Below are 57,671 nucleotides of genomic sequence, written 5' to 3' on the forward strand. Positions count from 1 at the left end.
TTTTAATGCCTCGTTCAATACAAGCGCGCATGGTAAGCCAAATATTGTTTAGCTCATCAGTAATTTGTGCCGGAGTGCGTAACACTTTTTCATTTTCCAGCATCAGGCCGGCAATCGACAAACCATGCTCTTTACACAAGGCTAAAAGCTCTGCGCCCGACTCAAACGGAAATGGCGGCGGGTTAGCCGCAGCAAATTGGCTTGCCGCTTGTTTTTCTTTGGCAAAATCTTCAGCTTTAACAATAAAGCCGCCGCCAATAGAAAAGTACACATCGCTTAGTACGATGTTTTTATCTTTATCAAAGGCAATCAGCTCCATACCGTTGGAATGCTCTTTAAGCGTTTTACGACGGTGAAACACAATGGCACCTTCACGAGGAAAGCTAACCGGTTGCTGTTTACCCAGCCTGATTTGCTGCTCGTCGTTAACCTGCTTTAACAGGCCCGGCACGGTGTCTGGGTCAACAGTTTCGGGCAAATAGCCCGCCAAGCCTAAAATTACCGCTTTGCCTGTGCCATGGCCAATACCGGTTTGGCCCAATGAGCCATAAAGCTCAACCTTAACACTGGCTACCTTGTCGAGTAGGTTTTGTTCGGTTAAATCGTCGGTAAATTTTTTTGCTGCCCGCATTGGGCCTACGGTGTGCGAGCTGGAAGGGCCTATGCCGATACTAAACATGTCAAAAGCGCTGATAATCATAATAATGTCTGCTGTCTGCTAATCAGAATGAAGGCATTGTAGCCCAAGGCGGCGGGTTTCGTAAGCCGGTTGGTAACTGGTCGGTGCTTATTACAGATGAGAAAAACTAATGGGTTAGGGAAGCCATAAGTAAAATTTGTTAAACGCCTTTTCCTCAGTAAGTTATTTTGAAAAAATTGTTATCGCTAATAAAGCTGGCTTTAATTGACAGGACTCAGTCTAGAGAAGAGAATTATCCGGGTTTTCTTTTCAGTCATTCAACGTCTTGCCAGCACTTACTATATTGGCTTAGATATAGACTATAGTTAACCGTGTTGGTTATTTTGCTATCACAGCAGTATTGGCTATCAAATTAACTATTTAGTCAAAAAGCTATGTGGCTTTAACGCTGTAATCAAATGACGTTGAGTCATTAAAGGGATCACAATAATTACGCATGAGCCGTTGCCAAATGCTCTTAAGAGCAACCATTTTATTTATATTGTGTTCGTGGTCTTTTGTTGCGATGGCAGATGCACCATCACCGGACTCTCAAATAACACTGGTTAATAACCGCTTATTTTTACTCGATGACGTAAAATCCAGCTTAAATCCTCAGCAAGCGTTTACCGCGTTCAAACACAATGAGTTTACTCAAAATAGTCATAATAAAGTGAGTTTCGGTTTTACCCAAAACACAATCTGGGCGGTATTACCCGTTGAGAATGCCGCTGACGTGCCTCTGCCAAGCGTTATAAAAATTGACAATGCCTGGCTAGATAATATTGATCTGTATTTTTTTGCTGCCGACGAATTAATTAACCGGGTGTCGATTGGCGATAACGTGCCTCTTACGGAACGTTTGCGAAAAGAACGGATGCCCTCGGTTGCGCATGAATTTCCCACTGGCACGTCTCATGTGCTTTTTCGGTTTAACTCTCAAGACCCTATGACCATTCCTATCTATCTAGGTAGCGAAATGGCAATGGCCTCGACCTTTGCTAAAAATGCTTATTTTTATGGTGCTTTGTATGGTGGGTTACTGATACTGCTTATATACAATCTCGCCTTGTATTTTTATTTAAGAGAACTCAGGTATTTACTCTATCCCATCTATTTATTGGCGTTTACTGCATTCAATTTCACTTATACCGGACATGGTTTTTGGGTGGTTTGGTCAGGCTCGGTAACCATGCAACAGTGGTTAATGCCTGGCCTGATGTTCTGTTATCTGTTTTCGGCAGTAATGTTTACTTTAGGCTTTTTAAATACCCGTACTTTTTTACCCGCTTTGCATGGCTATAGGCACCGAATATATGTCAGTTTAATAGTCATAGCCGGGCTTATATTTTTGTCTGGCAATCGCTCGTTTATCATAATGATTCAGTTGGTCATGTTAACAATCCTATCTGTATGGATGCTAATGATTGGATGCTTGGCGTACAAAAACAAAGATCCCCTAGCCAAATTTTTTATCCCCGCAGTCATTATGGGAGCCGGAGGGGCTACTATTTCCAGTTTTGCGACCTGGGGAATTATTCCTTATTCGCATTGGGCGTTTCGAGGGATAGAAGTGGGTATGCTGTTAGAGATGTCATTGCTGTCTATATCTCTTGGTTTTAATTTCAAATTAACTCAAGAGGCTCGTATAAGCGCAGAAAGTAATGCACTGCACGATCCTTTAACTAACTTGTATAATCGCCGTGCATTTTCCCAGCTGGTTCACCCAAGTTGGGAGTTAGGAAAAAGGAACAATAACCCCATGTCTATCATGTTGATGGACTTAGATTGGTTTAAACGAATTAATGACCAATTTGGCCATGCTGTAGGAGACAAAGTGCTAGAAGGTGTGGCTAAAGAAATTAAAAGCCGCATACGGGATTCTGATATCCCACTGCGATGGGGTGGAGAGGAGTTTTTGATATTTTTACCCAATACCAATAGTGTTCAAGCTAAACAGCTAGCAGAAGATCTGCGCGCGAAAATTGAAAATATTAAAATTGATAACATAGGCAACGTGACGATGAGTATTGGTGTTGTTAGTGCGACGCCTGATCAAATCGACTTGGAGCAATTAGTTAATTTGGCTGACGAAGCACTTTACTCGGCTAAGGAACAAGGCAGAAATACAGTGATTGTGATGACTTATAGCAAACCTACTGCTAATGAGCGCAGATATTCATAATCTGGTGCCACTAAATCCCTTTAAGGCATTTTAAAAACAGGGCGTAGCTAATAAGCATGAAAATTAGTAGCAATAGAACCATTACTGAAAAAGAAGGGTATGAAGCGATGCTTTACATGCTACAAGCATACTTGGAAGCGACCGGTTCTAAAGACTTAACTGATATTCTTAGTGGGGGAGAGTACTGGTTGGGGCTGACACTCCTGCTGATTCTGCATTCTGGGAGTATTGGATAGAAGCAGTAAATAAGGTAAAGATTGACGGACCGCCTCCGTTAAAACAGTTGTTTTAAAATTACTATCCGTTTCAAACCATTAACAAGACATGAACGGATAAAGCAACCGGACGTTGAGAACTTTGGATCACCTAATGGTGCAGATACCACTCATTACCCGTTGGTTTTGGCTGTAAAGTTGTTAGCAACGTTGATAAGCTGACAACTACGCCTTAAGCCAATTGCAAACACAACCTATGTAAAATGGCGGCAGTAGCGCCCCAGATAAACTTATCCTGATACGGCATGGCATGCAAGTGTTGCAGTTTACCGCGTAGTGGCAGGCTAAACTGATGGCGGTTTTCTTGCGTTAAAAAATGCGTTAACGGCACTTCAAAAATACCGGCGACTTCGTCAGCTTGTAATATCCAGCTGCGCTGCGGTTTTAGCAGGCCTACCCAGGGCTGAATGGTAAAACCGGTGCTGGTGGCTTGCATGGGTAGGCGGCCTAGCAATTCAACTTCAGTGGGAAGCAGGCCAATTTCTTCGTGTGCTTCACGCAATGCAGCATCCGCGCTTAACTCGTTAAGCTCAATGCGGCCACCGGGAAAGCTAATTTGGCCAGGATGATGGCGCAAGTGCAGTGCGCGCTGGGTAAATAAAATATGCAGTTTGTCGCCGTAATCAATAACCGGTACTAATACAGCTGCCTGTTGTTCGTCGGTGCTTGGAATAGAGCCAGCTTTGGCCGCAGGTTGTAGTAAAAAGCGATAACGAAACTCTGCAACCTGCATGTTATTGTGCCTGCTGTGCCAAAACCGGCAATATCTTATTCACTTTATCTAGGGTTTCCTGGTACTCGCTGTCGGCATCAGAGTCGGCCACTATGCCGCCACCGGCCTGGCAGTAAATGTGGCCTTCACTACAAATAAGCGTGCGAATGGCAATATTGGTATCCATGTCGCCGTTGCTGTTAATGTAACCAATAGCACCACAGTAAACCGAGCGCCGTTGTGGTTCGAGTTGCTCAATAATTTGCATCGCACGTACTTTGGGGGCGCCGGTGATAGACCCTCCCGGGAAAGCCCCGCGCAGCAAATCACTGGCGTTATATTGAGGTGACAAGGTACCGGTAACGGTACTGACTAAATGATGCACCGCCGGAAAGCTTTCAACGGCAAACAGTTGCGGCACGGCAACGCTGCCTGGTTGGCAAACTTTGCCTAAATCATTGCGCAGCAGGTCAACTATCATCACGTTTTCGGCCCTGTCTTTGGGCGATAACTGCAGTGCGTCGGCTTCTGCTGCATCTGTTTGCGGACAGGTACCACGCGGGCGGGTGCCTTTAATGGGTTTAGTTTCAACCTGGCTACCCTGTAGTTGTAAAAAACGCTCTGGCGAGATACTGAGTACTGCGCCTTGTGGCAGGCGGATAAAAGCAGAAAAAGGTGCGGCGTTTTTATCCCGTAGTTGCAAATAGGCTTGCCACTCATCCCCTTGATAACACGCGCTAAAACGTTGGGTAAGATTAATCTGATAACAATCGCCACTTAGCAGATACTGCTGCACCTGATTAAAACGCTGCACATAACCGGCTTTGTCCATATTAGCCTGCCAGCTACTGGTTAAACTAAATGTATTATTTGGCGCTTCGGTATGCTGCAGTTTTTGCTGTAGCTTGGCCCACGCTTGCTCTGCATTGCCATAATAATCTACATACCACAGCTGCTGTTGCTGTTTATCCAGCACCAGTGCCCAGCTATACAGGCCAACAGCCAAATCTGGAAGGGCGATATCGGCATTAGCGGTGGCGGGTAGTTTTTCTATGTAGCGGCCTAAATCGTAGCCAAAATAGCCTAAAGCGCCGCCTATAAAAGGCAGGGTGCTGGATGTTTTATCCGGAAAGTAGCGCTTTAATGCGCAGTTAAGCACGGTGAAAGGGTCTTCATTGTAACTATGTGCGCCGTGTTCATCGGTTAAAATGCTAATGCCCGCTTTGGCTTCCAGCGTGGCCAGTGGCTGTGCGACTAAGATGTCATAGCGGCTGTTTACGTGCTCTGGCGCTGCCGAATCGAGCAGCATCGCCCAGGGTTGACCGGCAAAATGGCTGAACAATGCCAGTAAGTTATCCGGTGTTTTGCCAAAGATTTCAGATGGAATAAGGTACTGCTGCATGAATGGGACTAGCCGCTGTTTCTGTTGCGCGCTATCATACCAGCACCGACACTAATAGTTAAACACGGCGCTGTGAATGGCGTCAGAGGATAGATAAACATGACGGTTATTCGCCAGCAAGACTTTATCGATAGCATTGAAGATGCATTGCAGTACATTTCCTATTATCACCCGTTGGATTTTATCAAAGCACTGGAAGTGGCATACCACAAAGAGCAAAACCAGGCGGCGAAAGACGCTATTGCGCAAATTTTAATTAACTCGCGTATGTCTGCCGAGGGCCACAGGCCAATTTGTCAGGATACCGGTATTGTGACTTGTTTTGTAAAAGTTGGTATGGACGTCAAATGGGATAAAACCGATATGACGGTGCAGCAGATGGTAGACGAAGGCACCCGTCGTGCTTATTTAAACCCGGATAACCCACTGCGAGCCTCTATTGTTGCTGACCCTGCCGGTGCGCGTAAAAATACTAAAGACAATACGCCTGCTGTAGTGCACATCGATTTGGTGGCTGGCCACCATGTTGAAGTGATGATTGCCGCCAAAGGCGGTGGCTCTGAGAACAAAACCAAGATGGCCATGCTAAACCCGTCAGACTCTATTGTTGATTGGGTGCTGGAAACCCTGCCAAAAATGGGCGCGGGCTGGTGTCCACCGGGTATGTTAGGCATAGGCATTGGCGGCACAGCAGAAAAAGCCGCTGTACTGGCTAAAGAGTCGTTAATGGAGCCGGTAGATATTCAGGAACTTATTGCTAAAGGTGCAGAAACCGCCGATGAAAAACTGCGTTTAGAGCTATATGAAAAAGTAAACAAATTGGGCATTGGTGCCCAGGGGCTTGGCGGTTTAACCACAGTAGTGGATGTTAAAATTAACAGCGTGCCGACGCATGCTGCGTCATTGCCTGTGGTGATGATCCCTAACTGCGCCGCTACGCGCCATCTGCATTTTCACCTTGATGGTAGCGGCCCGGCTGATATTCAGCCACCCAAATTGGAAGACTGGCCTCAGGTGACCTGGGAGCTTGGTAGCAATGTGCGTCGGGTGAACTTAGATACGGTAACACCAGCAGATGTTCTAGAGTGGAAAGCCGGTGAAACGGTATTGCTTAGCGGTAAAATGCTTACCGGCCGTGATGCGGCACATAAACGTATTGCCGATATGCTAAATAAAGGCGAAGCATTACCCGATGGCGTAGATTTTAAAAACCGTTTTATTTACTACGTAGGCCCGGTTGATGCTGTAGGTGACGAAGTGGTTGGCCCGGCAGGCCCAACAACGGCGACAAGGATGGATAAATTTACTGACATGATGCTGTCGCAAACCGGTCTGCTGGGAATGATTGGTAAATCAGAGCGCGGCGATAAAACCGTTGCCAGTATTAAGCAGCACAAAGCGGTGTATTTAATGGCGGTGGGCGGTGCGGCCTATTTGGTTTCAAAAGCCATTAAAAAGTCACGTGTAGTGGCGTTTGCCGATTTAGGTATGGAAGCCATATACGAATTTGACGTACAAGACATGCCAGTTACGGTAGCGGTAGATTCCAATGGTAACAACGTGCACCAGCAGGGGCCGGCTATCTGGAAAGTAAATATTGAAAATATGGATACGGCGCCTAAGGCCTGATCCAGCAAAGGCCACAGCGAAACTGTGGCCTTTATTTTATCTGCCTCAATATGGGTAATAAATACATAATCAAGGGAATAGCATGAAGAAGACCTTAGTAGCGCTGTCGGTGCTATGCAGTTATGCCGCAATGGCAAAAGGCCCACTGACCGTAGAGCATTTAAACCAGTTTAATAAATTACACGATGTTGTCTTGTCTGCCGATGGCCGTTTTGTTGCCTACGGCCAGACCAATGCTGGCTTTAGTCCAACAGACAGCTCCAGTGATCTGTATTTAATGGATTTATCCAACCTGAATAAAGTGACCCGGTTAACGCAAAGCGCTGGCCGTGAAAGCCAGTTACAGTGGGCCGCTGATGGTCAAAGTTTGTACTTTGTTGCCAACCGTAGCGGCACAAATCAAGTGTGGAAGTTACCATTGTATGGTGGCGAAGCGCTGCAAGTAACCGATCTGCCACTTGAAGTTGAAGGTTTTAAGGTGTCTTCAGATGGTAAGAAAATCGCGCTGTCGCTGTCGGTAAAGCCAGGCTGTCAAAATCTGCAATGTACGATAGATGCTAAAGCCGCTGATGCTGCGAAAAAAGACACCGCCATGGTGTATGATCAGTTAATGGTAAGGCATTGGGATCACTGGTTAACGCCGTATCGCAGCCATTTGCATGTTGCGGCGCTTGGCAAAGAGGCAGTGAAAGACGCTACTAACCTGATGAGCGAGTGGAATACCGATATTGCCGGCATGAAAGAAGTTTCTTTTACCCCTGATAATGCCCGTTTAGTGTTCAGTGCCAAGATCCCAGCTACGGATCAAGCATGGCATACTAATTATGATATTTTTATGGTGCCGGTAACCGGTGGCGAAAAGCAAAATTTAACGGCGGCGAATCCGGCTTGGGATGCACAGCCCTCTTTTTCGGCTGACGGCCGTTTTATGGCATATAAAGCCATGACCAAACCGCAAGCCGAGGCTGACAAATTTGGCTTAATGCTGTTGGATATGGTGACCGGGCAGCGTAAAGCGCTGGCACCGGAGTTTGACCGCTCTGTTAGCGATTACAAATTTGGTGCGGATAATCGCACGCTTTATGTTACCACTCAGGATGTTGGTCAATACAGTATCTACGCCATTAACACCAGTTTTGGTGATCATCGCAAAGTCTTTGGCGACGGCACTGCCGGAGCGCTTAACGTTGCCAGTGACAAAATTGTGTTTACTAATCATAAACTGGATATGCCGGCAGAGGTGTTTCAGCTTAATTTAGATGGTAGCGGTTTAACCCAGCTTACCGATATAAACGCCGCCTGGCGTGAACAGGTACAATTTGGTGATTATGAGCAATTTAGTTTTACAGGCGCTAACGACGACACCGTTTACGGCTATTTGGTAAAACCATGGAACTTTGACGCTAAGAAAAAATACCCGATGGCGTTTTTAGTGCATGGCGGGCCGCAAGGCAGTTTTGGCAATATGTTTAATGAGCGTTGGAATGCACAAATGTATGCCGCCCAAGGCTATGCGGTAGTGATGGTAGATTTCCATGGTTCAACCGGCTATGGCCAGGCCTTTACGGATTCTATCAGCCGTGATTGGGGCGGTAAGCCTCTGGAAGATTTAAAGAAAGGTTTTGAGTATATTGTTAAAGCCCAGCCCTGGATTGATGGCGACCGTGCTTGTGCATTGGGTGCATCTTACGGTGGTTATATGATGAACTGGATAGCTGGTAACTGGGCAACCGGTTTTAAATGTTTGGTAAACCATGCGGGTTTGTATGATATGCCAAGCTTTTACGGCAGCACAGAAGAGCTGTGGTTTCCTGAGTTTGATTTAGGCGGCCCGGCTTGGCAGCCTGAGTCTGACTATCAGAAGTTTAACCCAGCCGCCCATGCGGATAAATGGCAAACGCCGATGCTGGTTATTCATGGTTTAAAAGACTACCGCGTGCCATATGCGCAGGGTTTAGGGGCTTTTACTAACTTGCAGCGCAAGGGTATCGACTCACGCCTGGTGATTTTCCCGGATGAAAACCACTGGATCTTAAATAAAGACAACCGCGTGCGCTGGTATAACGAAGTGTTTCAGTGGCTGGATAAATACACAAAGCAGTAGTGAAAAAATAGCAAGACAGGGTAAACCTGACTGCGACAAGAAGGCCGGCTTGTGCTAAACCAACCGTTGAAGGCATGGATGCCTGAATCGAGCCTACAGGGATGTATTCACGGCGTGTTGGTGTGTGCAAACCGGCCTTCTTTTTACATCACTATACCAGGAGCTATTTATGGCTTTCGATTTTCAGCAATGCCGCGATCACTGCCTGATGCAACTGCAAAGCATTGAGGATTTCCCGTTTGGTCCGGATATCTATGTCTATAAAGTCGCCGGTAAAATTTTTGCTATTTTAGGCGAAGAGCAGGGTGTGGCGCGGGTCAATTTAAAGTGTGATCCGGCCGAAGCTTTGATGCTGCGCGATATTTTCCCGGCCATTTCACCTGGTTACCATATGAACAAACAACATTGGAATACCGTTCTGCTGGATGCCAGCGTGCCGGATAACGAAATCAAACGCCAGATTGAAAACTCCTATCAGTTAGTTGTTAAAAGCCTGCCAAAGGCAAAAAGACCGCAATTAGTAAACTAGAGGTAGTAGGCATGAAAATATCAGAGGTGGTTATTTTAGCCGGTGCCCGCACCGCTATTGGTAGCTTTGGCGGTAGTTTAGCCAGTTTTAGTCCGGCACAGCTCGGTACTGCTGTGGCCAAAGAGGCTATCAGCCGCTCGGGGCTTACTGCGTTTGACGTTGACCATGCGGTATTTGGCCATATTATTACTACCAGCGCTGAAGATGCCTATTTAGCCAGGCATATTGCGTTAAATGCGGGGATGCCGCCAACCTCTGCGGCCTTTAATGTTAACCGCTTGTGTGGCTCGGCAGTGCAATCGGTCATTTCGGCGGCGCAACTGATACAGCTGGGGCAAAGCAGTATTGCATTGGCAGGTGGCGCAGAAAGCATGAGTAACGGTGCTTACTTGCTACCCAATGTACGCCGTGGTTTAAAAATGGGGCACGCTGGCATTATCGATCTCACCCTGGGTATTTTAACTGACCCCTTTGGCAGCGGCCATATGGGTATTACCGCCGAAACTATCGCCGCGCAGTATGGCTTTAGCCGTGCGGATTTAGATAGCTTTGCCGTGCAAAGCCAACAGCGAGCGGCTTTTGCGCAGCAACAGGGTTATTTTGACAGTCAGATAGTGCCGATCACGGTAATGCAGGGCCGCATAGAGCGCGTATTTAAACGTGATGAGCATATTCGCGCTGACACCAGCTTGGATAGCCTGAGCAAACTTAAAGCTGCGTTTAAACGAGACGGCATTGTTACTGCGGGCAATGCTTCTGGCTTAAATGATGGTGCTGCAGCGTTGCTGATAACTAGCCAAGCCGAGGCCGATAAACGAGGCCTTAAGCCACAAGCACGAATTTTGGGGTATGCTTTTGCTGGTGTAGAGCCAGGCGTAATGGGGTTGGGGCCAATACCGGCCGTGCAGCAAGTGCTGGCAGAAACGGGTTTAACAGTAGCTGATATTGATGTAATTGAATCAAATGAGGCGTTTGCATCGCAGGCGATGGCGGTAAGCCAATCATTGGATTTAAATCCTGCCAAAGTCAACCCCAATGGTGGTGCTATTGCACTGGGGCATCCGGTAGGCGCTACGGGTTCTATTTTGATCATTAAGTTACTTGCTGAACTTGAGCGCACCGGTGGACGCTATGGTTTAGTTACTATGTGTATAGGTGGCGGCCAGGGCATTGCGCTGCTGGTTGAATCATTGTTGCAATAAAGTGAACTTTACGTCGTGTGATGGGCCTTACAGCTGATATTAATGGCCTTACAAGGAGAGGTTTATGCCGGGGTCAGCTTTGCACCATTACATAAAAATCGCGATTTTACTGCTGTGTATAGTGCCAGGGTACAGCGTTGCCCAAACGTTTAGTGAGCAGTTAGTTGCAGCGGCGCTTCAACGCACTGAGCATCAGGTACGTTATGATGGCCGCTATTTACGTATTGCTTACCCTAACGGTGATGTACCAGCTGATATTGGCGTCTGTACGGATGTGGTGATCCGTAGCTACCGCACTTTAGGTATTGATTTGCAGCAATGGGTTCATGAAGACATGCGCGATAACTTTATGGCGTATCCGTCAAAACGAATTTGGGGCCTAACCAAACCTGACAGCAATATTGATCACCGCAGAGTACCAAACTTGCAAGTTTTTTTTAGCCGTCATGGTGAGTCACTGCCTCTCAGTAACCGGGGTAATGATTACCTGCCCGGAGACGTCGTTAGCTGGATATTACCAGGGAATTTGCCGCACATCGGTATTGTCGTAGACCAACGCTCAATCGACGGCGAGCGGCCGTTAATTGTGCATAATATTGGTGCCGGGCCGGTTCTGGCCGATATGCTATTTGACTATAACATTACCGGCCACTATCGATTTGCTCCCAAGATACTTGCACCCTAACAGCCTAAGCCATTTCGTTGGCAATTTGTCTTAGGCTGGCAGCCAATTGTGCTGGCTCCTGCGCACCTGAAATCAAATACTTGTTATTAATTATAAAAGCCGGTACCGATGAAACACCCGCCTGCTGGTATTTAGCAATGTCGCTTTTCACAGTGTCACTGTATTCATCTGTCTGCAAAATGCGAGCGGCATCGGCGCTATTTAGTCCTGCCTGAACTGCACACTCTGCCAAAATTGTGGCATCAGACACATCTTTAGCTTCACCAAAATAGGCGTTAAACAGCGCCAGCTTCATTGCGGTGGCTTTTTGCTGTGTTGCTGCCCATTTCACCAGTCGGTGCGCATCAAAGGTATTGCAGGTAAAGCGTTGTTGTAGCTTACTAAAATTGATTCCAAGCTCCGTTGCAATGTGCATCATGTTGCTTTGTGCTGAGCGCATTTCGTCTTCACTGCGACCATATTTACGGCTTAATGCCGGTAGGATGTGCTCTTGCGGTGCGTTTTTGTCTGGGTTTAATTCAAAGGCATGCCATTGCAGATCTACATTCAGCTCGGGTAAGGTTGTCAGTGCCTGCTCCAGCCTGGCGTAGCCAATAGCACACCAGGGGCAGGCAATGTCAGAAACCAGATCAATCTTCAGTGTTTGCATTAGCAGTGTCCTGTGCTGGTAATGTAAGCACATGATTAACTAAGGCGATAAATTCCGACTGTGTTTTAACTGACGTAACGATAATTTTGTATTTACCGTTGATAATAAAACTTGGTACTGAGTTAATCGCATAAGTTTGCTGCCAAGTGTTGAACTGCATAACTTGGTTTAATACCGGCACACTGTCGATATGGTTATCAAAGGTCGTAGCGTCTATGCCTTGCTCGACAAACAGTTGTCGCACTGCATCACGGTCACGTGGCGCTTTACGTTGCTGATGAATGACATTAAACAGTGCCGGTGTAATGTTATCTTCTGCTGCCAATGTTAACGCAAGGGCATACGCTTTTTGTAATTCTGGCCCCATGTCGGCACCAATAAAGGGTACCGGAGCACGAATAAAGCTGGCATCTTCAGGCAGTGTTGCTTTTAGCGCCTGAACTACAGGTTCAAAATTGTAGCAATGCGGACAGTAGTAAGAGAAAAATTCCAGAACCTGTTTTGACTCGGTACGTGGAGTCTCTAACGTTTGATAATGCACACCGTCGCTGTAAGTTTCAGCGAAGCTCAAAGGGGTAAATAACATAACAGCGATGAGGCAAAGCAATTTTTTCATAAGTTTATCCGCAAAGTTATCTAAAGTAGCCATCATAAAGCAGCTTGTGGTGTAAGCCAAATTTGGCGTTGGTTATGACGTTTGCTCCGGTAAAATGTTGTTAAACCACTACAAAGCTAAGTGATTAGATAGAAAATCCACTAACACCCTAACTTTGGCTGATAAATGCCGGTTTTGTGGGTAGATGGCCCAGATGCCATCGTCAGGCTGGCGTATATCATCTAACACGGAGAGCAGGCTGTTGTTTTGCAATTGGTCACGCACATAGTAATCCGGCAGTTGTACCAGACCCAATCCTTTTAACGCGGCATCAAGCAGCGCCACACCGCTATTACATAAAATTCTACCCTGTGGTTTAAAAGTGGTTATTTTTCCGCTTTGGTTAAAACGCCACACGGATAATGTGCCGGTTAAGCACTGATGGTGCGATAAGTCTGCAATTGACGTTGGCAAACCAAACTTTTGCAAATAATCAGGGGCTGCAACAACATATTGAGTGCGGCTAGCGAGTTTTTTGGCAATTAAACTGGAGTCTTCTAATTGCCCTAGCCTAATGGCTAAATCAAAACCGGCTTGGACTAAATCAAGACGATTATTGGTTAGATGCAGCTCCAATTCGGTATCGGGGAAACGCTGAAGAAAGTCATGTAGTAAGGGGGCTATGCGGGTTTCACCGTAATAGACCGGCGCGGTAATCTTTATTAACCCACGTGGTGTGGCGTTTAAATTAGCTAAGGTACGATTAGCTTCTTCTAAGCTACTCACTAAATGCCGGCAATGCTGCAAATACAATTGACCTTCTTCGGTTAGGCTAACGCTGCGCGTGCTTCGATACAGCAGTTTTATCGCCAAACTGGCTTCAAGTTCGGCGATATTGCGGCTTACTTGCGCCACTGAGATGTTTAATTGCTTTGCAGCTTTGGTAAAGCTTTGCAGCTCTGCCACGGCGACAAATTCACTAATGCCAATCCACTGTTTCACTAAGCCCCTCTGCTCCGTTAACCGGCTGCTTGCGTTACAACGCCCGCCCTGGCTCGCCACAGCAACTCGCCCTAATGCCTGCGGCAGGGCTCAGACACTCTGTGGCGACCAAAACGGGGTTCTAACCGCAGCCTATTGCTTGTTACGTTTTGCATATATGAAAAACTAATTTGCATTTTAGGGGTATTCATACTGATATGGCAAAAATAAAAATCAGGTTACACTTGCTGTTAACAGATTTTTTGCCCTGTGCGAACAACAAAAAGGACAACCTGATGCAAATGATCAAAACACGCGCTGCTGTGGCCTGGGGCCCCGGCCAGCCATTATCGATTGAAGAAGTGGATTTAATGCCACCGCAAAAAGGCGAAGTGCTGGTTAAAATTATTGCCACCGGCGTGTGCCACACCGATGCTTTTACGCTGTCGGGTGAAGATCCGGAAGGTATTTTCCCCGCAATTTTAGGCCATGAAGGAGGCGGTATTGTGGAAGCTGTAGGCGAGGGCGTAACCTCGGTTGCGGTGGGCGACCATGTTATTCCGCTGTATACACCTGAGTGTGGCAAATGTAAGTTTTGTTTATCAGGTAAAACTAACCTGTGTCAGGCCATTCGTGCTACCCAAGGTAAGGGCTTAATGCCAGACGGCACTACGCGATTTTCAAAAGACGGTAAGCCAATATATCACTACATGGGCACTTCGACCTTTTCTGAATACACGGTACTGCCTGAAATTTCATTAGCAAAAATTAACAAAGAAGCGCCATTGGAAAAAGTGTGTTTACTTGGTTGCGGTGTAACCACTGGTATGGGCGCAGTGATGAATACTGCCAAGGTAAAAGAGGGCGACACCGTTGCCGTGTTTGGTTTGGGTGGCATTGGTTTATCGGCAATTATTGGTGCAGTCATGGCCAAAGCCAGCCGTATTATTGCTATTGATATCAATGAAGATAAGTTTGATATCGCGAAAAAACTCGGTGCAACTGATGTAATTAACCCAAAAAAATTCGACAAGCCTATTCAGGACGTTATTGTTGAAATGACCGATGGCGGCGTGGATTTCTCCTTTGAGTGTATCGGTAACGTTAATGTGATGCGCTCGGCACTGGAATGCTGCCACAAAGGCTGGGGCGAGTCGGTGATTATTGGTGTTGCAGGCGCAGGCCAGGAAATATCTACCCGGCCATTTCAGCTGGTTACTGGTCGGGTGTGGCGCGGCACTGCGTTTGGTGGCGTAAAAGGCCGTAGCGAACTGCCTGATTACGTAAACCGCTATTTAAACGGCGAGTTTGAGCTGGACACCTTTATTACGCACACTATGCCGTTGGAACGTATCAATGAAGCCTTTGATTTGATGCATGAAGGTAAGTCTATTCGCACGGTAATTCACTTTTAATATCAAGCGAATGTAATTGATGGGCGGATTAGAACCCCGTTTTGGTCGCCACAGAGTGTCTGAGCCCTGCCGTAGGCAGTAGGGCGAGTTACTGTGGCGAGCCAAGGCGGGTGTTGTAATCTGTCCTTGTTGAACACTATGGGCAGACTATGACAATTTCAGCATTAACCAAAGTGAGTGAGCAGCTTTGCTTTGGTGGCAGGCAAATTCGTTTCACTCATACATCCACTGTACTGAGCTGCGATATGCAGTTCTCGGTGTTTTTACCGCCACAGGCCGAACATGGCAAAGTACCCGCGCTTTATTGGTTATCGGGTTTAACTTGTACCGACGAAAATTTTTCCAGTAAAGCCGGTGCTCAGCGTATTGCCGCAGAGCTTGGTATAGCGCTGATTATGCCGGATACCAGCCCGCGCGGTGATGGGGTTCCCGATGATCCAGACGGCGCGTATGATTTTGGCTTAGGTGCGGGCTTTTATGTAAATGCCACAGCGGCACCGTACGCCACGCATTATCATATGTATGACTACATAGTAACCGAGTTACCGCAATTGCTAGAGCAGCATTTACCGCTGTCTGATAAACGCGCTATTAGCGGCCACTCAATGGGCGGCCATGGTGCCTTAGTGATTGGCCTGCGCAACAGCGAACGTTATCGTAGCATTTCGGCATTTTCACCTATTTGTAATCCGGTTGCTTGCCCTTGGGGAGTTAAAGCTTTTAGTGGGTATTTAGGCGAAGATGAAAACCAATGGCAACAATATGACGCATCAGTATTGTTAGCTGTAGCGCAAGATCCGCTGCCATTATTGGTTGACCAAGGCACGGCAGACAGCTTTTATCCTGAGCAATTGCGCACCGACAATTTAATTGCTGCGGCGAAGCAAAGCGCTGCGCCGGCTGAGATCCGCCTGCAGGCGGGTTATGACCACAGCTATTATTTTATCGCCAGCTTTATTGAGCAGCATCTGAGGTTTCATGCGAAGTACCTGATTGATAAAATCTGCCGCGATGCTTGATTGAGCCCGGCATAATACTTTTTAGCCGGAACCGTTGAGCGCCCGGACGGCGCCGACAAATTCGTCAGGAACGAATTTGAACAGCTCTGCTGGCCCGCAGGGTGAACGTCAAGGATGAGGTTCATAATCGAGCCCCCAGGGATGGGTTTACGGCGCGTTCCGGTAAAAATGTATGGCGCCGGGTGATAAAGCCCGCGTTTGTGAGCTGTCAGGTGTCGTCAAAAGCTGGTTTTATGCCCTAATATGCTGGCATACTTGGTTGCATAAGCCTGCCTAAAGGAGAACTGCATGAGCTACGATAGCAACAATATTTTTGCCAAAATTCTGCGCGATGAAATTCCCAGTTTCAAAGTGTATGAAGACGACTACACATTGGCTTTTATGGACATTATGCCGCAGGCCGAAGGCCATACGTTGGTGATCCCCAAGTTTGAAGCAGAAACTTTGCTGGATATCCCGGCGGACGAGCTAACCCACACCATGACAACAGTACAAAAAGTGATGTCAGCACTTAAATCGACATTGGGGCTCGATGGCGTCGTATTGATGCAGTTAAACGGCAGTGCTGCCGGACAAACCGTGCCGCATCTGCATTTTCATTTAATCCCCGAGCATCTGTCAAAATTGAACCGGCATGGTGCGCAGATGGGAGATATGGACAAAATTAAAGCACTGGCTGACAAAATTCGTGCTGCGCTTTAATATGCCTGCAGCACTTATCAAAACAGAAGTTGCCATAGTATTTTCACTTGAGCTTAAACGGCTTTGTGTCTAAGGTAGCCGCTTTAAAAATGTCTGCGTGATATAAAGGTTAATAGTTATGCGATTGGGTGTTCCAGCAGTATTTTTTGCTTCCATGATGTTAGGATGCAGTGCAGTTTCTGAGCCTGATTCAGGGTTAACGTTAACCTTAATCCATATTAACGACACACACTCTCAGTTTGATGCCAGCCCCGCCAGTGTAAAAGATGCTAAAGGACAACCGCTATACACCTACATAGGCGGTCACCCCCGTTTGTTCAGTCATGCGCAAACTTTACGCCAACAGGCTAATGCACAAGAGAGCCCATCTTTGTTTTTGCATGGCGGGGACGCCTTTAAAGGCAGCGCCTATTTCGAGCTATTTGAGCAAAAAATAAATATTGATGTCTTAAACCGTATGCAGATTGATGCCATGGCACTGGGCAATCACGAGTTTGATATTGGCCTGAACAAGCTGGCTGACTTTGTTGATAAGATAAACTTTCCTGTGCTGGCCGCCAATATTAATACGGCCGCTGAGCCGTTGTTGGCCAATAGCCAAAACCTGAAGCCTTACAGCTTATTTGTGCTTGATAACAACCAACTGCAGCGCGTAGCCAGTGTTGACACTGCAGCAGGGCGTGAGCTGGTGGCGGTATTTGGTTTGGCGCTTGAGGATATGCGCGCCATAGCACCCGATACCGGTGCGCTGGTGTTTTATAACGAAATACAAAGTGCACAGCAAACAGTAGATGTGTTAACTGCGCTGGGCGTGAAACATATTATTGCACTAACACATTTGGGGCATCAGCGCGACTTAGCGCTTGCCAGCGCCGTAAATGGTATTGACGCCATTGTCGGAGGCCATAGCCACAGTTTACTGGGCGATTTCCGGCATTGGTATTTGGGAAATCAGCGTCCTTACGCTGAAATGGTGGCAAACCCCGATGGCAACAACCAAACGTGCGTAGTACAAGCAGGGCAGTTTGCACAAGCGGTAGGTAAAGCCATGTTAACGTTTAACCGCAATGGCCAACTACAAGCTTGTATTGGCGAGAATACCTTGCTGGCCAGTAAAGACTATTTTAATTCGCCGCGACGCGATGAATCCAGTCGCATTTTACCTGAGGTTCAAGCTGAAACTGAGCGCTATATTGCCGGTTTGCCTCGCACCGCCATTGTTAGTGAAGATAAAGCATTGCGCGATGTGTTGGACTCAACGTATTTACCTGCAGTACAGCAAGCATACGGCAGTGCAGTTAGCGTAACGCCGCGCAGTGTTAATCATGTGCGTTTACCGGGTACGGCTGGTAGCGATCGCCATGGTTCAGCGTTAGCAGGCTATATTGCAGACGCGATGGTGTACTGGCTAAATCAGCCGCAGCTGCAGGCAAAAACACAGCGTACAGTTGATTTTGCGCTCATTGGCGCGGGTAATATCAGAGCACCACTTGCTGCCGGCACGGTGTATGAAGGCAACGTGCGTTTGGAGGTACTGCCATTTAATACCCCTTTAAGCATAATGAGTGTCAGTGGCGCTGAATTAGCGGCGTTATTAACCGATACTATTAGTGCAACACTGGTACCGGGAGCCCATGCGGGGAAATTTCCGTATAGTGGCAAATTACGCTATACCGCCAAACAAATAGCACAAGGGAAGGCGCAGTTGTCTCAATTACAGTTGTGGCGAGACAACCAATGGCAGGATATTCAGCCAGAGCAAGTTTATACACTGGCCACAACGCAATATCTGGCGGACGGTAATGATGGCTGGCAGGTATTACAGCAGGCCCAGCAGCAAACTAGTGACCGGCTGGATGTGATTTTACAGGATAAGCAACCCCACGTTTATGCAGTTAAACGTGTGATAGCCTCACAAGATAGTAGCGGTGCAGTATCATATAAAGCAGAATATCTAGCTGTGCCAGCCTTACCCTGTAAAACATCAGCTAGTGATTGCAAAGCAGCGGCTCAGGCGTTTATTGAGTACCTGCAAGCCAACCCCGAACTATGGCAGACACCGCGCGAGCCGACTGTGACACTAATTAATTAGACTGATCACACCTACAATCGTTGATGATGCTTTACGGAGTTTCCGCAGGTCTCGCGCCAATTTTGCGCAGTCCAAGCTTAAACTCAGCTTCACGGCCATTATCTGGCCATCCTACAATCTGATGTATCACTTCCCCGTTCAGCATAAAATAGGCTGTCGGGGTTCCCCAATATCTTATCTGCGGCCAGAGCGCGCTATTGTATACGATATCGTATGCAATGCCGGTGCTGTTTCTATAGTCGCTTAATAACGCGGCATCTCGTTTGTAAACCGGTTTTGTTAACCATATAATTTCGGGTAAGTTTTTTTGCGTACTAAGCCAACTAGCCATGCTGCGTGAAAATGCACAAAGTGGCGATCCAATAAATACTATAGCGGAACCCTTGGTGATATCTTTGGAGATAAACTCTAAATTACCATCGCGGTGTAAACGAATTAGATTGGTATGCTGTGAATTGCTGGCATTGCTAATATCAGGTTTTTCAATATAGACAGAAAATTCTTTTTCCAGCGCTACGAGTTCAGACAAGTTTGCTTTAAGTAAATGATGTTCGAGCAGCGCCATGATATAGCGCTGTTTATTGCTGTTATTGTTCGGTACCATTTTCAGCAATTCCAGGTAGAACTGCTCTGGTGCTGCTCGCTTGTTATAGAATAATATTTTCTGCATTGTTAGCATCACTAAATGCAATTGTTCATTGCTTAGCGTGGGTATTAGTTCAGGCAAGAAGCGCGGTTTAGCACATCTTTCAAATAACATTTCAAATTTATTCAGCCTACCATCAACCAATATACCTTCTGCGGATATCTGCTCATCTTGGCTTAGTTCAATCGCAGTTGCTTGTTGCCAAACAGACTGAATATCTGCACATTGCCAGTCTGTTGCTGGCCCTTTTGGTTCAGGCAGTGAGCTGATTAGCAAAATGGATAATATCGAAAGGTACATAAAGCTTTCCGCTAGAATAAGGTCAGCTCATAAGTGATTATTTTAATATCACTATATGAGCTGACTAATTGGATTAACAACTAGACATGCATATTGCTCCAGCAGACTCCCTGCAAGTGGCACGCTCAGAGCAGGCATAACCTTTGTGGTCTCCTGGCGGCCCCATCGGAGTGATTTCTTTTCCACGAAGAGGTTGGTAAGGTGGTTGTTGGTTAAGAATTAAAATATCGGTTGATGTTTCAGTTCTTGCATTTGTCATGACACTTGCCAAATGCTGTGCACCAAAATAACCAAGTAATTTGTATATTTGAGATGGCGTTAACTCCGCCTCAAGCCCAATGTATGAGAATCCCGCCAATCCACGTTCATTAAAAACTAGGCTATCAATGAAGCGATTTCTTGTGTCTGATGAAAGTAGACTGAGTGGAGATTCAGCTACATCAAGTTTATAGATATCAGCAGTTGATTTAATTACAGCTAAGTCTAGTGCTATATGTCTTTCTGTGTTTTTAACGCTTGTATTCATTGGCTCAAAAGTATTATTGACAGCTGATGCGTTCGCATAGGCTGACAAACCAATACATACAGCTACTGCTAAGTTAGTTAATGTTTTCAATTTGCATCTCCTTTGTTTATTCCGTGTTAATTTTGCACGGTATACTGGATATTGTCAATTGTATACAATGTGAAGGTGTTGTGATCTCAGATCAGCTTGTGTAGGTGTTTACCTGTAGCTGATTGTTGGAGCTTAGTTTCTAAAATAACTGAAATTAAATGCGCTAATTTAGCGCTTTTGATAAAGCTACTTTTACTGAATAAAGTGCAGCTTGATACATGCCTGCTAAGGGGGGCATTATTTATCTATGGCTTACGCCTAGCATTAGCGCTTAAACTTGGTTTCCAGAATAACCGACGAATTGGTCCGCTCTACGCCGTCCAGGTTACCAATATCATCCAGGATATGGCTTAGTTGCTCGGTGCTTTGTGCCTGTACTATGGCAATAAGGTCATATTCGCCGCTAATGGCATAAAGTGCTGATACTTGTGAAATGTGTTTCAGTTCGGTATTAGTTTTTGCTGTTAGCTTTTGCCGCACTTTGATGCTGACATGAGCCGACACCAGTGAAGCGATATAGTCGTCGCCGTAATCTACTGAATAGCCTTTAATCACCCCGCTTTGTTCCAGGCGTGCAATACGGGTTTGCACCGTCGAGCGTGATAAGTCCAGTATCCGGGCTAAGTCAGAAATACTGGCACGGGCATTATGTTTAAGTACGGCTAATAACTTCTCATCTTCCTTGCTTATCATTTTGCTAATCCGTCACGTTAAATTGCTAAGTTAATCTTAAAAATTGCTGAAAATGATACTGCAATATGGCGAGTATTCGCAATATAATAGTGTCACTTTCGCGGTGCTTGTCACTTTAAATCTATATAAAGACAAGTTAGCACAGCAACGACAATGAGGTAGTTTATGCAGGTAACAAGAAGCTTATTTGATGACGTGATGGTTCCTAACTATGCACCATCAAAAATTATTCCGGTAAAAGGTGAATGCTCACGTGTTTGGGACCAAAATAACAATGAGTTTATCGACTTTGCCGGTGGTATTGCGGTTAATTGTTTAGGCCATTGTCACCCGGCATTAGTTACTGCATTAAAAGATCAAGCTGACAAACTGTGGCATTTATCTAATGTTATGACTAACGAACCGGCATTGTTGTTGGCAAAAGCCTTAGTTGATTCAACCTTTGCTGAAAAGGTGTACTTTGCCAACTCTGGCGCTGAAGCCAACGAAGCGGCATTAAAACTGGCGCGCCGCTTTGCTAAAGACAAATACGGTGAGCAGAAAAACCAAATTATCGCCTTTAAACAAGGCTTCCATGGCCGCACATTCTTCACCGTTACGGTTGGTGGCCAGCCAGCCTATTCTGATGGTTTTGGCCCTAAGCCTGACGCTATCGTGCACGCTGAATTTAATAACCTTGACAGCGTTAAGGCCCTTATAAATAGCAATACCTGTGCGGTAATGGTTGAACCGGTGCAAGGCGAGGGTGGTGTAATGCCAGCCACAGCTGAATTTATTCAAGGCGTGCGTGAGCTGTGTGATGCAAACAATGCACTGCTTATTTTTGATGAAGTACAAACCGGTGTGGGTCGTACAGGCGAGCTTTATGCTTATATGGGCTATGGTGTAACGCCAGATATTCTGACCACAGCCAAAGCGCTGGGCGGTGGTTTCCCTATTGGCGCTATGTTAACTACCACTGAGATTGCCAAGCATTTAGTTGTTGGTACCCATGGTTCTACCTACGGCGGTAACCCGCTGGCTTGTGCTGTGGCGTTGGCAGCAGTAAATACCGTGAATACCCCGGCCGTGTTGGATGGCGTAAAGGCTAAAGCGCAACTGTTTAAAGACGGCTTAACTAAACTAAACGAAAAATACCATGTGTTTAGCGAAATTCGTGGTTCAGGTTTATTAATTGGTGCTGTGTTAAACAGCGACTATGCCGGAAAAGCGCGTGACATTATGTTAGCCGCCGCCGATCAGGGTTTGATGGCCTTAGTAGCGGGTACGAGCGTTGTGCGTTTTGCGCCGTCACTGGTTATTCCTGATGCTGATATCATCGAAGGTTTAGCCCGTTTTGAACAAGCTGTTGCTAACGTGGTGCAGGGCTAAGCCATGTTAGTTATCCGACCTATTACGGCGGCAGATTTTGCGGCGCTAAAAAACATCGCTATTGAGTCTGGCGCAGGTTTTACCTCGTTGCCGGTAAACGATGCGCGCTTGAAGCAAAAAATTGACCATGCAGAGCACAGCTTTGCCGCTCAGGTTGATGGCCCTGGCGATCAGGGCTATTTGTTTGTGCTGGAAGATACTCAAACCGGTGAAATTGTAGGCACTACCGGTATTGAGGCTGCAGTGGGTACCAGCACACCGCTATATCACTTTCAGCAAAATACGGTTATTCACCACAGCGCTGAGCTTAACGTGTTTAATCAGCTACGTACCCTTACACTGTGTAACGATTACACCGGTGCTTCAGAAATTTGTACATTGTTTTTGCGCGAGAGCTATCGGCGTAACCATGCCGGCCGGTTTTTATCCAAGGTACGCTTTTTGTTTATGGCTGAATACCCAGAGCGCTTTAGCGACCGCGTCATTGCCGAGATGCGTGGTGCGGCAGACAGCGATGGCCAGCCGCCATTTTGGCATTGGCTGCAAAAGCTGTTTTTAACCATCGATTTTCCTACCGCTGATCACTTGATTGGTGTGGGGAAAAAGGCCTTTATTGCTGAGCTGATGCCACGACATCCCATTTATGTTGGTCTGCTGCCTCAATGTGCTCAGGACGTAATAGGGCAGGTGCATCAGAACACTAAGCCTGCACTAAAAATGCTGGAAAACGAAGGGTTTAATCATCGTGGTTATATTGATTTATTCGATGCCGGCCCAACGGTTGAAGCGCGTTTAAGCCAGATTAAATCGGTAGCGGCCAGCAAAAAAGTTGCAATTAAAATTGCCGATGTGCAAGGGGAGCAAACCTTAGCTGTAGCCAACACAGCACTTCAAGGTTTTCGTGCTAGCTTCTCAAAAAGCGCAAAGTTTGATGCAGATCAGCAGCTATTGCTGCTAAGTGCGGAATTTGCCGATACACTGCGCCTGCATGATGGCGATATGGCAAGATTTATAGTGTTAGACAAGGCCTAAGGGCCAGATAAGTAATAACCGGTAAATGTTAAGGCGGATAAAATATGCATACTGATGTAAAAGTGTTGTTTGCCAACCTGTGGCAAGACTATGTAGCGGTGACACCTTCTGCCAAACAAGTTCACCAGTTACTGGGCAGCTCGCAGCAGCAAGACGTTGTTAATGATCACATAGCGTTGCGTACGTTTAACCTGGAAAAGGTTGGACTGGAAAAACTGGCAGCGCATTTTAAAGCGTTGGGTTATGAAGAATGTGGTGAATATCATTTTGAGGCGAAAAAATTGTACGCCAAACATTATGAGCACCCTGATCGTAATCAGCCCAAAGTATTTATTTCTGAATTGTTGTTAGATAAATGCTCTGCCTATCTGCGTGACACCATTACCGAACTGGTAGCGCAAATTCCAGAAGAGGCCGTTACTGCTGATAACTTTCTTTACAGCGGCACGCATTGGCAGGTAAGCCAGGCTACGTATGAAAAACTACTGGAAGAAAGTGAATATGCTGCCTGGGTAGCTGCCTGGGGGTATCGCGCGAATCACTTTACTGTAAGTGTAAATGAGCTGCAAAACTTCAGCAGCCTGCAACAGGTAAATAATGCGCTTAAAGACGCTGGCTTTTTGTTAAATACGTCAGGCGGCGAGATTAAAGGCACGCCAGAGGTGTATTTAGAGCAGTCGTCAACGTTGGCAGACTTACACCCAGTACAATTTAGTGATGGCATGGCAACCATTCCAAGTTGTTTTTATGAGTTTGCTACCCGTTATCCTATGACTAATGGGTTGTTATATACCGGTTTTGTGGCGGCTTCAGCTGACAAAATCTTTGAAAGTACCAACGCGCGTTAAACTGTCGCGTTTTTAAAAAAGCCAGCGTCTTGCTGGCTTTTTGCATATTTGCTTCACTTGCCGCATACTTGCTACAGCGCTATAGTCAATTTATGTATTAATAGAAAGGCGGCTTAATGCCCGTGTCAAAATTGGTCCGCGTATTCTTTACTCTGCAGATTTTGATGAATGCTTGGCACGTTAATGCGCAACAAGATGTCGTACAACATGCATCTTGCCAACTTAGTGTGCGGGTTGAGTCAGAACAACAAAGTATTGCAGCGGGCTCACACAATAACAGCCAATTATCACAGCACTCTTATCAGCTACTTAGCGCATTGTTGGCAACACTGCCATGTCAAATGAACACGGTAGCATTACCGGCAGGGCGTGCGATTAAAATGCTAGAAGAGGGTTCTCTTGCGGTTATGATAGCCATGTCTGAAACTCCTGAACGCGCACAATATAGTTATTTTGTCGGACCACATCATATTGAACGGATGGTTGCAGTGGGGCGGCGGGATTTAGAGCATAGAGTAACCGACCTGTTTCAGCTGCTAAGCATGCGCGGGCTAATATCGGTTACTGAGGGCGCTTATTATGGCCCGCAGTGGCAACAACTTCTGCAGCAAGATGCGTTAATTGATCAACGGATATTCTATGCATCGGGTAATCAACAAAAACTGGCTATGTTGGCATCAGACCGGGTCATCGCCTCACTTGAAGATGAGGTTATAGTAGATGAGCTTTTACGCCAGGGCGATATGGCCAGTCGCTATGTGAAGTTGTTTGTACTGCACGAAAATCCGGTTTATTTTGCGTTTAGCCGCAATGCTATTTCTAAAGATATTTATCAGCAGTTGCAGCTAAATTGGCAACACATGCTCGACAGTGGTGAAGTAGACAAGATCAGGCAAAACCTTTAACCTGTTTAGTCATAAAGTGAACCAAAAGTGTTTACTACACGTTAATCAGTGTTAATTTTGCAAAGGATGTGTCTGCTTGTGAAGTCAGTTATCCCCTTGTTTTTACTAATGCTTGCAGCCCCTATTAATGCAGCAGACACTGAACTCAAAAAAATTAGCCTACCACATCCCCCAAACGGTGACATATTGCTGCTGCCTGAGCGAAAGCAGTTACTGGTATCCGGCTACAGTCAATTTTCCCGCTGGCTAAGTCAGGTTAATTTAACCGATTACAGCAGCCGTTTATTACCTGTACCAGAGACGGCGCAATTTTTTTCTAAGGCATTATTAGCAGGAGAAAGCCAATCACAACTGATATTTCTAGGCTTAAAAGGGATTAGCCGCTTGTCAGAAGATGCCAGTCATGCTCAGTTATTGGTTGCTTCTGAATCCATCTACCGCGTGCTGGACAAAAACCGGCTGCGAAGTGCCGACTTTGTTGTTGAACTGGGTTCCGGCTTAAGTGATTTTCTTGTCTCAGACTTTCAGCAGACCCATTTGTATCGGCAACAACAGGATGGCAGTTTTAAACATTATGCCTTGCAGATCCCCGCTTTGGTACAAAGCTGGAGAGATAGCCCAGATTACACACCACGAAAACATTATATTGTTGATGTTAATCAGGACTCCCGAAGTGATCTGGTATTTGTCTCGCAAGGTAAATTTCAGCTTTTCCTGCAACAGCCAGATGGCAGCTTTTCTACAGAACCACTACAAATGAGTTGGCCTGTGTCCTTGTCCACAGAGGAAGAGGCTGACCAGCGAAATGATGCGGGACGCAGCTACAATGGTCAAAATATTGATACTTTGCGCGATATTACCGATATCGACGGCGATGGCATACCGGATTTGGTAATTAACCGCGAGCAACTGGCCGATGCATTGGAACGTAACAATAGTTTTCGTATTCATTTCGGTGTTAAATCTGAAACTGGCCTGATTTTTAACGCAGAGCCAGATACGTTTATTACCACAGAGACATCGCCAATAGATGTCGTCATCGATGATATCAATAATGATGGCCGCAAAGATTTTTATATTCCAAGCACAGATTTTGGCTTAGGTACCATTATCCGTGTGCTGCTGCGGGGCAGTGCTAATTTAGATATTGATTTTTACTTGCTGAATGCACAGCGGCAGTACCCAGAAAAAGCCGATTTTCGTCAGCAAGCTACCATCGATGTCAGTATTAGTAATTTTCGCTATGATATGCCGCTATTTTTAGTCGCAGACACTCAAGGTAGCGGCCAGAAGTCATTACTGGTAGGTGATGGCGGGGATGAGCTGCGCATATACCAGCATGAAGATAAGCGGTTATTTAGCAGGCGCAGTGAACGCATTAAACTAAACCTGCCAAGGGATGCGCGTAAAGCGCGGCTGTTTGATTTAACCGGTAATGGTAAAGACGATCTGGTGTTACCGTTTGACAGCTTGGAAGACGAACAGCAGCGAAACCAATTATTGTTGCTACTTAATCCGTAAATACGTTTTTTTAAACGATATTCCTGGTTGAGATTTAGCTAACAAGACAATGTGAAATGTTGGCTACATAATGACATGTAGTTGTTGTTATTATGTTTACAGTACCGGTTTTAACTGCTAGCTTAATCGCAACAATATTTTATTGAAGGCGATTTCATGTGAGAGTTTTCAAGGGTTTACCAACATTACTGGCGCTGTCTGTTGGCCTGGTTTTACTTCAAAGTGCGCCTGTTAGCGCAGCCGGGACACAAGCACAAAGTTTACCCAAAGCATTACAGAATATCCCCATATCGGCTATTAGCCGGTTTGACCTTGGTGAGCAAAAAGGCGGGCACGGGCAATATAGTGCTGATAATTCGCTACTAGTAACAACGCTGGACAAGAGTGTAATGCAACTTAGCCTGCCGCAGGCGGGTGGCAAGCTCGATGTTAAAATTAAGCATAGTATCAGGCACGACAACGGTGATGTCACCGTATCCGGGGTGGTGCAGCTTAATGGTAAGCCACATAAGGTTATACTGACACAAGGTAAAACCGGCGCTATAGGTGAAATTGTCGGTGTATCAGGCCATAGCATGGTATTGCAGCAAGGAAATCAGGTCTATCTGGTTAACTTGAGCCAGGCTGGCCTGGCAGCGCCATCTTATGAAAATGATGTGGTGATGCCTGAGCTACATTTTGCCGCGACCACATCAAAGCAATCCCATCCTGCAACGACGCAGTATGATGCACAAAGCAGCTTTACCATTGTCGACATTATGATGCTGTATGCCAGTGAAGTGTTAGAGCAATACCCTGACGGGCTGGCCGATACGCTAATGAATCTGTTGGTTGCGAAGGCAAATCAGTCTTTTGTTGACAGTGGTATCGACGTACAGTTGCGCTTGGTACACAGTCAGTTTGTAAACTATAACCAGCCGTCAAATTTTACTGCGCTGGATGATTTACGTTTTGCCCTGGATGGTAATAACGCCACGCAACCGGATAGCAGCTTGAATAATGTCGCCGCTTTGCGTGAGCAATACGGCGCCGACATTGTGTCAATGATTAGGCTACATGAGTTAAATGAGCGAGGCGTGTGCGGTGTGGCTTATTTTCCGCAATCTGTGCCCGATGTTCTTATTAATATTAGTAACGTAGGTATTAGTGGTGGCTCAAATTGTTTAGACACCTTTACGCATGAAATTGGCCATAATTTTGGTGCAGGTCATCAATATAGAAACGGTGAAAGTGTCGGGGCATTACCTGCTGCCGGTGCTTTGATTGTAACGGGTAAATTTAATACAGTTATGAGTTCAATTGGTACTGGCGATATTAACCGTAATTATGGATTACCCCGGTTTTCAAACCCGAGATTAAATTGTGCAGCCATCGCATGCGGTGATATTGAGCAAGCAGACAATGCGTCAGCAGTAAACTTTTTTGCTGCAACCAATGCAGGATTACGTGCTGCAGTATCCAACGCTGTGGTTAATATCCCGCCACCAAGCGATCCGGATACTGATGGCGATGGTGTTACAGACTTATATGATGCATACCCCTTTGATGTAACAGAGACCGATGATTCGGACAACGATGGTGTTGGTGATAATGCCGACGTGTTTCCAAATGATGCCTCAGAATGGGCCGACTTCGACAACGACGGTATTGGCAATAATGCTGATCCGGACGATGACAATGACGGTGTGCCAGATGTGTCAGACGATCTTCCATTTGATGCAACGGCTTCAACAGACTCTGATGGCGATGGTGTTGGAGACAATAGTGATCAGCTACCGTTTAATGTTCAGGATACGGCTGACACAGACGGTGATGGTGTAGGCAATCGTTTCGATTATGATAACGACAATGACGGTGTGGACGATTTTGACCGCCGTGCTGATGGTATGCAGCAACTTATTGTTGTCAATGCGGGTAGTGGTAGTATTCAGTTGTTTAGTTTACCTGAAGGCGGCTTTGAAGATACGTTGTATCAGGCGCCTGCTGGTGGCATTACTTTCCGTTCCGATCTGGTTGATCTAGGTGCGGGGCAGTTAGCTTTTGTCCAGTTTAGTGATGTGCTTAGGCTTAACCGGCATACCAAAGAAGTTGATACTTTAATACCGCGGTTTGAGCTAAGTAGTAATTTTGCTGCTCACTTGGTAAAAACCGGTGAGACACAAACGCAAAGCCGACTGTACGTATCAAATGGTCTGGCACCGTCGTATATCAATGTATTTCAGTTTGGTAACAGCGCTACGTCTTCTGTTCAACTGCTCTCTAACAGCACCAATATTTATCGTGATACCTTGGCATTAACGGACAGTCATAACCTGTTAGTTCAGCGCGATACTAACCAGCTACTACGTTACTCAGTGACTACGACTAACAATCAATCAACGGTTTGGGCGCAGGGTGTTGGTTTAGATAAGCCTGAGCATTTGGCAAAAATGGCGGATGGTAGTATTTTGGTGACAAATGCAGGTAGTCGAAATGTCACGCGTTTTAGTGCATCTGGCCAATATAGCGGGGAATTTATCAGTGCAGGTAGCGGTGGCCTCGGTATGCCGGGTTGTATCGCAGTGGATAACGCCGGTGATGTTTATCTGTGCAGTTCAGACACCAACCAGATATTGAAATACAGCGGTAGCAATGGTGCGCCGATAGGCGTGGTTGCCTCAGCTGAAAGTGCCGGTGTAAATAATCCGGTGTCAATTGCCATTGTGGGTGCGTTGTTAGATTTGGCACCATTTGATGCGTCTAATGATACCGATGGTGACGGTGTGGGAAATAAGCAAGATGCATTCCCTCTGGACGCGACGCGCTCTGCGCCAGAAGTGCAACCCGAACCGACAGAGCCTGAAGGCGGTGGAGGCAGCCTGTTTTATCTGTTACCGGCTTTGATGTTATTAGCCTGGCGTCGGATCAGAGTGGTTAACTAACAGAGACAAAAGCTGCAATGCATTACACCGCGGCTAGCTGATAAAAAGCCCATCATCCGATGGGCCTTTTTATCATAGGTTGTTTATCGTGGCTCAAACTCAAAAGGTGCGCGTTTGCGCTCACGCAGACCGATTTCGTTTAAGGTATTGGCATCAAATAAACGGCCGTTCACCATGGTATGGCTAACGCGGTCACTCAAACGGATATCTTCAAGCGGATTACCATCGATAACGATTAAATCAGCCAGTTTACCAGCCTCCAGGGAACCCAACTGATGATCCATGCCAAACGTTTTGGCTGGATTAATGGTGGCGGTTTTCAACGCTTCCAGCGGGCTCATTCCACCCTGAGCAAACATCCACATCTCCCAATGGGCGCCTAAACCTTCGCGTTGGCCATGTGCACCAATATTGGCGACTACACCAATATCGCTTAGTTCTTTAGCCGTTTTTACTACGGCGAAATGGTTGTAGTGGTTATCAGGTGCTTTGGGGCGGCGCATGCTACGAGGGGCCAGCTCATACATTGGTACATAAGTGCGTAGTTTCGGATGTTTCCATACTTCGGTTTTGTCGTACCAGTAGTTCTCGCCCCAAATACCCCCATAGGCCACCACGAGTGTTGGCGTGTAGGCTGTTTTGCTGGCTTGCCAAAGTTGTTTTACATCGTCGTACACCTTAGCAGCAGGCAGAGCATGCTCAATTGTCGTATGGCCATCAACAATCATAGTAAGGTTATGCTGCATTAACGAGCCGCCTTCCGGCACCACCATCATATTAAGCTCGCGTGCGGCCTGTATTACCTGTTGCCGCTGGTTGCGTCTTGGCTGGTTATAACTTTTAACACTAAAGGCGCCGGCTTTTTGTAAACGCTCTAAATGAAACTTAGCGTCGTCAAGACTATCAATGTGCGATGTGTACCCTGCACCTTCAGCGCCATATAAAATAGTGCCGGTTGAGAAAATACGTGGCCCAACAATACGCCCGGTCTGCTGCATTTCACTGGCAGCAAACACTTCGCGGGTGTCATTTGACGGGTCGTGAATCGCAGTAACACCAAAGGCTAACGAGGCATAATTTTGCCAATTTTGTTGAGGTGTAATTTGATTGGTACCCTGACTGCCGTGGGCATGAGCGTCAAATAAGCCAGGCATTATCGTTTTACCGCTAATATCAAACACCTTAGCGTTAGTTGGCACTTTAACGTTTTCACGCGTACCAACGGCCTTAATTTTATTGTTTTCAACCAGCACTACGCCATCTTGTATCACCTCGTCGCCATTCATGGTAATCACCTGACCACCAACAAAAGCCACGGTGCCACGCGGTATGTCAGCCGGTACCGTAATACCAAGATTGATACCATTTTTGGCAGCGAAATCAGTTTGCTCACTAAAATCGAACAGGCCTTCAATGCTGGCATGGTAAAGTTCAGGGCCAAGGCTCCAATACAGGTTTCTGCTATTGCCGCTCCAGCTAATAAATTCCCCGGCACGCACTGAGAGTTGTTTCACTGGAAATTGTTTATCGTTACCGCTGATATCTATTGCACTGCCGCGCTCAGTAAATGGCGTAACAAATACTTTAAACCGGTCGGCAAAGGCCAGGTATTTACCGTCGGGAGAGAGGATAAACTCGGTGCCAAATTTTGCCGTGTATAGTGTCTGTTGTGTCTGTTTGTTAAGGTCGATACGGATAAGACTGGGCATTTTGTCATAATCCATGGCATACACCGCGTCATTGTCTGCGCCAAACATGGGGTTACGCCCATTGGCGCTAATAAGCTCGGGAGTACCACCTTTGCTGCTGATTTTGTACAAACCAGTTTTGAGTGACCACTGCTTTGGTAACAGGCTGCCTGCGCCTGTTTTACGATAGATCACTGTTTTGCCGTCCGGGCTAAATACAGGCTCAACGTATTTACCAGGTTCATCAGTTAACTTGGTTATACGGCCATTACGCAGGTTTAACGTGTTTACCGCGCCTTGCTTATTGTCATTCCAACTGACATAAACCAGTTGCTTGCCGTCACGGGAAAATTGCGGATAAAACTCAAAATCAGTGCTTTGTTTGGTCAAACGCTTGGGTTTAGGATCGTTGACATCGGTAATATAGAGATGGCCAAGTGCGGTAAATACCGCTTGCTCACCGTCTGGCGATACTTTTAAAAAGCGCAGCATTTTTGTCTCAACCTGCTCTTTGTCAATATCTTGTTTTACGCGCACGGCCGTCTGAATTTGCTTACTGGTTTGTACATTAAACGCGATGGTTTTAACGGCTTTGTCAGCTACGTTTAGCTGTTTAATGTCGCCACCGGCCCAGAACAACAGTGATGCGTTATCTGGCGTCCAACTAAGGGTGGGGTAAACACCATGAATCGCCCAGGTTTCTTGCATATCCCGGTCTAAGCCGTCATACAATTTTATATGTTCGCCGCTGGTTAAATCATATAAAAAAAGCGTACTTTGAAAATCTACCCGGCGAATATATGCCAAATACTTACCGTCAGGTGAGGGCGTTGGACGAATAGCGCCTCCGGCACCTTCTAACACGACATCCCATTCGCCAGTTGCTCGTTCGAAGCGTTTTATTTTATAGATGCCGCTTTCAGAGTCTTTACTGTAGTGAAAGGTTTTACCTGGCGTATCGTCTTGTGAAAAATATATGTATTTACCGTCGGGAGAAAATGCTGGCTCACCTAAATCTTTTTGATCATTTGGCCGGCCTGTTAACATAATGCCGCTGCCACCGGTTTTGTGGTACTGCCAAATTTCACCAGCACCTAGTGATCGGCTGGCAGTAAAGTGCTTACGGGCGACAATAAATTCACCATCTGGGCTCCACGCTGGGCTGTTGAGCAAGCGAAACGTTTCATTGGTAATAGCGCGAGGCGAAGAGCCATCGGCATTCATCAGCCAAATATTGTCACCGCCACCTTCATCACTGGTATAAGCAATATATTTACCATCGGGGCTAAAAACGGGCTGCATCTGCCAACCAATATCTGCCGTCAGTAAAGTTGCATCGCCGCCCGAAATGGGCATAGTGTAAATATCGCCTAGTAAATCAAATGCTATGGTTTTACCATCCGGGCTGACATTAATGTTCATCCAGCTGCCTTGGGATACCTTAATGTTGACTGTTTCAAATTGTCCTTGTGGCGCATTAACATCCCAGGTTGCGGCTGGTTCAGTTTCTGCCTGTAGCACAAAACTGCTAACAGCCAGTGCAAGTAAAGAAGGAGTGAAGCGTTTCATAGGGCGGTTCCTGTATAGTCTTAAGCTATTTATTATCATCGTTAGTATGCTGCTTTTGCAGAGTGACACAAACTGACAATAGAGTTAAGTCATTCAGATGGCGCTTGCGGTAGAATTCTCGCCAGAGCCGATAAATTTAGGAGTGTGGTCTTTGATTGAATCACCATGTGTCGCCTGTTGCCGTTTAAACAGTGAAAAAGTGTGTGTTGGCTGTTATCGCCATATTAGTGAAATAGTGGATTGGAATAGACGGACAGATGAAGAAAATTCCGCTATATTACAAAAGGTTGCTATAAGAATGCATGAGGCCACCAGCCAAAATTTACCTGACACGGAAACCAGCCCTATTACTCAGGCTGAATGGCAGGCGGCTAAAACCGCTGCACGTGTAAAGTAAGGAAGTATAATGCCAGACTGGCAAACCATTATTTCAATTGCCCGGCTGGGCAGGTCAGAGCTGCTCACCGCGCAATTATGGGCTGTTTGGCCGTCGCAAGGATGATACGCTGGCAGAAGGTCGTGCAGATATTGATGACCCACATTAATAAAGTTTAATTATTTTCAGATACCATATAAAGACAATGGTGCAATTAGGGATTACGAATGCTTGAAGCTGTCTGGATAGGGTTTGCGTTTTCATTAGGCCTTTTGGTTCGCGCTATCGGTTTACCGCCGTTGATAGGATACTTATTGGCTGGTTTTGTGATTTCAGCAACTGCCAGCCAAATGAGCCTGCCATCCGAAGGCCCTTCTATTATTCATCATGTCGCTCATTTAGGCGTTCTGCTGCTACTGTTTACCGTTGGCTTAAAACTCAATGTCCGCAGCCTGGCAAAAGCAGAAGTTCTGGGTGGAGGAAGTTTACATTTTGGCCTATCTATTCTGTTAACCCTGCCTGCAGTACTGTTTATTTTCGATGTTAGCTGGTACCAGGCGCTTATGCTGGCAATTGCTCTGGCTTTTTCCAGTACAGTGCTGGCAGCCAAGGTACTGGAAAGTAAACGTGAGCTGCGGGCTTTTCATGGCAGGGTGGCAATAGGTATTCTGATTGTACAGGACTTGCTGGCGCTTTTAGTAATGAGCGTGGCCAGCGGCACTGTACCATCTCCGTGGGCATTACTGGTATTTTGCTTACCGTTACTGCGGCCGTTACTCTATAAGTTGCTTGACGCCAGTGGCCACGAAGACTTACTTATCCTGTTTGGCCTATTGCTGGCCTTGGTTGCTGGCGGGCAGGGGTTTGAACTGGTTGGGCTGAGCTCAGAACTGGGTGCATTGGTATTTGGTGCAATGCTGGCGAAACATCCTCGCGCGGGCGAGTTATCAAAGTCGTTGTGGAGCATTAAAGAGTTTTTCCTGGTTGGTTTCTTTTTACAGATTGGCATAGATGGCTTGCCAGATGCCAATGCCTGGTTATTTGCCGGTGTAATGACTCTGCTCCTGCCGGTTAAAGCGCTGTTGTTTTTCTTACTATTAGTGTTATTTAAACTCAGAGCGCGTAGTGCATTTTTAACCAGCCTGAGCCTAACCAACTACAGTGAGTTTGGTCTTATCGTTGCCAGTGTGGTGTTGCCTGAGTGGCTGGTACCACTGGCGTTAACCGTGGCGATATCTTTTGTGATCTCAGCGCCGTTAAATCGCTTAGCGCATCCGCTTTATGATCGCCTGTGTAACCGGCTGCTGAAATTTGAGCGCAATATTCATCATCCGGATGAGCAACCAGTGTCATTGGGTGATGCTGATGTACTCATTATGGGTATGGGACGCACGGGCAGTGCTGCCTATAGTTATTTGCAAGGCAATCGAAAGATTATTGCGATGGATTCGGACCCCGCTAAAGTTTTTGATCATCAGCAACAGGGTATTAATATTTTTTATGCTGATGCTGAAGATCAGGTTTTCTGGCAAGGGCTGGACTATGGCAAGGTTGAGGCCGTTATTCTCAGCATGAACGACGTAGAAGCAAAAGTGATTGCTGCGAAAAAGTTACGTGCTTCTGGTTTTAAAGGCTTTATTGTCTCGCACAGTATGCACAATGACGAAGCGCGCGATATTATTGGTGCTGGTGCAGATCAAACGTATTTAACGATGTCAGAAGCAGGTGTGGGTATTGCTGAACACGTTAAACAGCATTGTTTTACGGCAAAGGTTTAACACAGCAGAAAAAACAAGGCGCCTTATAGGCGCCTTGTTTATTTAATCATTTGCTAGCTTAACTTGCGCTGCGCTCTTGGATGGCCGCGATGATTGGAGATGAACCAAAGCCATTGCTGTTTGCCCATTCGATATCGCCTGATGCCGCAACCTGGCTACCTGGTAACTGGCTGATAATGAAGTTTGCTGCATCAGCGGCGTTGTGTTTAATGGCGTGGCGAACTAACGGTAAACCGTCACATACGATACCATCGTATACATTACGTAAACGTAAACGGTTGTCAGTCAAGGTTTTACGCAAGTTGTTTTTGCTATCGGCAGCCACGTATGAACAAATTGATATTGCCAATTGATCATTCGCTTTTACAGGCGCGCTAATGAATGCGGTTGCAGCAATAACAGTGGCTAAAATAAGTAATTTGGCTTTCATAGTCGTGCTCCGAAATAAGTTATTTCACAATCATAAGTGTCACAGATTTACTATCTGAGGTGTTCATCACGAAAGGACATACAGCATGTCGAGCAGATAAATAACATCGCACTTGCGATGGCAGCCCAGCTATCGTAGATGCCAATTTATTGGCAACCCTTAGACCTGAAGCTTTGCGTGTACACCCTTTCGGATGACTTGCCTTTCGAGTGGGGCATTTTAATTAACGCTTTTTTTTTATGCAAGCTTAATTTTGAGTAAAGTGAAAACTTTATTAAATTTAGCTATTTAGACCTGTTAGCTGGTTGAACGCAGCATATTGTCACTGTGCGCCAAGCAGACATCTGCAGCCAGCTTTACCGCATTTAGGATCACGTCGATACTAATGCTGGCTGTGCCTGGCTGCAGGCAGGCCTGTTGCGGCAACAATGGAAATTGCAGTAAGCCGCCATGTAGGCTGATATTCTGATGTTTAATATAATGCATTAAACCATAGAACAAATGATTAGCGACAAAGGTCCCTGCATTGTAAGACAGTTGAACAGGCAGATTATTGCTGCGTAGTTTATCGGTAATGGCATTAACCGGCAGATTACTGAAATAAGCCGCCGGGCCATGTTGCGCGGTGAGAGTATCGCGTGGTTGTTGATTAATATTGTCGTTTTGTTTGGCGTCATTGATATTTAATGCAACCTTCTCAACACGAATATCTACCTGGCTACTGCACTGGCTTAACAACATTAAATGGCTGGGTTTGTGCTGATTAATAAGCTGCTCAAGCACGGTAAGACTGTCTTTAAACGCGCAGGGTAGCCGTTCTACCTGCAGCTGACACTCTGCATCAGCCTGATAATCTGTCAGACAGCGTAGCTGATGATAAAGCGCGATAGGGCTATCTGGCCCCACACTATCAACAACAGCAATCAGTACGTTACGCATTTAATTGCACTCCTTTACTTGTCAATGCTATGCATACTATAGCATTTAGCATTTAGCATTTAGCATTTAGCATTTAGCATTTAGCACTTAACGGTTAAAGTTCTAGCGCGATAAGCGCTTTGCAGGCTCTTTGCCAGCGCTGATACAGTGCTTGTGCGCTATCTGCGGGCAAAACCGGCTGAAATTGCTCGCCACTTTGCCAGATTCGGTTTATATCGGTGAGGTTATTAACATATCCCAGTTGAAGTGCCGCCAGAAAAGCCGCGCCCAACGCTGTTGTATCAGTAGTATGGCAGCGGGTTATCGGCGTTTGGCTCAAATCTGCCAGCGCTTGCAAGTACCAGCGGTTTGCGGTCATACCGCCATCTACACGCAGGCTGTCAACCCGAACACCGTCCTTTAACATGGCACTGAGTAAATCCCGACTCTGGTATGCCACACTACAAAGTGCTGCTGTAGCAAGCTCGGCACGGCCAGTATCGCGGGTCATACCAAATAACGCGGCGTTAATTTCAGGCCGCCAGTACGGGGTGCCAAGGCCGGTAAAGGCGGGGATTAGTAGTTCAGTTTGCTGGTAGCTACTTTGCTGAGCCAGCGCTTCAGTGTCACTGGCCTGTTGGATAATACCGAGTTTATCCCGCAGCCACTGCACAGTCGCGCCGGCCATAAAAATACTGCCCTCCAGCGCGTAGGTGCTTTGCCCTTCTAGCCGCCAGGCTAAAGTGCTTAGCAATTTATGCTGGCTGAGCATTACTGTGGCGCCGGTATTCACTACGGCAAAGCAGCCTGTGCCATAGGTGCTTTTGCTCATACCGGGGGAGATACAAGCCTGACCTAACAGGGCCGCTTGCTGATCGCCAATCATACTCAGAATGGGAATGTTAGCGCCAAGAATATGCAGGTCTGTAATGCCAAAATGTGCAGCATTATCCATTACCTGGGGCAATATAGCGGCCGGAATATCAAACAGTTGTAACAGCTCATCGTCCCAGCGTTGACTGTTGATATTAAACAGCAGAGTACGACTGGCATTGCTGGCGTCTGTGGCATGCACCTTACCACCGGTCAGTTGCCATAACAGATAACAATCAACCGTGCCAAAGCACAGTTCACCTGCCTCGGCCAGTGCCCGGGCGCCGGGTATATTATCTAATAGCCAGCCAAGTTTAGTGGCAGAAAAATACGGATCGGCCAACAGCCCGGTTTTTTGCTGCAGTATCGGCTCACAGCCGGTGTCTTTTAATTGCTGACACTGCTTAGCGGTGCGTCTGTCTTGCCAGACAATAGCCGGATACAGCGTTTTACCGCTTGCTTTGTGCCACAGCAACGTGGTTTCGCGCTGGTTAGTTATGCCAATAGCGGCAATATCGGTGGGTTTAAGCGCGAGTTGTTGCAGCGCCTGCTTAATGCAACCCAGTACACTTTGCCAGATATGATGCGGGTTTTGTTCAACCCAACCTGGCTCGGGGTAGCTTAGTGGCAGCTCTTGCTGCGCGGTGGTAAGGGCTTGCAACGCCGAATTATAAATAATGGCGCGGCTGGAGGTGGTCCCTTGATCAATCGCAAGAATATATTTCGACATGGCGCAAGCTTTTAGCGTTATGCTTAAGTAATTGTGCAGCCTAGCAGTAAATGCGCAGGCTGCCTACGGCAAACCGCAGGAGAAAATGATGATAGTGACATTTAAATCCAAAGCAAGTGGCGATCTAATTTACTTTAAAGACGCCGCTTTGCGCCTATTGCAGCTGATGGGCCGCGATAACAAAGTTCCTTCGGCGCTTTACGCTGAGGATGTATCTGCAGCCTTGACGGCATTGCAACAGGGGCTGGCCGCAATTGCCGAAGCTGAGCGCGTTAAGGCAGAACAAACTAAAGCAGAACAGGGCTGGGATGAACCGGCTGATAACGAGCAAAACAGCAAAGCGCACATTAGCTTAAATACCCGCGCGCTGCCACTACTGGAGATGTTGCAAAAAGCGCATAAAAAACAGTGTCCGGTATCCTGGGAATAACCTGTACCCTGGAAATAACCTGAACTCTGGTAGTCGTGCTAAGTAGTCTGGCGCGGCTGATGCTTAGGCAATAACAAGGTAACTTCCAGGCCACCTGCGTAATTACGCAGGCTAATATGGCCGCCATGGGCTTCAATAATGTCACGGCATAAGGTTAGCCCTATACCTGAGCCGCCACTTTTACTGGTGTAGAAGGGAACCAATGCGTGTTGCAGGGTTTCATCGCTCATACCACCGCCACCGTCCTGAACTACCAACAATAACGTGTCAGGTTGTTCAACCAGTTTTAATGTGATTTGCGCTGCAGCAGAGCCGGACTCATGGGCATTTTTCAACAGATTTAACAGCAATTGTGTTAGTTGTTGAACATCTGCCAGCCAGTCTGTGGCAGGCAAGTCATCGACTAACTCAAACTCGTATTGATCCTGCAGCTGGTTAATAAGTCTGGGCCAATTCACTACACCGGGTTGAGGCGGTGGTAGCTTGGCAAACTGAATATAGGCTTGAACAAACTGGTTCAGGTGCAGGCAACGTTCGCTTATTGTGTCAAATAGCTGGCTTAGTTGCGCATGCTGTTGCTGCTGTGCCAGTTGGCCGCCAGAAAATGCCAGTGATGACAGCGGGGCTAAGGTATTGTTCAGCTCATGACCAATAACCCGCAGCAGTTTTTTCCAGGCGCTAAGCTCTTCACGCTGAATTTCACGGGTTAGCGGTTTTAACAGATATAAATGGTGCTGTTTCTGATTCAACGTAAACTGGCTTATTGCCAAGTGCCATATACTGTTGTCCGCCAGATGCAGCAAACCGGGTTGCAAACTGGCAACAGCCTTAACCAGTGCTGGCACCGGGGCAATAAGGTCTTCCAGTTTATGGCCATTTAGTGCTTTACCCATATTGAGCAGCTGCCGCGCGGCAGGGTTACTCATTAGCACAGTGTTATTGGCATCGGTTAGTAGCATCGCCGTTGGGCTGCTTTGTAATACGGTATCCAGCAATAACTCACGCTGGTAAAGCGTGGCCCGCTCACTGCTAAGTTGAGCCGACATATTTGCTAAGCTGGTGGCAAGCTCAGACAACTGATGTATCTTCGTTTGGTTTGCATTGGTGTTAAAACTACCATCCTGCAGGTTTTGCGCGTGCAGGTTAAGCGCGGCAATTTCTTGCAGCAAGGGCTTCATTGCATAATGTTGCAGTATTGCCAGCACTATGCCCGTACTGCATATCGCTGCGGTTATCAGGCTGTTGGCACCAAAGGCACTAAACTGCACAGCTAGTGCAATTAAGGTGAGTAATAAACAAAGCAAATTGAGCGAACTTGCGCTGTCTGGTCGTCGCCAAAAGTGCGATGCTAAAGAAGGTGAGTGTTTAGGGCGCATCAATGCCGTAAAACTCCATTCGTCTATACAATGCCTGACGACTGATACCAAGCTGTTTAGCGGCCCGTGATACTACGCCACCTGCTTGTAGCAAGGCTTGCTGCAATTGTTCGCAGTCAATATCATCCAGCGCTCTTTTTGCCGCTGTTGTTACTTCGGCCAGCCCCAAATCCTGGCTGTGTATTTCATTACCGTTGGTTAACAACAAGGCACGCTGACAGACATTTTGCAGCTCGCGAACATTACCAGGCCAACTATAACGTCGTAGCAGTTGCTCTGCTGCTGGGCTTAACGTCTTTTTGCCAGCAAGAAAATACCGTGCCAGAGGCAATATATCGTCTGGCCGCTGCGCCAGTGCTGGCAGTTCAAGCTGTACAACATTGATACGGTAGTATAAATCCTGGCGAAAGGTGCCAGAGGCAATTGCAGCTGTTAAGTCACTGTTGGTGGCACTTATCAGCCGTACATCCACCTTGCGGGTAACACTGGAACCCAGCCGTTCAAACTCACCGGTTTGCAGAACCCGCAATAATTTGGCCTGCCCAGCCAATGATAAGGTGCCAATTTCATCTAAAAACAGGGTGCCGCCATCAGCCGCTTCAAAGCGTCCAATGCGGTTTTTTTGCGCGCCACTATAAGCACCGGCTTCGGCACCAAATAGCTCCACCTCCATCAAATCAGCGGGTAAGGCACCCATGTTTACTTTTATAAACGCGTTATTTCTACGCGGTGAATTGGCATGTAGTACGTTGGCAATGCCTTCTTTACCGGCGCCATTGGGGCCGGTTATCAATACGGCTGCGTTTGCGGGCGCCAATTGCAAAGCCATTTGTAGTAACTGTTGCATTTGCTCGCTGGCAAACACCAAACCACACAAATTTTTATCAGCAAAGACGGCGCTGCGTGCTTGCTCGGTGCGTTGTTGCTGTGCGGTTAGCTGCTTTAATTTTAATGCATTGGCCACGGTAAGCAGCAGACGTGCGTCATCCCAGGGCTTTGCAATGTAATCGGTTGCACCGGCTTTAACCAGTTCAACCACCATTTCCAGCTGTGTCCATGCGGTCATTAGTACCACCGGAATTGCGGGGTATTGCTTGCGTAACTGATAAAACAGGGTTTGCCCTTGTGCCCCTTGCATTTGTCCAGCGCTGAAGTTCATATCCTGCAAGATAAGGTCGATATCGTGATCTGCAAGGCATTGCCAGGCTTGCTCGGGCGAGGTAGCGAAAAGTACCTGGTAACCCTGCAATCCAAACAGCGTTTGCAGGGCATGACAGATTGGCTGATTGTCATCAATAACCAATAATTTCAGCATAGTTTATAAGGCTTTAGTGGCAGTGGCCGGTGATACCCGGGTAGCAATGGTCGCAGGATACCATGTTGCTACAGTGACACAAAGTAGCAACACAGTTATCGCAACTAGTGGCAAATATCCACTTAAAGCCGGTATCGATATAACTTGTGCCAGTGCATGATTCAGTAGTAGTGCTAAAAATACCCCCAATACTGATCCTAACGCCGTACATAACCAGTTCTCGGTTAACAGCTCTATAAAGATGATTTTTTTACTGGCCCCTAACGCGCGTTTAATGCCAATTTCTTGTTGCCGTTTAAGGGCGTGAAAATGCGTGCTGCTATAACTTGATACCATTGTTACCAGCAGCATTAATCCGCTTAACAGCGCCAGCAACGTGGCAAGACCATATTCGTTCCGGTACAAGCGTTGATGTTGCTCAGCCAGCGTGCGGATATTGTAGATTTCAATATTGGGTTCCACATTACGTAATGCACTATCCAGTTGTTGTCTGACGGCTGCTGTATGTTGTGGCTGGCTTCGCAATAAAATACTGTAGCCCCAATCTACGCCGTAGGGCGGAGCGACCTGCATATTGTTGTACATCACATGGCTGCCACTGCGCTGGCCATAAAAGTCACTTATAACCGCCGCAACCCGGCCGCGGCTAACCTGTTGACCGGGGGCAGAGGCAGAGCCAAACAGTTTCTGCGCCAGACTTTGGGTTAACACCACATCCGGTGTGCCTGGTGCATCGAGTGACACCGAATGTTGTGGCAGCTCACCTTGTAATACCTGGCTACCAAGGACTTTAAAAAAGTCTTTCGATACAAAGTACATTGGTACAGATGGCACATTCGTGCGCTCTTGTTGTTCAACAACGAAGATATTACCGTTGTTGCCGCCTTGCGCAATAGGAGACTGGTTAGAATACGCTGCAGCGATAACACCAGGAATGGCCTGAACGGCATCAAGCTGGCGGTTTAGTAAGTCTTCCAAGGCCGGATACACTCGTAGTGACGCTGTGGTGGGTTTAAGTTGTACTAACAAAATGTTTTCCAAATCCAGCCCGGTTGGTTGGTTGAGTTGTTGATGCGTTTGTTGGGCCAGCAGAATACTGTTTAACAACAATGCGAGTGTCATCGCTAACTGCAACAACAGCAGGCCTGTGACCACTTTACGGCTGAATAGCACTTTACAAAGCATATAAAATGACATGCTAATTATTCCTTAAGTTGCTGATTTAATGTGCCAAATGATGCGCGAAGAGAGGGATATAAGGTAACCAGATAGCTACAGACAAAGGCGATTACCAGTAAGCTGAGCAGTAACGGCAGATCCCAGTTTGAAAATAAGCTGTTGGCTGGCAATAGCTGGTTCATCAGTTTAATACCGGCAAACCCGGTAATAAGGGCGCCAATAATAGTAAATATTGCCATCAGTAGCACATCCGCCAGCATCTGCAATTGCAACTGGCTGCGGCTGGCGCCCAGTGCGCGGCGTAAACTGAACTCGTATTGATTACTTAAATAACGGTTTAACGATAAGTGACTGGCGTTAAACAAACAGACCAATAAAAATAGCAGTGTTACCAGAGCAAAGGCTTTAATGTCGCTACTTTCACCACCAAAGTAGCTAACAATATTACGCATTGCCACTAACTGATTATTGGGCGCAGAGGGGTGACGGCCGGCAGCTTTTTCATCCTGCACCAGGTTAGCCATAAATTGCCAATACCGCTGTTGTTGTGCTGGCGTATCTAATTGCACCCAGTATTGTAATTGATGCAGTGCGCCGGTGCGGCCTTGGGTACTCAGCTGGCGGTAGTCTGTATCATCAAACGTTTGTGATTGAGTGTTCGACAAATAATTCATGTCGTAGCCTGTTTCCAATGGCAGGTAGATATCGTCTGTATCGCTTAAATGATTCTGGTTATTCGCATCATATAACCGCGGTAGCATTTGCCAGGTATCCAGCACGGCCGCAACGGTAACGTTGCGATCATCCAGCAGCAGTTTTTCGCCAATAACGTTGGTGCGACCAAACAATTTCTCAGCGCTGGATTTGGTTAAAATTACCTCATGGCGGGTGCTATTGTCTGGCCAGATACTGCCATGTAATACCGGCACATCAAAGAGGCTGAAAAAGTCACGCTGGGTAATACGGATACTTACCGGTAAGGGCGCTTGTTCGGTACTTTGGCGCAAATAGCCATCGGCACTGTACATGGCTGCAGCCTGGGTAGGAATGTCTGTCTGGCTGAGCTTTTCAACATTGTTGTAACTTAATACCGAGGGCGTTTTGCAATCGGTACTGCATTCGTACGGCACCAGATTTAACATTGGAAAAAACAACTTATCGCTTTTATGCGGCAGCGGATCGCGGTTTAGCTGGTAATAAAACGTCGCATTGGCAAAAAAAACACCCAAACCCACACTTAAAATAAAGATGGTTAATGCATAGGGCAGCGGGGCTCGTTTAATGCCTTTAAAACTGACTTTAAGATAATAGATAAACTGTTCCATGTAACCTCCCTTATGCGCTGTGAACCGCAAGTGGCTCATACAAGGTGCTGTCGTGCAGCTGGCCGTCGATGATTTGGATGTTGCGCCCGGCGCGGCGTGCTTGATCCGGGTCGTGCGTTACCATCAAAATGGTGCAACCTTGCTGATTAATTTGCTCCAGCAGCTCCATAACCTGACGTGCCATTAACGAGTCCAGATTGCCGGTAGGTTCATCGGCCAGCAAGATGCGGGGTTTACCGGCAATGGCTCTGGCAATAGCAACACGCTGCTGCTGCCCCCCAGAAAGCTGGCTTGGAAGGTAGTGGCGTCTTGCATGTAAGCCGACTAATTCTAATGCGTGCTCAATACGTTGTTTGCGCTCTGCTGGCTTGAGGCCGCGATATCGTAACGGTAGCTCAATATTGTCATAGATGCTGTAGTCTTTAATTAGGTTAAAACCCTGAAATATAAAACCAATTTTTTCATTTCTGAGTTTGGATAGCGCGGAATCTGACAAACCATTTATCGATTTACCATCCAGCAGGTAGTCTCCGCTATCAAAGCTCTCTAAGGTGCCTAAAATATTTAATAATGTTGATTTGCCAGAACCTGATGGGCCGGTTAGTGCGGCAAATTCACCTTCTTCAACCTGTAAATTAACCTCGCGCAGGGCATGGGTTTCTATCAGTTCCGTGCGAAAAATTTTGCTTAAGTTAGTTAGTGTAATCATTGGTTAATCCTTGTTTTATAGCAAATTGGTTAGTTTAGGTTTACCCGCTCTACATCTTTAAAATCACTGAGGTTGGAGATCACCCATTGCTCGCCTTCAGTTGCGCCGCTAAGTATTTCAACCCACTGTACTGAAAGCGCGCCTAGTTCGATGTTTTTGCGCTGTGCCTGGTTGTCTATCACCTGATAAGCCACGCGACCGCCACCAGAGCTGACGAAGTCACCGCGGGCAATTTTCAATACATTGCTTTTATGTTCCATAATCACTCTGGCAGTAAGGCGTTGGCTTTGGCGCAGTGCGGTACTGTCTGCGTTGCTAAAGCGCACCCTGGCGGTTACCTGATTGTTGCGCACCTCTGCTGCAATGGTACTAATGCTGCCACTAAGTTGCTGATCACCAATGGTTATTTCAACTTGCTGCCCTGTCGCTAAATCCCGGGCATAAGATTCTGGCACTGCCAATTCGGCTTCGTACTGGCTTAAGTCTATGACGGTTAATAATGCCTGCCCTGGCAACACATGGCTTTGCTGTTCGCTTAGCCAGTTGCCCAGTTGTCCGGTAACGGGGGCGGTAATATTCAAGGCTGCGACTTTGCGTTCTAATTCGTTTACCACCAATTGCTGGCGATGAATGTCCTGCTGGCGAGAGCTTTGCTCAAATGTAAGTTTGTCTTTGGCCAGTTCAACCTTGCGTTTTGCATGGTCAAACTCCAGCTCGGCTTTCATTAAATTATCGCCGGCAATGTCAAAATCTAACTGGCGGATCACGCCAAGATCAATTGACTGTTTGGCGCGTTGTAGCTCTCGTCTGGCCGCAATTAAATTTACATGCGCGCTATTCATCACTTGTTCCATGTCCAGCTGTTGCTCGCGCGCAGATAATGCCGAACGCTCAGCATTTGAGTGCATTGCCGCAAGTACCGCCTGTTGTTGCTGCAAATCATTTTCAAGCGCCGGGCTGCTAATGGTAGCCAGCAAGTCACCTAGTGTTACGGCTTCACCGGGTTGCTTAAATAATTGCACTTGCCCGGTTTGCTGGCTGTAAAGGGTAGGGGCGTTAGCGGCAACGATGCGCCCTTGAACCGCAATGTCGCGCACCAGGTCACCTCGCTGCACGGTGGCAAATTGCATTTGGTTACGGGGCAGCACTAGGCTGGCTGACTCACCAATAGAGTGAAAAAATGCCATAGCCAATAAGGTTATTGTGATGACTATGCCTGCGGCAGGTAACATGCGGCGTATCCCACTTTTAGCGGGTTGTTGTAAAACGGTATCCTGCTGTTCGGTGCCTTGGATCATAATAATTCGTTATCCTGATAAACGTGTTGTGAAACGATTGCGTTATACATAGCAGCTTTAATGCCAACTTTTAACGTGTTGATATTTAAAGATATTAATGATTATTGTGTGATTATGCTGTGTCCGCGGACACTTTTTGTGTCCGGCAGTTTCACTCGGACAATGAGTGGTGTGTTAAAGGCGAGAACTAACATTGAAAGCGATACTAATAAAAACTGTGCTGTACCGGCGCAACGCCTGCTATTTTTATTGCTACCGCCAACTCTTTGCAGGGCATTAGCATATGGCACAACTACTGGACGTCATTATTGGCAGTTTTCTTGGCAGCAGTGTAGTAACTGCATTATTGGGCGTATTTTTTCTACGCCGCAATAAGACTATTGAAAAGCAAATTGAAACCCAGTTTAGTCAGGGTTTAAAAGTGTTTGAGTCTACCCGAAGCTGGAAAGAACAGGCACTTGGCGAGTTGTTTGGCCCAATGCAAATGCAGCTGGAGCGCACCAAGCGTGCTTTTGAACGCTGGGACAATAAAAACCTGCATTTAGAAGCCGAGGTTATTCAAAAGGGCAATATTGCCATTCGCGATTTATTACTGGGCAAAGGCCATTTAATCCCTGCGCAGTTAATGGCGCACGCCGTTAGCCTGATAGAGCACTACGACGCCTGGATAGAAGCGTACAACCGCATTCGCAGCGATACTAATCTAACCGCTCAAACCGATTTCGTTTTTGCCGGCCCGGCAGGTTATCCATTTCCGGTAAAAGCAGAGCAGGCGTTTAAAGACGAATTCAAAGCATTACAGCAAACATTGTATGGTGTTTAAGCCCTGTTAGTAGGTAACCAATGTTAACCCTATGCCTTAACTAACAAGGGTTGTGCTATGTTGCCTTTTACAGCAGCTGTGTACGATGCTTTTTACAGTAGCTGCGATAGCGGGCTTTTAACGCCCGAGGCTCCCCGGTTTAGTACATGAGTGTATATTTGCGTAGTGCGCACATCGGCATGGCCCAATTGCTCTTGCACGGTACGGATATCGGCGCCGGCTTCCAGCAAGTGGGTAGCGAAACTATGGCGCAGCGTATGGCAGGTAACATTTTTAGAGATTCCCGCTTTTTTCGCAGCAATTTTAATTTCGCGCCTGACACAGCTCTCATCAAGATGGTGGCGGCGCAGGAGCTTACTCTCTGGATCGACACTTAGCTGCATGGACGGAAATAAATACTGCCACCCCAGCTCTTTAGGTGCTGTGGGATATTTACGTGCTAACGCATAAGGTAACCAGACACCGGCATAATCAGGGTTAGCCAAATCGGCCTCAAAATATTGCATTACAAACTGGCTCTGTTGCTTAAGTGTTGTAACTAATTCTGGTGCCAGCGTGGTACGTCGGTTTTTATTGCCTTTACCTTGCCATACCATAACAGACAAATAGTCATAATCTATTGCATGCACCCGCAACCTAACGGCTTCCATCAGCCGCAAGCCACTGCCGTACATCAACTGAGCCAGCAGTTTATAGCGCGGATCAATAACCCTTAACAGCGCCGTTATCTCGGTGCGGGTTAATACCACTGGCAGCTTAGGCGCAAGCTGCGAGCGATTAAAATTAAGGTTTAACGACAGCGGTTTTTGCAGTACCGCTTTATACAAAAAGCTCAGGGCATTCAATGCCGACGCCTGCGTGCGCGGCGCCACATTACGCTGATTAGTTAAATAAGTTAAAAAGCGCTCGACATCCTGCTCAGTTAACTTTGCCGGATGCTGTTTTTTGTGAAACAAGATATACGCCTTTATCCAGTACACATAAGCATCAACCGTTCGTTTGGCATAACGGCGGGCATACATAAACTCAGCGATATATTGCAAAAATGGCGATGCCATAACTTTCACCCATAAATAAAGAAGGTTGTATAAATATACAGTAGTAGGTAAATTTATTGTTAGCAAGTAGATCGCAAGGTTTAACCCCGCTTTCTACAAGTAGAGATAATCACAACGTTAAAAATCTGTTGATTTAAAGGAGCTTATTAGATATTTTGCTGTCATTTATTAAAGATAGAAGGCAATATCCCGCGTTTTATAGAAGGGGCTTTGCAAACTATTAAGCTGTTAGCAGGTGTTCGGGGTTTTAACGGTTTCAGTCAGTAGTTTTATTCCGGCATTGCTCGCGTTTGGTATTTTTAGCGGCAGCGCCAAAAGTTAAAGGTCGCCAGTTTGCGGGTTTGTTGCAAACGGTGGTGGCGGTAGCGTTGTTCTTCTTGGCTTCGCTCAGTAGTTTTACAGGTTCCGGTTGGCTCGCCGTATCGCAGCTGGCCGGTGTAGTTTTAAATTTGCACAGTGGTGCACTTGTTCAGCTTCGCCAGTGCGGCAGTGCCGCGCGGGTTTTAATTCAAGCTGCTAACAAGGCGCATCACTCGCGGCCTGCGGCCGCTGGGATGCCAACCGCTACGCGGTCGTCACCCGTGTGCTTTGCGTTAGAGAGCAAATCAAACATGGCGGGTACTGCAAGCATTTTTTCCATTCTGGCGTTAATCGGCTTTATTTTAAGCTTGATAGCACACCTTGCAGGATACGCAGGGATTGATCGTCCTTTCGGCATCAACCCGTGGCCATTGCATGTTGGTATTTTCGTTGTTTGGTTCCCAGCTGTTATAGCTGCAAGGCAATTGTCCAAAGACTTTCCACAAAAAGACATGTGGAAAGCAGCTCTTCGAGGCTGCCCAAAATGGATGCAATACGCGTTCTATAGTCTCTTTGGTTATGCATTTCTTAGCTTTTTTGCGTTCTTTATTTCAGTGGGCGACGGGGAGAGTGAAGCAAGTACTGTCAGGGGCTTCTCTGGTCATTGGCTAATTTTCTATTTTGCAGCGTTCGCTATATTGCGTTCATATGTCAGCGTCTCGCAAGGCGACACCGCCCGGCGTTGTAAAAATATGCATGTAGTTGAACCCGCCCATGTCCATTGCCCTGAGTGTGGTGAACACGTTGGAAGGCAGTACTAAAGTTGCTCTCTAACAAGTCAATCAACTACGCGCCTGCGGCGCCGGACGCAGCATGGCTGCGCCGGTTATTGAGGCGTTATAGAGATAGGAACTAGTATGAAGAATGTAATATATTTAAGTGTCCTCATCCTTATAGGTTTCAAATGTTTTGCACAAGATCAAGATACCATACTTGCGTCAATACAGACTCAACTCGCAAAACATGAAGTCAAAATTTTAGAAAAATTAGAAAAGCTAAATTTGGAAAATATAAAAAGTTTGGATGGGGATTCTTTAAGTTTCGTCCCTGTAAATAATGTAGGTTTTAGTTGTGGTGTTATCATTTCCAATACTGAAATCCCAAAAATACTCTATACAGTCCAGTTTTCTAAAGATACTGAAGAGTGGATCCCAATTGAAGGTGAGTCCATTAAGAAAAGGTACTGGGGCGTATCTCTATAACAAGCCATTCAAGCAGGACTTTTAACAGTTGGTTAGGTTCCGCTTCGCTACACATTATAACCAACAATTAAAAGCCTTTTAATGGGGCGTTGAGGCTGTAGAAAAACCTCTTTTCACGCGATCGAGTTTGTGATCAAATAGCGTTGTCTGATTAAAAAATGGACAGCACCTAATGCCTAAATACATCCCTTACGATTACAACCAAAGTGCCATGGTGGTGATTAATTATCTCGACCAACTGCAGCCTGGCACTTTTGAACACGCCATCCATTACCTGATTGATAACAAGCTGGACCTGTCGATATTTCACAGCAAATACCAGAATGAAGATAACGGCCGTCCGGCGTATGACCCAGCAGTGCTTTTGAAAATCATCTTGTTTGCTTATTCCAAGGGCATCACCTCCAGCCGGGAAATTCAATGGTGCTGCGAAACCAATATCATCTTTAAAGCGCTGTCATGCGACACCGTGCCGCACTTTACGACCATAGCCGCCTTTGTCAGTAGCTCGTCGGTGCAAATTGCGCAATTGTTTGAACAGGTACTGCTGGTCTGCCATCAACAGGGATTATTAGGCAATGAGTTGTTTGCCATAGACTGGAAGGCCAGCCCCGGGCTGCAAAATGTCGTCTAACGCCGCTAAGGAGTGGTCTGGCACATTTAAGGAGTTGGCGGCGAAGCGGGATAAATTAAAGCGGCAAATTCGTTATCACCTGGAACAACATAAAAAGCTGGATGAGCAAGCCAATGCTGATGAAGTACGCAAAGCGAGGCATCAACAAAGTATCGACACGCTAAATAAAGCGCATGACAAAATCACCGTCTTTCTAAAGACCGCCAGTCCACGGATGGGCTAGGGCAAACGCAGCAAGGAAGTGAAAAGTAATATCACCGATAATGAGTCAGCCAAAATGACCACCAGCAAAGGCACCATTCAGGGCTATAACGGCGTGGCGGCGGTGGATAAAAAACATCAAATCATTGTGGATGCGCAAGCCTTTGGCGAAGGACAAGAGCATCACACCTTAGTGCCGGTGCTGGAAAAGATAAAACAGCGCTATAAAAGTATGGGGATTAGCGACAACATCTTTGCCAATAACACCATAGTCACGGCCGACACCGGCTTTGCCAATGAAGCCAACAACAGTTATCTATACCTGCAAAAAATTAATGGCTTCATCCCGGATAACCAGTTTAGAAAACGTGACCCGAAGTTTAGCGAGCAACAGAAAAAGTACGGCAAACGGCATATTCCGACAGCTAAGGGGCAGAAAGCCATTATTCCCTCCAGTGCTTTTACGTTTGACCCAATAGCAATGACCTGTATTTGCCCTGCAGGGGAGTTGTTACCCTTTAACCAAATTTCCCGATGGCCAGCTGTGTGTTTGTGTCGATGGTAAAGTAGTCGGCTGTGCGTTTTCGCTAATTATTGATTACAGTAAATTTAGCGACGAACACACTTATGATCAGATAGTCACGGGTTTTTCGTTTAAAAATCATGATCCCAACGGCGATGTGTTGTACGGAATAGAGGTGTTTATTCATCCGGATTACCGTGGCCTGCGTTTGGCAAGGCGCTTGTACGATGCCCGCAAAGAGCTATGCGAAAACCTGAATTTGCGCGCCATTATGGCTGGCGGCCGGATGCCAAACTATACCGACTACGCCGATAAACTCAGCGCCAAGCAATATATTGAAAAAGTAAAAGTGCGGGAAATCCACGACCCGGTACTCAGTTTTCAGCTGGCCAATGGTTTCCATGTGCGCAAATTACTTAAGGGTTATCTGCGTGGTGATACTCAGTCGCAGGAATATGCCACCTTGCTGGAATGGGCCAATATTTACTACACCAAGTCAGTTAAGCTGATCAATGTGCCCAAGGCTGAAGTACGGTTGGGGCTGGTGCAGTGGCAAATGCGCAATATGAAAGACATTAATCAGCTGTTTGAGCAGATGGAGTTTTTTGTTGATGCGGTATCGGATTACAAAAGTGACTTTATCCTGTTTCCTGAATTGTTTGCTGCGCCCTTAATGGAGCACTACAACCATTTAAGCGTGACCGAAAGCATTCGCCAGCTGGCAAAATATACTGAAACCATCCGTGATAAATTTATCGAATTTGCCATCGCCTACAACATCAATATTATTACCGGCAGCATGCCGTATTTAATTGACGGCAAACTGTATAACAGCGGCTTTTTATGTCGCCGTGACGGCAGTTGGGAGCAGTATGACAAGGTACACGTTTCGCCAGCAGAGAAACGCAACTGGGCGATGACTGGCGGCAGTAAGGTTGAGGTATTTGATACCGACTGCGGCAAAATCGGCATTATGATTTGCTACGATGTCGAGTTTCCGGAATATGCCCGCTTGCTATCCGATCAGGGCATGAATATTTTGTTTGTACCGTTTTTAACTGATACGCAAAATGGCTACACCCGGGTGCGGCATTGCGCCATGGCACGCGCGATAGAAAACGAGTGTTATGTTGCTATTGCTGGCGCAGTGGGTAACCTGGCGCGGGTAAATAATATGGATATTCAGTATGCGCAGTCGGCACTGTTTACCCCGTCGGATTTTGCCTTTCCGACTACCGGCATTAAAGCAGAAGCCACACCCAATTCAGAGATGCTATTAATAGTTGATGTTGACCTGGATGCGTTAAAAGAGCTGCATACCCATGGCAGTGTTAATACCATGAAAGACCGGCGTCATGATGTGTATCGCTTGTCACTGGTACAAAAGGAAATATCCTGATAGTTAGGTAAACTTATGCAGGGGCCAGTCAGGCTGGCGCTGCGGATGCCAGAAAAATAGCTGCGCAAATAAAAATTATTCTCAATTGTGTTTACACTGTTGTAATTGCGAATTATTATCATGCCACTTTTATCAGGAAGAGGCAGATAAGTTCCTATGGCTACAAAAAAAATTTCCATGCTTGGCTCACAAGCATTAATGACGGCCTTTGCATTTAACCTAATGGCTCCTGCCATTGCCGAAACAACCGAGCACTGCAATGCAAATTCCCAAGCGTGTACAGACGAAGCGATAGAGCTAATTAAGGTGCACGGCGTACGTACTTCGGTATACAGCGTTAAACAATCAGGCGACGTTCGCCGTTTAGCAGAGCTGGTCGATACACCCGCAACCATCACCGTGTTGACCAAAGATCAGATTGAAGAATCAGGCAAGAGCGATTTAAAAGACATTCTTGCCGCGCAGGCTGGCGTAACCTTAGGCACCGGTGAGAACGGTAATGCGTTTGGTGATCGCTATATTATCCGTGGCCATGAAGCGCGCTCAGATGTGTTTGTCGACGGTCTGCGTGACCCGGGTATGACCACCCGGGAAAGCTTTGCCACCGAGCAGATTGAAATAACCAAAGGGCCTAGCTCAACGTTTGCCGGGCGCGGCTCGTCGGGTGGTGCGGTTAACAGTATCACCAAAAAAGCCTCTACAGCCTATAACTTTGGCCGTATCGATGCGGCAATAGGCACCGATGAGCATCACCGTTTGGTGTTGGATTACAACACGCCGATAAGCAGCAATATCGCAACACGGGTTAACTTGCTACACACTGAAGAGCAGGCACCAAATCGTGACGGTATTGAACGAAGCCGTCGTGGCGCCTTGTTATCAGGCTTGTATGACAACGTGAACGATCTCCGTATTTTTGCCGACTATTACACATTAAAGGCAGAAGATACGCCTGACTTAGGCAGTTATTTTGACCTCGATACCCGAAAACCGGTATCGGATATCCCGGTTTATGCCCAAAACGAAGATTTTTTAAACTCAGACGTTAGCGCCTATACATTACGTACCGAATATGACATCAGCGATAGTTTAAGGTTTTATAACGCTACTCGTTATGGTGAAACGCAAAATGGCTATTTATCTACCGGCGCCCGCGGCACAGTGCGCCATGCCAGCGATGCCGATGCACCAGGGGCTAATACCATAACGCTCAGTACCCATCAGGGCTGGCAGGATGTGGAATACTTTGCCAGCCAATTCAATCTGTTCTGGGATGTAGAGGCTGCCGATGTTGCGCATCAACTGTTGTTTGGTGTTGAGTTTACCGATGAGAAAGTAAACAACGGGGTATATAACATTACTGCAAACGGCGCGACAAACTGCACACTCAGCGGCCGCGGTGGTGTAAGTCAAGGGTATTGTTTACTTGATCCAAATGGCCAGGTGTACCCGCAAGCGGGCAGCATTATTGGCAGAACCTACAGTAAAGGCGGCTCTGATGCGTTGTTTAACGCGCAAACTATCGCATTTTATGTAATGGACACAGCCAAAATTAACGAACACTGGCAGTTATTTGCCGGCGCGCGTATCGACAATATTGATTACAGTAATGATGTGGTCAGCGGCAATAACAACTTACTGTATGCTTACACAGACCACTTTTACAATGGACACGTGGGCGTAGTGTACAGCCTGACAGACGACGCTAATGTGTATCTGAGTTACGCTACTGCAACCAATATTAACGGCGGTGAGTCTGATCTTGGCGCAAACTGCGGTTACGGCGGCTTATGTGGTGACCCGGAGCAAGCGGCGCTGGCCGACCCGGAAACTGTAGAAAACATTGAGTTTGGTACCAAATGGTCATTACTCGACGAGAAACTGTTTTTCGCCGCAGCGGTATTCCAAACCACCAAGTCTGACGTGATGGAAAGTGTCGGCGATGCTTACTCTACGCTTGGAACCTTAAATACCGGTGAAAACCGAATTAGGGGTGTTGAACTGGCGATCAACGGAAACCTGACAGATAAACTGAGTATTCAGGCCAGTGCATCCTTGATGGAGTCTGAGGTTACTCAGTCGGTTAACCCGCAAAATCTGGGGTTAGAGTTAAGTAACTTTGCGGATAAAAGTTTTTATGTCCAGCTGCGTTACCAGTTAACGGAAGACTTTGCTTTTGGTGGCGATTATACCTACAAAGGCGAAATGTACGGTGGTCAACCCGATTCCGCCGCGGCCTTTGATGCGCAAAATGGTTACTACAGCATCGTGGTGCCAAGTTATGCTACTGCAAACTTATTTGCCAACTACAACCTGTCAAAAGCGGCCACTTTACGTTTAAATATAGAAAACGTGACAGACAAAGAGTATTGGACAGCGGCATACCGTTCAGGCAGTTTTATGTACCTGGGTGATGCCCGCGCGGTGCGTGCTACTTTGACTTACGAGTTTTAATCTCACTAACGCCCGGTATCTGTAAGACGCCGGGCGTAGTATTTGCAGGAATGCCACTTTGATTTTTATAAAGCAGCTTTTAAGTTCGGATGAGGTGGGTGTGTTTCGCCAGCAGCTTCAACAAGCGCGCTGGCAGGATGGTAGAAGTACCGCTATGGGGATGGCTGCCTCAGTAAAACGTAATGGCCAGGCCGACCCAACCGATCCGCAGGTGCAACAGCTTGCCAACACCTTACTGGCGAAATATGGCCACAATACGCAGATTATTTCAGCAGCACTGCCACACCGTATTTTTCCGCCTTGCTTTAACCGTTACAGACAGCAACAAACCTATGGCTTGCATGTTGACGCTGCCATTATGCGCTTGCCGGGCAGCAGCGAAGTGATGCGCTCAGATATGTCAATGACAACCTTCTTATCTTCGCCAGATGAATATGACGGGGGAGAACTGGTTATTAAAACCGAATTTGGTTATCAGCATGTCAAACTCGAAGCCGGAGATGCTGTTTTATACAGCTCAGGGTCACTGCATAAGGTAAACCCGGTTACTGCGGGTACGCGGCTGGCTGCGATAACCTGGATCCAAAGCATGATTGCAGATAACCAGATGCGTGAAACGCTATACCAGCTAGACCAAAGCATTCAGTCTTTAATGCAAAATGAAGCCATTTCACGCGATGAATTAGACCGGTTACATCACGTGTACCACAACCTGATCCGCCAGCACGCCAGGGTTTAGTGCCGGTGTATCACCAAAACAGACGTTTTTTTAACAGTAGACGGTCGCAAAAACATCTTAATTGGCACGGGCGTAGTACTTGTTTATCCATCGCGGGTCATTGATTTACTTCTCCGTGGAGCAGCAGGTTATGCCAGCGCACGCTAAGCGAAATTTAAAGACGAGTAACGACACAGACTAAATTGAACACGCTCCAAACGGGGCTTTTTTTATGCCTTTTTGCCAGTAAAATGCGGGTTAATTTGCTGAAATTAATCAACTTACTTAAACTGGTGCATCAATTAAGGCAAGAATAAGTTGGTAAGATACTGATGACGCAACAACTCAGCCAGATGCAAGCCATGCGCTATAGCCGCCAGCTAATGTTGCCCGCCATGGATTTTCGTGGTCAGGAAGCGCTGCTGGCAAGCAAAGTGCTGCTGATTGGCATGGGAGGATTAGGCTGCGCGGTCGCGCCTTATCTGGTCGCCAGTGGCGTGGGCAGCATTACGCTGGTAGATGATGACACTATAGAGCGCAGCAACTTACAGCGGCAAATACTGTATCGCGAAGCGGATATTGGCCTGAGCAAAGCCGGGCAAGCGGCAGCAAGCTTGAGACAGCTGAACTCTGAAATAGACATTCAGGCACTGGCGCAACGTTTAAACGCCGCGGAATTAGCTGCCCTGGTGCCACACTATTCGTTGGTGCTCGATTGCACTGATAATTTAGTCACCCGCAATGCGATTAACACCGCTTGCGTTAACGCCAAAGTGCCATTGATATCTGGTGCAGCAATCCGTTTTGAAGGTCAGGTAGCCAGCTTTAGCATGCAGGGCAACGACGCTTGCTATCATTGCTTAAGTCAGCTATTCGGCGAGCAGCAACTAACCTGTATGGAAGCTGGCATTTTAAGCCCTGTGGTTGGTATTGTCGGCACTATGCAGGCGCTGGAGGCCTTAAAATTCTTGCTGGTGTCGGCACGCCGCTGTATGGCAAATTACAGCTGTTTGACGGCTTAACCAGCCAGTGGCGCCAGTTTCGCCTGAATAAAGATGGCCGTTGCAGTGTCTGTGCTGGTCAGAGAAAATAACGCGGTTAAATAGCCGCTAACAAACTAAAAAGGGTTGAGATGAAGCTTCGATAACTGCAAAAAACTGCCGCCATAGCCATTAATATGGCTTGCTTGCTGGGCATCTACATGGCGCTGCAGCCAACGCCAGCGTTGGCTAACACCGTGTATTTGGTGCGCCATGCAGAGAAACACACCGAAGGTAAAGATCCGGCGCTGACTGCTTGCGGTCAGGCGCGCACCGATTGGCGGGCGTTAGTGCGTCAAGCAAAGCTTGATGCATCTTGCAGGGTGTAAGTCCCTGTCGGGTAAGGTGTAACTGACCACCCGTATCGAGTGTTGCGCCTATGGCGGAGCCAGTATTTTTTTACTGACGAACAAGATAGGTGAAGCGTACACAGAGAATTAGTTAGGCCACAGGGGATACGTGTCCCTGAAGGTTGGTATCGCTTCGATAAGCACAATCTGACTGACGAGGTTTGTAACGCCACCGAAGTCCATGCAAAGCAGCCGTTAAAGTGAGGCTGTGACGAGTCAGCGGAGTTATCAAGCCGTGGCATGATTAAAGAGATGTATCAGGAACTTGAGAGAGCCAGAAGTGTTCCATAAGGAAGTGGTAGAGACGCTAAGCCACAAGCAAGGCCAACGATGACCTTCTGGCAGTCAGACCCGCCCATAGTAGTCTGAGACGGTAACGCCGTTCACATGGCGAAGGGGTTGGCAGTTATATCCTGCGTTTAGCAGACACATAGGCCGGACAGTGTAGGGCTGGAATTGCTATGACAACCGAACTAAACGCAATCACATTTAAAGCACAGCACAACCCCAGGCACAGGTTTCAGAATTTATACGGATTGCTAAGTGAAGACTGCCTGTATCAAAGCTGGGGGCAACTCAATAAACAAGCCGCAGCGGGTGTGGATGGCATTACGATGCCGGAGTACCAACAGCAGCTTGTAAGCCACATTAGCCGGTTAAGCGATGCACTAAAGCATAAACGCTACCGTGCCAATGACATAAAGCGAGTGTTTATCCCCAAGGCGAATGGCAAACAACGCCCACTGGGCTTGCCAACGGTAGACGACAAGCTGGTGCAGCAAAGTGTGAGCCAGATATTACAACATATCTGGGAAGCGGACTTCTTGCCCAACAGTTATGGCTACCGGCCAAATAAAAGCGCCCATCAGGCGGTAGAAAGCACGGTGCTTAATCTCCAGTACCGAGGGTATGGCTATATTGTTGAAGCCGATATCAAAGGCTTCTTCAACAACTTAGACCACGACTGGCTGATACGAATGCTCAAGCAACGTATTGATGATAACGCCATTCTGAATGTGATTAGCCAGTGGCTGAAAGCCCGGATAAAATCACCGGAAGGGCAGTTCGAACGCCCGCAAAGTGGCACGCCGCAAGGTGGCATCATCAGCCCCGTATTGGCGAATATCTACCTGCATTACGCATTGGATTTATGGTTTGAAAAGCAAGTAAAACCGAGGATGCGTGGCAGGGCGATGTTAATTCGTTA

At 46.8% G+C, this 57,671-nt stretch carries 48 protein-coding genes, 1 pseudogene and 1 riboswitch (2 of these 50 cut by a window edge); of the genes and pseudogenes, 29 read left to right on the plus strand and 20 right to left on the minus strand.

The features are described 5' to 3' along the window. A protein-coding gene (locus ORJ00_RS02645) for an L-serine ammonia-lyase (RefSeq protein ID WP_037055221.1) crosses the window boundary here: on the minus strand, positions 1-700 show its 5' portion. It extends 683 nt beyond the left edge of the window; the window shows 700 of its 1,383 coding nt (coding positions 1-700); its start codon is at positions 698-700; the stop codon falls past the left edge of the window. A gap of 436 nt (positions 701-1,136) precedes the next feature. Between ORJ00_RS02645 and ORJ00_RS02650 the strand changes: the two genes are divergently transcribed. Beyond that, positions 1,137-2,864 carry a diguanylate cyclase gene (locus ORJ00_RS02650; protein WP_306138904.1) on the plus strand — a complete coding sequence of 576 codons (1,728 nt, stop codon included), beginning with the start codon at positions 1,137-1,139 and terminating at the stop codon, positions 2,862-2,864. Positions 2,865-3,311: 447 nt separating this feature from the next. Here ORJ00_RS02650 and ORJ00_RS02655 read toward each other — a convergent pair whose 3' ends face one another. Further along, positions 3,312-3,872, minus strand: coding sequence for a CoA pyrophosphatase (locus ORJ00_RS02655; RefSeq protein ID WP_306138905.1), 561 nt, complete (start codon positions 3,870-3,872; stop codon positions 3,312-3,314). 1 nt (position 3,873) lies between these two features. Further along, complete coding sequence (gene pabB / locus ORJ00_RS02660; RefSeq protein WP_306138906.1) at positions 3,874-5,253, minus strand: aminodeoxychorismate synthase component I; 1,380 nt, start codon at positions 5,251-5,253, stop codon at positions 3,874-3,876. Positions 5,254-5,352: 99 nt separating this feature from the next. On the opposite strand from pabB, the gene ORJ00_RS02665 reads away from it, so the two are divergent. The 5 genes from ORJ00_RS02665 to ORJ00_RS02685 all read left to right on the plus strand — a co-directional run bounded on the left by ORJ00_RS02665 (position 5,353) and on the right by ORJ00_RS02685 (position 11,402). Continuing rightward, a complete protein-coding gene (locus ORJ00_RS02665) occupies positions 5,353-6,882 on the plus strand; it encodes a fumarate hydratase (protein WP_306138907.1) in 1,530 nt (509 codons plus the stop codon). A gap of 82 nt (positions 6,883-6,964) precedes the next feature. Beyond that, the gene (locus ORJ00_RS02670; RefSeq protein WP_306138908.1) at positions 6,965-8,986 is read left to right on the plus strand and encodes a S9 family peptidase; all 2,022 of its coding nucleotides are present in this window, start codon (positions 6,965-6,967) and stop codon (positions 8,984-8,986) included. A 169-nt stretch (positions 8,987-9,155) separates the two neighbouring features. Then, entirely contained in the window at positions 9,156-9,515 is a 360-nt protein-coding gene (locus ORJ00_RS02675; protein ID WP_306138909.1) for an MmcQ/YjbR family DNA-binding protein, read from the plus strand. A gap of 11 nt (positions 9,516-9,526) precedes the next feature. Further along, complete coding sequence (gene bktB / locus ORJ00_RS02680; RefSeq protein ID WP_306138910.1) at positions 9,527-10,717, plus strand: beta-ketothiolase BktB; 1,191 nt, start codon at positions 9,527-9,529, stop codon at positions 10,715-10,717. Positions 10,718-10,781: 64 nt separating this feature from the next. Continuing rightward, positions 10,782-11,402, plus strand: a complete 621-nt coding sequence (locus ORJ00_RS02685; RefSeq protein WP_306138911.1) for a DUF1287 domain-containing protein — start codon at positions 10,782-10,784, stop codon at positions 11,400-11,402. A 4-nt stretch (positions 11,403-11,406) separates the two neighbouring features. Here the strand turns inward: ORJ00_RS02685 and ORJ00_RS02690 are convergent, their stop codons facing one another. From ORJ00_RS02690 to ORJ00_RS02700, 3 genes are all read right to left on the minus strand, one after another. After that, complete coding sequence (locus ORJ00_RS02690) at positions 11,407-12,051, minus strand: DsbA family oxidoreductase (protein ID WP_306138912.1); 645 nt, start codon at positions 12,049-12,051, stop codon at positions 11,407-11,409. Then, positions 12,032-12,667 carry a thiol:disulfide interchange protein DsbA/DsbL gene (locus ORJ00_RS02695; protein ID WP_306138913.1) on the minus strand — a complete coding sequence of 212 codons (636 nt, stop codon included), beginning with the start codon at positions 12,665-12,667 and terminating at the stop codon, positions 12,032-12,034. The genes ORJ00_RS02690 and ORJ00_RS02695 overlap by 20 nt, the downstream gene beginning before the upstream one ends. Before the next feature lie 108 nt (positions 12,668-12,775). Further along, on the minus strand, positions 12,776-13,648 hold the full coding sequence (locus tag ORJ00_RS02700; protein WP_027672290.1) for a LysR substrate-binding domain-containing protein: 873 nt from the start codon (positions 13,646-13,648) through the stop codon (positions 12,776-12,778). Positions 13,649-13,932: 284 nt separating this feature from the next. Here ORJ00_RS02700 and ORJ00_RS02705 point away from each other — a divergent pair, with 284 nt between their 5' ends. The 4 genes from ORJ00_RS02705 (at position 13,933) to ORJ00_RS02720 (ending at position 18,855) form a co-directional block, all read left to right on the plus strand. Next, a complete protein-coding gene (locus ORJ00_RS02705; protein WP_440480622.1) occupies positions 13,933-15,042 on the plus strand; it encodes an S-(hydroxymethyl)glutathione dehydrogenase/class III alcohol dehydrogenase in 1,110 nt (369 codons plus the stop codon). Positions 15,043-15,191: 149 nt separating this feature from the next. Next, the gene (fghA, locus tag ORJ00_RS02710; protein ID WP_306126737.1) at positions 15,192-16,061 is read left to right on the plus strand and encodes an S-formylglutathione hydrolase; all 870 of its coding nucleotides are present in this window, start codon (positions 15,192-15,194) and stop codon (positions 16,059-16,061) included. Positions 16,062-16,349: 288 nt separating this feature from the next. After that, a complete protein-coding gene (locus tag ORJ00_RS02715) occupies positions 16,350-16,763 on the plus strand; it encodes an HIT family protein (RefSeq protein ID WP_306126738.1) in 414 nt (137 codons plus the stop codon). Positions 16,764-16,881: 118 nt separating this feature from the next. Beyond that, the gene (locus ORJ00_RS02720; RefSeq protein WP_306138914.1) at positions 16,882-18,855 is read left to right on the plus strand and encodes a bifunctional metallophosphatase/5'-nucleotidase; all 1,974 of its coding nucleotides are present in this window, start codon (positions 16,882-16,884) and stop codon (positions 18,853-18,855) included. Positions 18,856-18,886: 31 nt separating this feature from the next. Here ORJ00_RS02720 and ORJ00_RS02725 read toward each other — a convergent pair whose 3' ends face one another. The 3 genes from ORJ00_RS02725 to ORJ00_RS02735 all read right to left on the minus strand — a co-directional run bounded on the left by ORJ00_RS02725 (position 18,887) and on the right by ORJ00_RS02735 (position 21,110). Beyond that, positions 18,887-19,801, minus strand: coding sequence for a hypothetical protein (locus ORJ00_RS02725; protein WP_305977762.1), 915 nt, complete (start codon positions 19,799-19,801; stop codon positions 18,887-18,889). Between the two features lie 73 nt (positions 19,802-19,874). Then, on the minus strand, positions 19,875-20,417 hold the full coding sequence (locus ORJ00_RS02730; protein ID WP_306126740.1) for a hypothetical protein: 543 nt from the start codon (positions 20,415-20,417) through the stop codon (positions 19,875-19,877). Positions 20,418-20,681: 264 nt separating this feature from the next. Next, entirely contained in the window at positions 20,682-21,110 is a 429-nt protein-coding gene (locus tag ORJ00_RS02735; protein WP_306138915.1) for an Lrp/AsnC family transcriptional regulator, read from the minus strand. A gap of 165 nt (positions 21,111-21,275) precedes the next feature. Between ORJ00_RS02735 and ORJ00_RS02740 the strand changes: the two genes are divergently transcribed. The 6 genes from ORJ00_RS02740 to ORJ00_RS02765 all read left to right on the plus strand — a co-directional run bounded on the left by ORJ00_RS02740 (position 21,276) and on the right by ORJ00_RS02765 (position 29,708). Further along, positions 21,276-22,481, plus strand: coding sequence for an aspartate aminotransferase family protein (locus tag ORJ00_RS02740; protein WP_306138916.1), 1,206 nt, complete (start codon positions 21,276-21,278; stop codon positions 22,479-22,481). Between the two features lie 3 nt (positions 22,482-22,484). Further along, positions 22,485-23,513 carry an arginine N-succinyltransferase gene (astA, locus tag ORJ00_RS02745; RefSeq protein WP_306138917.1) on the plus strand — a complete coding sequence of 343 codons (1,029 nt, stop codon included), beginning with the start codon at positions 22,485-22,487 and terminating at the stop codon, positions 23,511-23,513. A 44-nt stretch (positions 23,514-23,557) separates the two neighbouring features. Next, positions 23,558-24,361 carry a DUF1338 domain-containing protein gene (locus ORJ00_RS02750; protein ID WP_305973234.1) on the plus strand — a complete coding sequence of 268 codons (804 nt, stop codon included), beginning with the start codon at positions 23,558-23,560 and terminating at the stop codon, positions 24,359-24,361. Between the two features lie 164 nt (positions 24,362-24,525). Beyond that, positions 24,526-25,266 carry a substrate-binding periplasmic protein gene (locus ORJ00_RS02755; protein WP_305973232.1) on the plus strand — a complete coding sequence of 247 codons (741 nt, stop codon included), beginning with the start codon at positions 24,526-24,528 and terminating at the stop codon, positions 25,264-25,266. 78 nt (positions 25,267-25,344) lie between these two features. Then, a complete protein-coding gene (locus ORJ00_RS02760) occupies positions 25,345-26,787 on the plus strand; it encodes an FG-GAP repeat domain-containing protein (RefSeq protein ID WP_306138918.1) in 1,443 nt (480 codons plus the stop codon). Positions 26,788-26,945: 158 nt separating this feature from the next. Further along, positions 26,946-29,708, plus strand: coding sequence for a reprolysin-like metallopeptidase (locus ORJ00_RS02765; protein WP_306138919.1), 2,763 nt, complete (start codon positions 26,946-26,948; stop codon positions 29,706-29,708). A gap of 83 nt (positions 29,709-29,791) precedes the next feature. On the opposite strand, the gene ORJ00_RS02770 is transcribed toward ORJ00_RS02765, so the two are convergent. After that, positions 29,792-32,965 carry an amidohydrolase family protein gene (locus ORJ00_RS02770; protein WP_306138920.1) on the minus strand — a complete coding sequence of 1,058 codons (3,174 nt, stop codon included), beginning with the start codon at positions 32,963-32,965 and terminating at the stop codon, positions 29,792-29,794. Between the two features lie 151 nt (positions 32,966-33,116). Here ORJ00_RS02770 and ORJ00_RS02775 point away from each other — a divergent pair, with 151 nt between their 5' ends. Then, positions 33,117-33,362, plus strand: coding sequence for a DUF1289 domain-containing protein (locus ORJ00_RS02775; RefSeq protein WP_306138921.1), 246 nt, complete (start codon positions 33,117-33,119; stop codon positions 33,360-33,362). Positions 33,363-33,568: 206 nt separating this feature from the next. Beyond that, entirely contained in the window at positions 33,569-35,119 is a 1,551-nt protein-coding gene (locus ORJ00_RS02780; RefSeq protein WP_306138922.1) for a cation:proton antiporter domain-containing protein, read from the plus strand. Positions 35,120-35,177: 58 nt separating this feature from the next. Here ORJ00_RS02780 and ORJ00_RS02785 read toward each other — a convergent pair whose 3' ends face one another. The 3 genes from ORJ00_RS02785 to glpK form a co-directional block, all read right to left on the minus strand. After that, a complete protein-coding gene (locus tag ORJ00_RS02785) occupies positions 35,178-35,549 on the minus strand; it encodes a DUF3718 domain-containing protein (protein WP_027671870.1) in 372 nt (123 codons plus the stop codon). A gap of 116 nt (positions 35,550-35,665) precedes the next feature. After that, a riboswitch (cyclic di-GMP riboswitch) is annotated at positions 35,666-35,762 on the minus strand. Between the two features lie 84 nt (positions 35,763-35,846). Beyond that, a complete protein-coding gene (locus ORJ00_RS02790) occupies positions 35,847-36,488 on the minus strand; it encodes a pyroglutamyl-peptidase I family protein (RefSeq protein WP_051219924.1) in 642 nt (213 codons plus the stop codon). 94 nt (positions 36,489-36,582) lie between these two features. Beyond that, positions 36,583-38,070 (minus strand): glycerol kinase GlpK, encoded by a 1,488-nt coding sequence (gene glpK, locus ORJ00_RS02795; protein WP_306126749.1) that lies wholly within the window; start codon positions 38,068-38,070, stop codon positions 36,583-36,585. 88 nt (positions 38,071-38,158) lie between these two features. Here glpK and ORJ00_RS02800 point away from each other — a divergent pair, with 88 nt between their 5' ends. Continuing rightward, the gene (locus ORJ00_RS02800; protein WP_027671868.1) at positions 38,159-38,500 is read left to right on the plus strand and encodes a DUF1840 domain-containing protein; all 342 of its coding nucleotides are present in this window, start codon (positions 38,159-38,161) and stop codon (positions 38,498-38,500) included. A 38-nt stretch (positions 38,501-38,538) separates the two neighbouring features. Here the strand turns inward: ORJ00_RS02800 and ORJ00_RS02805 are convergent, their stop codons facing one another. From ORJ00_RS02805 to ORJ00_RS02830, 6 genes are read right to left on the minus strand one after another with little or no spacing between them, the layout of a single operon-like run. Next, positions 38,539-39,876: a sensor histidine kinase gene (locus ORJ00_RS02805; protein ID WP_205623237.1), complete on the minus strand. Its 1,338-nt coding sequence runs from the start codon at positions 39,874-39,876 to the stop codon at positions 38,539-38,541. Next, positions 39,866-41,191 (minus strand): sigma-54-dependent transcriptional regulator, encoded by a 1,326-nt coding sequence (locus ORJ00_RS02810; protein ID WP_306138923.1) that lies wholly within the window; start codon positions 41,189-41,191, stop codon positions 39,866-39,868. The genes ORJ00_RS02805 and ORJ00_RS02810 overlap by 11 nt, the downstream gene beginning before the upstream one ends. 3 nt (positions 41,192-41,194) lie before the next feature. After that, a complete protein-coding gene (locus tag ORJ00_RS02815) occupies positions 41,195-42,388 on the minus strand; it encodes an FtsX-like permease family protein (RefSeq protein ID WP_305973214.1) in 1,194 nt (397 codons plus the stop codon). 5 nt (positions 42,389-42,393) lie between these two features. Continuing rightward, entirely contained in the window at positions 42,394-43,695 is a 1,302-nt protein-coding gene (locus tag ORJ00_RS02820) for an ABC transporter permease (protein WP_306138924.1), read from the minus strand. A 10-nt stretch (positions 43,696-43,705) separates the two neighbouring features. Further along, on the minus strand, positions 43,706-44,404 hold the full coding sequence (locus ORJ00_RS02825) for an ABC transporter ATP-binding protein (protein ID WP_306138925.1): 699 nt from the start codon (positions 44,402-44,404) through the stop codon (positions 43,706-43,708). 29 nt (positions 44,405-44,433) lie between these two features. Then, positions 44,434-45,702 carry an efflux RND transporter periplasmic adaptor subunit gene (locus ORJ00_RS02830; protein WP_306138926.1) on the minus strand — a complete coding sequence of 423 codons (1,269 nt, stop codon included), beginning with the start codon at positions 45,700-45,702 and terminating at the stop codon, positions 44,434-44,436. Between the two features lie 283 nt (positions 45,703-45,985). Between ORJ00_RS02830 and ORJ00_RS02835 the strand changes: the two genes are divergently transcribed. Continuing rightward, positions 45,986-46,525 carry a hypothetical protein gene (locus tag ORJ00_RS02835; protein WP_027671861.1) on the plus strand — a complete coding sequence of 180 codons (540 nt, stop codon included), beginning with the start codon at positions 45,986-45,988 and terminating at the stop codon, positions 46,523-46,525. 92 nt (positions 46,526-46,617) lie between these two features. On the opposite strand, the gene ORJ00_RS02840 is transcribed toward ORJ00_RS02835, so the two are convergent. Beyond that, on the minus strand, positions 46,618-47,583 hold the full coding sequence (locus ORJ00_RS02840) for an integron integrase (protein WP_306138927.1): 966 nt from the start codon (positions 47,581-47,583) through the stop codon (positions 46,618-46,620). A gap of 290 nt (positions 47,584-47,873) precedes the next feature. Between ORJ00_RS02840 and ORJ00_RS02845 the strand changes: the two genes are divergently transcribed. From ORJ00_RS02845 to ltrA, 9 genes and pseudogenes are all read left to right on the plus strand, one after another. Then, positions 47,874-48,704 carry a hypothetical protein gene (locus tag ORJ00_RS02845; RefSeq protein WP_306138928.1) on the plus strand — a complete coding sequence of 277 codons (831 nt, stop codon included), beginning with the start codon at positions 47,874-47,876 and terminating at the stop codon, positions 48,702-48,704. 96 nt (positions 48,705-48,800) lie between these two features. After that, complete coding sequence (locus ORJ00_RS02850; protein WP_305977753.1) at positions 48,801-49,145, plus strand: hypothetical protein; 345 nt, start codon at positions 48,801-48,803, stop codon at positions 49,143-49,145. Positions 49,146-49,317: 172 nt separating this feature from the next. After that, positions 49,318-50,500, plus strand: a pseudogene (locus ORJ00_RS19050) (transposase); the annotation flags it as partial. A gap of 70 nt (positions 50,501-50,570) precedes the next feature. Further along, positions 50,571-51,902, plus strand: a complete 1,332-nt coding sequence (locus ORJ00_RS02870) for a bifunctional GNAT family N-acetyltransferase/carbon-nitrogen hydrolase family protein (RefSeq protein ID WP_370304632.1) — start codon at positions 50,571-50,573, stop codon at positions 51,900-51,902. Between the two features lie 156 nt (positions 51,903-52,058). Then, positions 52,059-54,356 (plus strand): TonB-dependent receptor, encoded by a 2,298-nt coding sequence (locus ORJ00_RS02875; protein ID WP_306136514.1) that lies wholly within the window; start codon positions 52,059-52,061, stop codon positions 54,354-54,356. Positions 54,357-54,414: 58 nt separating this feature from the next. Then, positions 54,415-55,095, plus strand: a complete 681-nt coding sequence (locus ORJ00_RS02880) for a Fe2+-dependent dioxygenase (RefSeq protein WP_306136513.1) — start codon at positions 54,415-54,417, stop codon at positions 55,093-55,095. 311 nt (positions 55,096-55,406) lie between these two features. Further along, positions 55,407-56,096, plus strand: a complete 690-nt coding sequence (gene moeB, locus ORJ00_RS02885; RefSeq protein ID WP_306138932.1) for a molybdopterin-synthase adenylyltransferase MoeB — start codon at positions 55,407-55,409, stop codon at positions 56,094-56,096. 179 nt (positions 56,097-56,275) lie between these two features. Continuing rightward, a complete protein-coding gene (locus ORJ00_RS02890; RefSeq protein ID WP_306138933.1) occupies positions 56,276-56,443 on the plus strand; it encodes a hypothetical protein in 168 nt (55 codons plus the stop codon). 482 nt (positions 56,444-56,925) lie between these two features. Then, positions 56,926-57,671 carry the 5' portion of a group II intron reverse transcriptase/maturase gene (gene ltrA / locus ORJ00_RS02895; protein WP_306138934.1) on the plus strand. It continues 544 nt past the right edge of the window, so 746 of the gene's 1,290 nt are visible here — the first part of the coding sequence; the start codon lies at positions 56,926-56,928; the stop codon falls past the right edge of the window.

Source organism: Rheinheimera baltica (genome assembly GCF_030731985.1).
Lineage (GTDB): Bacteria > Pseudomonadota > Gammaproteobacteria > Enterobacterales > Alteromonadaceae > Alishewanella > Alishewanella baltica.

Bases quoted from the DNA above. Each gene is read 5' to 3' on its own strand.
- ORJ00_RS02650 (WP_306138904.1), top strand. From the start codon at position 1,137: ATGAGCCGTTGCCAAATGCTCTTAAGAGCAACCATTTTATTTATATTG.
- ORJ00_RS02655 (WP_306138905.1), bottom strand. From the start codon at position 3,872: ATGCAGGTTGCAGAGTTTCGTTATCGCTTTTTACTACAACCTGCGGCC.
- pabB (WP_306138906.1), bottom strand. From the start codon at position 5,253: ATGCAGCAGTACCTTATTCCATCTGAAATCTTTGGCAAAACACCGGAT.
- ORJ00_RS02665 (WP_306138907.1), top strand. From the start codon at position 5,353: ATGACGGTTATTCGCCAGCAAGACTTTATCGATAGCATTGAAGATGCA.
- ORJ00_RS02670 (WP_306138908.1), top strand. From the start codon at position 6,965: ATGAAGAAGACCTTAGTAGCGCTGTCGGTGCTATGCAGTTATGCCGCA.
- ORJ00_RS02675 (WP_306138909.1), top strand. From the start codon at position 9,156: ATGGCTTTCGATTTTCAGCAATGCCGCGATCACTGCCTGATGCAACTG.
- bktB (WP_306138910.1), top strand. From the start codon at position 9,527: ATGAAAATATCAGAGGTGGTTATTTTAGCCGGTGCCCGCACCGCTATT.
- ORJ00_RS02685 (WP_306138911.1), top strand. From the start codon at position 10,782: ATGCCGGGGTCAGCTTTGCACCATTACATAAAAATCGCGATTTTACTG.
- ORJ00_RS02690 (WP_306138912.1), bottom strand. From the start codon at position 12,051: ATGCAAACACTGAAGATTGATCTGGTTTCTGACATTGCCTGCCCCTGG.
- ORJ00_RS02695 (WP_306138913.1), bottom strand. From the start codon at position 12,667: ATGAAAAAATTGCTTTGCCTCATCGCTGTTATGTTATTTACCCCTTTG.
- fghA (WP_306126737.1), top strand. From the start codon at position 15,192: ATGACAATTTCAGCATTAACCAAAGTGAGTGAGCAGCTTTGCTTTGGT.
- ORJ00_RS02715 (WP_306126738.1), top strand. From the start codon at position 16,350: ATGAGCTACGATAGCAACAATATTTTTGCCAAAATTCTGCGCGATGAA.
- ORJ00_RS02720 (WP_306138914.1), top strand. From the start codon at position 16,882: ATGCGATTGGGTGTTCCAGCAGTATTTTTTGCTTCCATGATGTTAGGA.
- ORJ00_RS02725 (WP_305977762.1), bottom strand. From the start codon at position 19,801: ATGTACCTTTCGATATTATCCATTTTGCTAATCAGCTCACTGCCTGAA.
- ORJ00_RS02735 (WP_306138915.1), bottom strand. From the start codon at position 21,110: ATGATAAGCAAGGAAGATGAGAAGTTATTAGCCGTACTTAAACATAAT.
- ORJ00_RS02740 (WP_306138916.1), top strand. From the start codon at position 21,276: ATGCAGGTAACAAGAAGCTTATTTGATGACGTGATGGTTCCTAACTAT.
- astA (WP_306138917.1), top strand. From the start codon at position 22,485: ATGTTAGTTATCCGACCTATTACGGCGGCAGATTTTGCGGCGCTAAAA.
- ORJ00_RS02750 (WP_305973234.1), top strand. From the start codon at position 23,558: ATGCATACTGATGTAAAAGTGTTGTTTGCCAACCTGTGGCAAGACTAT.
- ORJ00_RS02755 (WP_305973232.1), top strand. From the start codon at position 24,526: ATGAATGCTTGGCACGTTAATGCGCAACAAGATGTCGTACAACATGCA.
- ORJ00_RS02770 (WP_306138920.1), bottom strand. From the start codon at position 32,965: ATGAAACGCTTCACTCCTTCTTTACTTGCACTGGCTGTTAGCAGTTTT.
- ORJ00_RS02780 (WP_306138922.1), top strand. From the start codon at position 33,569: ATGCTTGAAGCTGTCTGGATAGGGTTTGCGTTTTCATTAGGCCTTTTG.
- ORJ00_RS02785 (WP_027671870.1), bottom strand. From the start codon at position 35,549: ATGAAAGCCAAATTACTTATTTTAGCCACTGTTATTGCTGCAACCGCA.
- ORJ00_RS02790 (WP_051219924.1), bottom strand. From the start codon at position 36,488: ATGCGTAACGTACTGATTGCTGTTGTTGATAGTGTGGGGCCAGATAGC.
- glpK (WP_306126749.1), bottom strand. From the start codon at position 38,070: ATGTCGAAATATATTCTTGCGATTGATCAAGGGACCACCTCCAGCCGC.
- ORJ00_RS02800 (WP_027671868.1), top strand. From the start codon at position 38,159: ATGATAGTGACATTTAAATCCAAAGCAAGTGGCGATCTAATTTACTTT.
- ORJ00_RS02805 (WP_205623237.1), bottom strand. From the start codon at position 39,876: ATGCGCCCTAAACACTCACCTTCTTTAGCATCGCACTTTTGGCGACGA.
- ORJ00_RS02810 (WP_306138923.1), bottom strand. From the start codon at position 41,191: ATGCTGAAATTATTGGTTATTGATGACAATCAGCCAATCTGTCATGCC.
- ORJ00_RS02815 (WP_305973214.1), bottom strand. From the start codon at position 42,388: ATGTCATTTTATATGCTTTGTAAAGTGCTATTCAGCCGTAAAGTGGTC.
- ORJ00_RS02820 (WP_306138924.1), bottom strand. From the start codon at position 43,695: ATGGAACAGTTTATCTATTATCTTAAAGTCAGTTTTAAAGGCATTAAA.
- ORJ00_RS02825 (WP_306138925.1), bottom strand. From the start codon at position 44,404: ATGATTACACTAACTAACTTAAGCAAAATTTTTCGCACGGAACTGATA.
- ORJ00_RS02830 (WP_306138926.1), bottom strand. From the start codon at position 45,702: ATGATCCAAGGCACCGAACAGCAGGATACCGTTTTACAACAACCCGCT.
- ORJ00_RS02835 (WP_027671861.1), top strand. From the start codon at position 45,986: ATGGCACAACTACTGGACGTCATTATTGGCAGTTTTCTTGGCAGCAGT.
- ORJ00_RS02840 (WP_306138927.1), bottom strand. From the start codon at position 47,583: ATGGCATCGCCATTTTTGCAATATATCGCTGAGTTTATGTATGCCCGC.
- ORJ00_RS02850 (WP_305977753.1), top strand. From the start codon at position 48,801: ATGAAGAATGTAATATATTTAAGTGTCCTCATCCTTATAGGTTTCAAA.
- ORJ00_RS02875 (WP_306136514.1), top strand. From the start codon at position 52,059: ATGGCTACAAAAAAAATTTCCATGCTTGGCTCACAAGCATTAATGACG.
- moeB (WP_306138932.1), top strand. From the start codon at position 55,407: ATGACGCAACAACTCAGCCAGATGCAAGCCATGCGCTATAGCCGCCAG.
- ORJ00_RS02890 (WP_306138933.1), top strand. From the start codon at position 56,276: ATGGCGCTGCAGCCAACGCCAGCGTTGGCTAACACCGTGTATTTGGTG.